This window comes from Methylobacterium sp. J-072, from assembly GCF_022829425.1.
Classification (GTDB): Bacteria; Pseudomonadota; Alphaproteobacteria; order Rhizobiales; family Beijerinckiaceae; genus Methylobacterium.
In genome coordinates, this window is sequence record NZ_JAKSYK010000231.1 from 169,541 (window position 1) to 225,537 (window position 55,997).

General features: G+C 69.9%; 54 protein-coding genes and 1 pseudogene (2 of these 55 running past the window's edge). 25 read left to right on the top strand and 30 right to left on the bottom strand.

The window, feature by feature from the left end; genetic code table 11:
• On the top strand, positions 1–236 hold the 3' end of the coding sequence (locus MKK67_RS31885; protein ID WP_243973138.1) for a right-handed parallel beta-helix repeat-containing protein. It extends 1,135 nt beyond the left edge of the window; the window shows 236 of its 1,371 coding nt (coding positions 1,136–1,371); its start codon lies off the left edge, out of view; it ends in the stop codon at positions 234–236.
• A gap of 2 nt (positions 237–238) precedes the next feature.
• A complete protein-coding gene (locus tag MKK67_RS31890) occupies positions 239–1,366 on the top strand; it encodes a glycosyltransferase family 4 protein (protein WP_243973139.1) in 1,128 nt (375 codons plus the stop codon).
• A 7-nt stretch (positions 1,367–1,373) separates the two neighbouring features.
• Here the strand turns inward: MKK67_RS31890 and MKK67_RS31895 are convergent, their stop codons facing one another.
• A complete protein-coding gene (locus MKK67_RS31895) occupies positions 1,374–2,687 on the bottom strand; it encodes an MFS transporter (RefSeq protein WP_243973140.1) in 1,314 nt (437 codons plus the stop codon).
• A 202-nt stretch (positions 2,688–2,889) separates the two neighbouring features.
• On the opposite strand from MKK67_RS31895, the gene MKK67_RS31900 reads away from it, so the two are divergent.
• The 3 genes from MKK67_RS31900 to MKK67_RS31910 all read left to right on the top strand — a co-directional run bounded on the left by MKK67_RS31900 (position 2,890) and on the right by MKK67_RS31910 (position 6,814).
• The gene (locus tag MKK67_RS31900; RefSeq protein ID WP_243973141.1) at positions 2,890–4,041 is read left to right on the top strand and encodes a dimethylmenaquinone methyltransferase; all 1,152 of its coding nucleotides are present in this window, start codon (positions 2,890–2,892) and stop codon (positions 4,039–4,041) included.
• Between the two features lie 19 nt (positions 4,042–4,060).
• On the top strand, positions 4,061–5,122 hold the full coding sequence (locus MKK67_RS31905; RefSeq protein ID WP_243973142.1) for a DUF2332 domain-containing protein: 1,062 nt from the start codon (positions 4,061–4,063) through the stop codon (positions 5,120–5,122).
• Positions 5,123–5,632: 510 nt separating this feature from the next.
• Entirely contained in the window at positions 5,633–6,814 is a 1,182-nt protein-coding gene (locus tag MKK67_RS31910) for an MFS transporter (RefSeq protein WP_243973143.1), read from the top strand.
• Here the strand turns inward: MKK67_RS31910 and lptB are convergent.
• The 9 genes from lptB to MKK67_RS31955 all read right to left on the bottom strand — a co-directional run bounded on the left by lptB (position 6,804) and on the right by MKK67_RS31955 (position 17,810).
• A complete protein-coding gene (gene lptB / locus MKK67_RS31915) occupies positions 6,804–7,652 on the bottom strand; it encodes an LPS export ABC transporter ATP-binding protein (protein ID WP_243973144.1) in 849 nt (282 codons plus the stop codon). The two genes, MKK67_RS31910 and lptB, sit on opposite strands and share 11 nt — an antisense overlap.
• Positions 7,653–7,660: 8 nt before the next feature.
• Positions 7,661–8,320: an LptA/OstA family protein gene (locus MKK67_RS31920; protein WP_243973146.1), complete on the bottom strand. Its 660-nt coding sequence runs from the start codon at positions 8,318–8,320 to the stop codon at positions 7,661–7,663.
• Positions 8,317–9,036, bottom strand: coding sequence for an LPS export ABC transporter periplasmic protein LptC (lptC, locus tag MKK67_RS31925; protein WP_243973148.1), 720 nt, complete (start codon positions 9,034–9,036; stop codon positions 8,317–8,319). Before lptC ends, MKK67_RS31920 begins: the two co-directional genes overlap by 4 nt.
• 306 nt (positions 9,037–9,342) lie before the next feature.
• On the bottom strand, positions 9,343–11,175 hold the full coding sequence (htpG, locus tag MKK67_RS31930) for a molecular chaperone HtpG (protein ID WP_243973150.1): 1,833 nt from the start codon (positions 11,173–11,175) through the stop codon (positions 9,343–9,345).
• Positions 11,176–11,275: 100 nt separating this feature from the next.
• Entirely contained in the window at positions 11,276–13,156 is a 1,881-nt protein-coding gene (locus MKK67_RS31935; protein WP_243973378.1) for a potassium transporter Kup, read from the bottom strand.
• A gap of 280 nt (positions 13,157–13,436) precedes the next feature.
• Entirely contained in the window at positions 13,437–14,309 is an 873-nt protein-coding gene (gene nadC, locus MKK67_RS31940; RefSeq protein WP_243973152.1) for a carboxylating nicotinate-nucleotide diphosphorylase, read from the bottom strand.
• Complete coding sequence (locus MKK67_RS31945; RefSeq protein ID WP_243973154.1) at positions 14,306–15,829, bottom strand: L-aspartate oxidase; 1,524 nt, start codon at positions 15,827–15,829, stop codon at positions 14,306–14,308. The genes nadC and MKK67_RS31945 overlap by 4 nt, the downstream gene beginning before the upstream one ends.
• Positions 15,830–15,831: 2 nt before the next feature.
• A complete protein-coding gene (nadA, locus tag MKK67_RS31950) occupies positions 15,832–16,842 on the bottom strand; it encodes a quinolinate synthase NadA (RefSeq protein WP_243973157.1) in 1,011 nt (336 codons plus the stop codon).
• 137 nt (positions 16,843–16,979) lie between these two features.
• A complete protein-coding gene (locus MKK67_RS31955) occupies positions 16,980–17,810 on the bottom strand; it encodes an aldo/keto reductase (protein ID WP_243973159.1) in 831 nt (276 codons plus the stop codon).
• A gap of 205 nt (positions 17,811–18,015) precedes the next feature.
• Between MKK67_RS31955 and paoA the strand changes: the two genes are divergently transcribed.
• The 4 genes from paoA to MKK67_RS31975 all read left to right on the top strand — a co-directional run bounded on the left by paoA (position 18,016) and on the right by MKK67_RS31975 (position 23,632).
• Positions 18,016–18,666 carry an aldehyde dehydrogenase iron-sulfur subunit PaoA gene (gene paoA, locus MKK67_RS31960; RefSeq protein WP_243973161.1) on the top strand — a complete coding sequence of 217 codons (651 nt, stop codon included), beginning with the start codon at positions 18,016–18,018 and terminating at the stop codon, positions 18,664–18,666.
• Between the two features lie 10 nt (positions 18,667–18,676).
• Positions 18,677–19,651 carry an FAD binding domain-containing protein gene (locus tag MKK67_RS31965; protein ID WP_243973163.1) on the top strand — a complete coding sequence of 325 codons (975 nt, stop codon included), beginning with the start codon at positions 18,677–18,679 and terminating at the stop codon, positions 19,649–19,651.
• A gap of 121 nt (positions 19,652–19,772) precedes the next feature.
• Positions 19,773–21,995, top strand: coding sequence for a xanthine dehydrogenase family protein molybdopterin-binding subunit (locus MKK67_RS31970; RefSeq protein WP_243973165.1), 2,223 nt, complete (start codon positions 19,773–19,775; stop codon positions 21,993–21,995).
• A 95-nt stretch (positions 21,996–22,090) separates the two neighbouring features.
• Positions 22,091–23,632 (top strand): acyl-CoA synthetase, encoded by a 1,542-nt coding sequence (locus MKK67_RS31975; protein ID WP_243973167.1) that lies wholly within the window; start codon positions 22,091–22,093, stop codon positions 23,630–23,632.
• Between the two features lie 166 nt (positions 23,633–23,798).
• Here MKK67_RS31975 and MKK67_RS31980 read toward each other — a convergent pair whose 3' ends face one another.
• The 4 genes from MKK67_RS31980 to MKK67_RS31995 all read right to left on the bottom strand — a co-directional run bounded on the left by MKK67_RS31980 (position 23,799) and on the right by MKK67_RS31995 (position 25,430).
• Complete coding sequence (locus MKK67_RS31980) at positions 23,799–23,939, bottom strand: hypothetical protein (protein WP_243973169.1); 141 nt, start codon at positions 23,937–23,939, stop codon at positions 23,799–23,801.
• An 88-nt stretch (positions 23,940–24,027) separates the two neighbouring features.
• A complete protein-coding gene (locus MKK67_RS31985; protein ID WP_409568092.1) occupies positions 24,028–24,369 on the bottom strand; it encodes a hypothetical protein in 342 nt (113 codons plus the stop codon).
• Positions 24,370–24,498: 129 nt separating this feature from the next.
• On the bottom strand, positions 24,499–25,008 hold the full coding sequence (locus MKK67_RS31990; RefSeq protein WP_243973171.1) for a metallophosphoesterase: 510 nt from the start codon (positions 25,006–25,008) through the stop codon (positions 24,499–24,501).
• A 68-nt stretch (positions 25,009–25,076) separates the two neighbouring features.
• Positions 25,077–25,430, bottom strand: coding sequence for an ArsR/SmtB family transcription factor (locus MKK67_RS31995; RefSeq protein WP_243973173.1), 354 nt, complete (start codon positions 25,428–25,430; stop codon positions 25,077–25,079).
• 107 nt (positions 25,431–25,537) lie between these two features.
• Here MKK67_RS31995 and MKK67_RS32000 point away from each other — a divergent pair, with 107 nt between their 5' ends.
• The 7 genes from MKK67_RS32000 to MKK67_RS32030 all read left to right on the top strand — a co-directional run bounded on the left by MKK67_RS32000 (position 25,538) and on the right by MKK67_RS32030 (position 34,013).
• Complete coding sequence (locus MKK67_RS32000) at positions 25,538–26,284, top strand: glucose 1-dehydrogenase (RefSeq protein WP_243973176.1); 747 nt, start codon at positions 25,538–25,540, stop codon at positions 26,282–26,284.
• Between the two features lie 162 nt (positions 26,285–26,446).
• Positions 26,447–27,166, top strand: a complete 720-nt coding sequence (locus tag MKK67_RS32005) for a cytochrome c biogenesis CcdA family protein (protein ID WP_243973178.1) — start codon at positions 26,447–26,449, stop codon at positions 27,164–27,166.
• A 44-nt stretch (positions 27,167–27,210) separates the two neighbouring features.
• Positions 27,211–28,257: a selenide, water dikinase SelD gene (gene selD, locus MKK67_RS32010; protein ID WP_243973180.1), complete on the top strand. Its 1,047-nt coding sequence runs from the start codon at positions 27,211–27,213 to the stop codon at positions 28,255–28,257.
• A gap of 79 nt (positions 28,258–28,336) precedes the next feature.
• Entirely contained in the window at positions 28,337–30,322 is a 1,986-nt protein-coding gene (locus tag MKK67_RS32015; protein WP_243973182.1) for a glycosyltransferase, read from the top strand.
• Positions 30,319–31,398, top strand: a complete 1,080-nt coding sequence (locus MKK67_RS32020; RefSeq protein WP_243973184.1) for a glycosyltransferase — start codon at positions 30,319–30,321, stop codon at positions 31,396–31,398. Before MKK67_RS32015 ends, MKK67_RS32020 begins: the two co-directional genes overlap by 4 nt.
• A 283-nt stretch (positions 31,399–31,681) precedes the next feature.
• Positions 31,682–33,169, top strand: coding sequence for a GumC family protein (locus MKK67_RS32025; RefSeq protein WP_243973186.1), 1,488 nt, complete (start codon positions 31,682–31,684; stop codon positions 33,167–33,169).
• Complete coding sequence (locus MKK67_RS32030; RefSeq protein WP_243973188.1) at positions 33,162–34,013, top strand: WecB/TagA/CpsF family glycosyltransferase; 852 nt, start codon at positions 33,162–33,164, stop codon at positions 34,011–34,013. The genes MKK67_RS32025 and MKK67_RS32030 overlap by 8 nt, the downstream gene beginning before the upstream one ends.
• A gap of 97 nt (positions 34,014–34,110) precedes the next feature.
• On the opposite strand, the gene MKK67_RS32035 is transcribed toward MKK67_RS32030, so the two are convergent.
• From MKK67_RS32035 to MKK67_RS32060, 6 genes are all read right to left on the bottom strand, one after another.
• A complete protein-coding gene (locus MKK67_RS32035) occupies positions 34,111–34,677 on the bottom strand; it encodes an NUDIX domain-containing protein (RefSeq protein ID WP_243973190.1) in 567 nt (188 codons plus the stop codon).
• A gap of 38 nt (positions 34,678–34,715) precedes the next feature.
• Positions 34,716–34,973, bottom strand: a complete 258-nt coding sequence (locus MKK67_RS32040; protein ID WP_243973191.1) for a sulfurtransferase TusA family protein — start codon at positions 34,971–34,973, stop codon at positions 34,716–34,718.
• A gap of 25 nt (positions 34,974–34,998) precedes the next feature.
• Entirely contained in the window at positions 34,999–35,334 is a 336-nt protein-coding gene (locus tag MKK67_RS32045; RefSeq protein ID WP_243973193.1) for a hypothetical protein, read from the bottom strand.
• A gap of 214 nt (positions 35,335–35,548) precedes the next feature.
• Entirely contained in the window at positions 35,549–35,947 is a 399-nt protein-coding gene (locus MKK67_RS32050) for a hypothetical protein (RefSeq protein ID WP_243973195.1), read from the bottom strand.
• Positions 35,948–36,050: 103 nt separating this feature from the next.
• A complete protein-coding gene (locus MKK67_RS32055; protein ID WP_243973196.1) occupies positions 36,051–37,418 on the bottom strand; it encodes a glutamate--cysteine ligase in 1,368 nt (455 codons plus the stop codon).
• Positions 37,419–37,709: 291 nt separating this feature from the next.
• Complete coding sequence (locus MKK67_RS32060; protein ID WP_243973197.1) at positions 37,710–38,462, bottom strand: 16S rRNA (uracil(1498)-N(3))-methyltransferase; 753 nt, start codon at positions 38,460–38,462, stop codon at positions 37,710–37,712.
• Between the two features lie 231 nt (positions 38,463–38,693).
• Between MKK67_RS32060 and MKK67_RS32065 the strand changes: the two genes are divergently transcribed.
• Together MKK67_RS32065 and ubiA are read left to right on the top strand one after the other, a co-directional pair.
• Complete coding sequence (locus MKK67_RS32065) at positions 38,694–39,164, top strand: hypothetical protein (protein WP_243973198.1); 471 nt, start codon at positions 38,694–38,696, stop codon at positions 39,162–39,164.
• Positions 39,165–39,253: 89 nt separating this feature from the next.
• Positions 39,254–40,201 (top strand): 4-hydroxybenzoate octaprenyltransferase, encoded by a 948-nt coding sequence (ubiA, locus tag MKK67_RS32070; protein WP_243973199.1) that lies wholly within the window; start codon positions 39,254–39,256, stop codon positions 40,199–40,201.
• A 15-nt stretch (positions 40,202–40,216) separates the two neighbouring features.
• On the opposite strand, the gene MKK67_RS32075 is transcribed toward ubiA, so the two are convergent.
• Complete coding sequence (locus tag MKK67_RS32075; protein WP_243973200.1) at positions 40,217–40,678, bottom strand: DUF6101 family protein; 462 nt, start codon at positions 40,676–40,678, stop codon at positions 40,217–40,219.
• Between the two features lie 434 nt (positions 40,679–41,112).
• Between MKK67_RS32075 and MKK67_RS32080 the strand changes: the two genes are divergently transcribed.
• Complete coding sequence (locus MKK67_RS32080) at positions 41,113–41,928, top strand: inositol monophosphatase family protein (protein WP_243973201.1); 816 nt, start codon at positions 41,113–41,115, stop codon at positions 41,926–41,928.
• A 316-nt stretch (positions 41,929–42,244) separates the two neighbouring features.
• On the opposite strand, the gene MKK67_RS32085 is transcribed toward MKK67_RS32080, so the two are convergent.
• Both MKK67_RS32085 and MKK67_RS32090 read right to left on the bottom strand, forming a co-directional pair.
• Positions 42,245–42,481 (bottom strand): AsnC family transcriptional regulator, encoded by a 237-nt coding sequence (locus tag MKK67_RS32085; RefSeq protein ID WP_092042045.1) that lies wholly within the window; start codon positions 42,479–42,481, stop codon positions 42,245–42,247.
• A 161-nt stretch (positions 42,482–42,642) separates the two neighbouring features.
• Positions 42,643–42,852 carry a cold-shock protein gene (locus tag MKK67_RS32090; RefSeq protein WP_058194768.1) on the bottom strand — a complete coding sequence of 70 codons (210 nt, stop codon included), beginning with the start codon at positions 42,850–42,852 and terminating at the stop codon, positions 42,643–42,645.
• 316 nt (positions 42,853–43,168) lie between these two features.
• Between MKK67_RS32090 and MKK67_RS32095 the strand changes: the two genes are divergently transcribed.
• Positions 43,169–43,558, top strand: a complete 390-nt coding sequence (locus MKK67_RS32095; RefSeq protein WP_058194769.1) for a hypothetical protein — start codon at positions 43,169–43,171, stop codon at positions 43,556–43,558.
• 3 nt (positions 43,559–43,561) lie between these two features.
• Here MKK67_RS32095 and MKK67_RS32100 read toward each other — a convergent pair whose 3' ends face one another.
• Positions 43,562–43,765 carry a hypothetical protein gene (locus MKK67_RS32100; protein ID WP_243973203.1) on the bottom strand — a complete coding sequence of 68 codons (204 nt, stop codon included), beginning with the start codon at positions 43,763–43,765 and terminating at the stop codon, positions 43,562–43,564.
• A gap of 145 nt (positions 43,766–43,910) precedes the next feature.
• Here MKK67_RS32100 and MKK67_RS32105 point away from each other — a divergent pair, with 145 nt between their 5' ends.
• Positions 43,911–44,489, top strand: coding sequence for a type 1 glutamine amidotransferase domain-containing protein (locus MKK67_RS32105; protein WP_243973205.1), 579 nt, complete (start codon positions 43,911–43,913; stop codon positions 44,487–44,489).
• Positions 44,490–44,517: 28 nt separating this feature from the next.
• Here MKK67_RS32105 and MKK67_RS32110 read toward each other — a convergent pair whose 3' ends face one another.
• On the bottom strand, positions 44,518–46,176 hold the full coding sequence (locus MKK67_RS32110) for a calcineurin-like phosphoesterase C-terminal domain-containing protein (protein WP_243973207.1): 1,659 nt from the start codon (positions 46,174–46,176) through the stop codon (positions 44,518–44,520).
• A 139-nt stretch (positions 46,177–46,315) separates the two neighbouring features.
• Positions 46,316–47,614 (bottom strand): murein L,D-transpeptidase, encoded by a 1,299-nt coding sequence (locus MKK67_RS32115; RefSeq protein WP_243973209.1) that lies wholly within the window; start codon positions 47,612–47,614, stop codon positions 46,316–46,318.
• Positions 47,615–47,935: 321 nt separating this feature from the next.
• Between MKK67_RS32115 and MKK67_RS32120 the strand changes: the two are divergent.
• Positions 47,936–48,367, top strand: a pseudogene (locus MKK67_RS32120) (copper chaperone PCu(A)C); the annotation flags it as partial.
• A 570-nt stretch (positions 48,368–48,937) separates the two neighbouring features.
• The gene (locus MKK67_RS32125; protein ID WP_243973211.1) at positions 48,938–49,468 is read left to right on the top strand and encodes a DUF1465 family protein; all 531 of its coding nucleotides are present in this window, start codon (positions 48,938–48,940) and stop codon (positions 49,466–49,468) included.
• A 48-nt stretch (positions 49,469–49,516) separates the two neighbouring features.
• Here MKK67_RS32125 and MKK67_RS32130 read toward each other — a convergent pair whose 3' ends face one another.
• Positions 49,517–50,296: a MetQ/NlpA family ABC transporter substrate-binding protein gene (locus MKK67_RS32130; RefSeq protein ID WP_243973213.1), complete on the bottom strand. Its 780-nt coding sequence runs from the start codon at positions 50,294–50,296 to the stop codon at positions 49,517–49,519.
• 450 nt (positions 50,297–50,746) lie between these two features.
• The gene (gene rpmE / locus MKK67_RS32135) at positions 50,747–50,995 is read right to left on the bottom strand and encodes a 50S ribosomal protein L31 (RefSeq protein WP_007565880.1); all 249 of its coding nucleotides are present in this window, start codon (positions 50,993–50,995) and stop codon (positions 50,747–50,749) included.
• 242 nt (positions 50,996–51,237) lie between these two features.
• Here rpmE and MKK67_RS32140 point away from each other — a divergent pair, with 242 nt between their 5' ends.
• Both MKK67_RS32140 and MKK67_RS32145 read left to right on the top strand, forming a co-directional pair.
• Positions 51,238–53,082 (top strand): ABC transporter transmembrane domain-containing protein, encoded by a 1,845-nt coding sequence (locus MKK67_RS32140; RefSeq protein WP_243973215.1) that lies wholly within the window; start codon positions 51,238–51,240, stop codon positions 53,080–53,082.
• A 95-nt stretch (positions 53,083–53,177) separates the two neighbouring features.
• Positions 53,178–54,209 (top strand): D-cysteine desulfhydrase family protein, encoded by a 1,032-nt coding sequence (locus MKK67_RS32145; protein ID WP_243973217.1) that lies wholly within the window; start codon positions 53,178–53,180, stop codon positions 54,207–54,209.
• A gap of 16 nt (positions 54,210–54,225) precedes the next feature.
• Here the strand turns inward: MKK67_RS32145 and MKK67_RS32150 are convergent, their stop codons facing one another.
• Positions 54,226–54,921, bottom strand: a complete 696-nt coding sequence (locus MKK67_RS32150) for a hypothetical protein (RefSeq protein WP_243973219.1) — start codon at positions 54,919–54,921, stop codon at positions 54,226–54,228.
• A 439-nt stretch (positions 54,922–55,360) separates the two neighbouring features.
• Positions 55,361–55,997 carry the 3' portion of a peptidoglycan -binding protein gene (locus MKK67_RS32155; RefSeq protein WP_243973221.1) on the bottom strand. 377 nt of this gene lie beyond the right edge of the window, so only the last 637 of its 1,014 coding nucleotides appear in the window; the start codon falls outside the window, past its right edge; it ends in the stop codon at positions 55,361–55,363.

Here is a 55,997-nt window from a genome sequence, read left to right on the forward strand (position 1 = left end):
ATCGCTGGGCCGCAACGGCCACCAGCGACGGGGCAAGCCTGCCGCTGAACGGCCAAGGCCCCGACCTCGCCGGCCCCCCCGCCTTCCGCGACCGCGCGGCTGCGTTCGCGGACGGCCTCGCGCTGACCAAGCCCCCCGCCCGCGCCGGCATCCCGCTCGGCGCGACCCGCGACCTCGCAGGCCGTGCCTACGCGCCCGGCGAGGTCCCGACCTTCGGCGCGTACAGGAGCCCGTAACCATGCTTCGCATCGGCATCGACGCGCACGTGCTCACCGGCAAGCCGCAGGGCAGCCGGACCTGGCTTGTGAACATCATCGGGCGCGCGGCCGCCCGCCATCCGGACGCGACCTACGTGGTCTATTCCGGCGACCCGGAAGCCTGCGCCCGGATCGTCTCGGGCGCCAATATCGAGCACCAGCGGCTGCCGCGGGTGCCGGCCACCGTTCGCCTGCTGGCGATCTGGCCGTGGCTGGTCTTCCGCGACCGGCTCGACACCCTGCTCACCACCTACATCGCCCCGCCGCTGGTGCCGGGCGACCGCCAGGTGGTGGTGGTTCACGACATCCTGTTCGAGACCCACCCGGAATTCTTCTCGTGGCGGATGCGCTGGCGGAACCGCCTGCTCACCCGGCTCTCGGCCCGGCGCGCCAAGCTGGTCTTGACCATCTCCGATTACAGCCGCGATTCCATCGCCAAGGTCTACGGCATCGAGCGCGAGCGGATCGCCGAGGTGCGCTGCGGCTCGACACCGCCCCGGACGTCGGCCGAGCGCAGCCCGCTGGCGGACGGGCGCCCGTACCTGCTGATGGTCGGCCGCCTGGAGCCGCGCAAGAATCTCGGCCTCGTGCTCGACGCCTTCACGCGTCTGCCCGCGGGCGCGGCCCGCCTGATCGTGGTCGGCAAGGGCGACGGCGAGCGGCCCGAGACCCTCGACCGCCTGACCCGGACCCCCGACGCGGTGCATATCGCCGGCATCGACGATAACGGCCTGTCTGACCTCTACGGACGGGCCGCCGCCCTGGTCTTCCCGAGCCGCGGCGAGGGCTGGGGCATCCCGGTACTCGATAGCCTGGCGCGCGGCACGCCGGTGATCGCCTCCAGCCTCACGGCAATTCCCGAGGCGGGGGGCAGTGCCGCGAGCTATTTCGACCCCGACGCCCCGGACCGGGTCGAGCGGCTGGCGGAGCTGATGCGCGCGGCGATCGACGGCCGCCTGCCCTTCGATGCGGGCGCGGCCCGGGCGCACGCCGCCCGCCACGACTGGGACGGCCCAGCCGCCACCTTCGTCGACCTGATGCGCCGGAATTTCCCGGCCCGGACTCCGGCGCGCGATCTTCACGCACCGGTGCCGCATCTGCGCGGCTGACCTCCGATCACTCGGCGGCGGTGAGGCCGGCAGCGAAGGGTTCGGCGGGCGCCTCCGCGGCGATCGGGTCCTGGATCAGCACCCAGTATCCGAGCGCCGCCACCACGGCGATCACCGCGCCCGTGATGAACGCCATGGAGAAATGGCCGGTCCCGCCGACGATGAAGCCGGTCACCGTCGGGGCCAGGGCGCCGCCGATATAGCCGCCGAAATTCTGCATGGCGCCGAGGGAGGCGGTGGCGTTGGCCGGCGCCGCCACGGAGGCCATCGCCCAGGCGGCCGACGAGCTGACATAGACCAGGAACAGCGACGCCGAGATGCACACCATGGCGAGCGTATCGCTCGACGTCAGCGCGGCCACCACCGTGCAGGCCGCAGTCGCCAGCAGGCCCAGCACCATCGGGATCTTGCGGCTCCGGATCGGATCGATCCCGCGTCGGACCAGAATGTCGACGATCCGGCCACCCAGCACGCCGCCCAGCACCCCGAACGCGAAGGGGATCGCCCCGATGATGCCGGTCTTCTGCAGGGTGAAGTGGCGCTCGATCTCGAGGTAGCTCGGCAGCCAGGCGGTGTAGAGCCAGGTCATGTAGATGCAGCCGAAATACCCCATGATCATGCCCCAGCTGGTCCGGTAGCGGAACAGCCGCTTCCACGAGCTCCAGGTGACGCGCCGGTCGGTATTGGGCGCATCGCCCTCCTCCAGGAAGGTGCGCTCGGCCGGGGTGAGGTCGATCTCGGGCGGGTTGCGGAACACCAGGTAGACGATCCCGGCGAGCACCAGCCCGGCCGCGCCCATGATGATGAACATCGCCCGCCAGCCGAAGCTCACCATCAGGAAGGTGAGCAGCGGCAGGGCCAGGAAGGTCCCCAGCGAGGACGCGCAGTTCCAGATCCCGGTGGCGGTCCCGCGCTCGCGGATGTTGAACCAGTCACGCGAGACCCGGGCGCAGGTCGGGAAATGCGGCGCCTCGCCGAGGCCGAGCACGATGCGCGCGCCGACGAACTGCCAGAACGAGGTCACGGCCCCGCCGAGCATCTGGCCGAGCGACCAGCAGCTTAAGCCGAGGGTCAGCGTGAGGCGCGGGCCCAGCCGGTCGGCGAGCGCCCCGGCCGGCAGCTGCGCGAAGGCGTAGGCCCACAGGAACGCCGAGAGCAGCAGGCCCATATCGGGGATCGACAGGCCGAGATCCTGCCGGATCAGCGGGTTGGCTACCGCCAGGGTGGCGCGGTCGACGTAATTCACCACCCCGGCCGTGACCAGCAGGACGAGCGAGATCGTCTGGATGCGCTTCACGCGCGGCGATGCGACCGGAGCCATGGCTTCCCCCCTTTTTTGGACTGACGCGCACTCTTCACGGTGCGTCCGGGTCCGACCGCTCGTCTGCGACTCACGGCATCCCGCCGGCATTCTGCACCGAATGCTCTCGAGGGGAAGCTGCCGGCTAACAGATCGCCCCCTCGCGTCGCGGGTCCGGGCGTCGTAGACCAGCCGGACCCGCCACCGACCGAGACTGCCCCGCGTGCGCCTGATCCAGATCACCCACCACGACCTCGACGGCTACGGCGCCGCCACGGTCGCCGCCGCCTGCGCGGCGGTCGAGCGCGTCGTCCACGTGCCGCGCTACAGCGATGTCGGTCCGGTTTTCGAGGACGAGACCAAGCGCTTGGCCCGGGCGGGCGAGAGCGAGATCCTGCTCATGACCGACCTCGGCCTGGAGGAGCAGACCATCGCGGGCCTGAAGAAGTTCGCGGCCATGAACCGCCGCCGCGAGGACGGCCGAAAGCACAGGCTCGTGGTCCTCGACCACCACGCCTCCTCGCTGGACCAGCTGCGCCGCCAGGGCCTGGAGCCCGTGGCCGATCCCGAGCGGCCCGGCCTGAGCCGGATCGACCTCGGCGATCCGGACTGCACCCTGCTGATCGACGAGAACGTCTGCGCCACCCGGATGACCTTCGATCACCGGGCCCTGTTCGCCACCCACGAGCCCGAGACCGACCTGACCGCCCTGTTGGCGGCGATCGATGCGGTGGACCTCTGGCGCAAGGACAGCCCGGCCTTCCCGGGGGGCATGGCGCTGGACGAGCTGTTCTGGGAGAGCGTGTCGAGCTTCGTGCCGGTCGGCCATCCCTGGCACGAGACCTTCATGGCCGGCCTGCTGCTGGCCGCCGCCGTCGCGCTGCGGGAGGGCGCGAGCCCGGCCGATCTGGAGCGGCGCGCCCTGTCGTTCCGCTCCGGCGTGACCGAGACCCTGTTGCGCGACGCGCCCGACGACGACCGGGCGCTCACCACGCGCATGCGCCTTGCCCGGGCGCTCGCCCGCTCGGACGCCCTGTTCCGGCCGCTCAAGGACGGCACGCTCCTCTCCTTCGCCCTCGATTCGGGCACGTTCCAGCGGGTCTCCGACCTGATCATGGATGCGGGCCGGGCCAAGCGCGTCGTCAACGTGCAGCGGATGGGCACGCTGTCGTTCCGCTCCAACGACGGCACGGCCCTCGACGGCGCCCGCCTGTTCCGCGGCGGCGGCCACCGCGACGCCGCCGGCGGCCGGCTCCAGAGCGGCTCGGCCTTCTCGATGACGGACGCGATCGCCCAAGTCGAGCCGGTGCTGAACCCGGACAAGCCCCCGGAGGCGGACAGCCCGTTCGCGGCGCTGAAGAACTGGAAGGCGTGAGGCGGAGGCGCTAAGGTCCGTGACCATCAGCCCAGTGGGACGCCTGAAAGAATTGGGCCTCCCTCAGGAGCGGGCCGTGTCGCATTGCAGTTCGAGTCGGCAGGCTCTGTCCAAGCGCTACACCCGATTTGCGGATAACGAGGCGCACGGACGCTCTCCGCTCTACGAAGCCTTTGCTCGAAACATTGCGACCGACCCTGAGATTTTAGATTTTCTGCTGACACTGCCGCCGACTAAACAACAACCTAATCTGTTGTTTGCCGCAGTTCGATTTGTGAATGGCACATCCGAGGGTTTCGGAGACTTCAAGGGAGGTCTTTTTTCAAAAATAGACGCGATCCGCTCGGTGATGCTGGAGCGGTCAACGCAGACCAACGAGCCCGCACGCTGTGCAACGCTGTTGCCGATCCTCGCTCAGTTGCCGCAGCCTCTGGCCCTGATCGAGGTCGGCGCATCCGCGGGCCTGTGCCTGTTGCCCGATTTCTACGGCTACGATTACGGGTCTCATGAGCTTCATCCCGAGATCGAAGACGGGCACCACCCGGTGTTTTCCTGCAGGGCGAGCGCCGGGACTCCTTTACCGACGAGGATGCCGGAGGTCGTCTGGCGCGCCGGCCTGGACTTGAATCCCCTCGATGCAGCGAATCCCGACCGATCTTCCTGGCTAGAAACGCTGGTTTGGCCGGAACAGAAAGAGCGCCTCGCTAACTTGCGCCGTGCCCTTCGCGTCGCCGTTGCGCAAAAGCCGCGCATCGTCAGAGGCAGCCTGACCGACCATTCGCTTGCACTGCTCTGCCGGGAGGCTCCATCCGACGTGACGCTGGTGGTGTTTCACACGGCGGTGCTGGCCTATGTCTCGGATCAGGAGGACCGACGAGCCTTCTCCGACAAGATCGGACCTCTGTGTCACGCCTGGATCTGCAACGAATCGCCCCGCGTGATGCCGGATTTATCGAAGGGCGCTGGTGAGCCGAGCCAGGCTGGCCGTTTCCTTCTCTCGCTCAACAGGGAACCGGTCGCCTGGACCGATCCGCACGGTGCCGCCATCGAGTGGATCAGGAAGACAGAAACGGATCAGTAGATGTCCTTGGCTTTGAGCGGTGGCCTGCCGCTCTCCGCCTGAGATGGTGCCGGATCACGCCACCCCCGGGCGATCCAACTCGGTAGCCGGCGCCCAAAATCTCGATTCCGACGATCCGACCCTCAACGTCCAGAGATATGATCCGCCCCGTCATCCCGGGGCGCCGCAGGCGAGCCCGGGATCCAGAGCCACCGAGGGTGCAAGATCTTGATCCGTCGGCGTTTCTGGGTCCCGGGCTCCGCTGCGCGGCCCCGGGATGACACGGAGGATGATTAGGCGCCACGCAAACGCGCAGGCAGCTGAAGAGAATAACATTTTCCAAAGCGATGGCTTTAAATGACAAAGCGGTTCGTATTGCTGCCCTGCATGAGGAAACGGCAAGTAAAGCTTGTGCATCGCAGGACTGGCTGAAAGACATCTCTTCGAAGAGACGGCGCCGAATCGTGACGATCACGATCTCGGCCGCACACCGTTGCGGGAGACAATCCGTCACCCATGCGCCCGGATCGCATGCCCATCCGCGTCCTGATCGTTGTCGCCATAGCCCAGATCGTCGGCTGGGGCAGCGTCAGCCTGACGTCCATCGTCGGCACGCGGATCGCGGCCGACCTCGGGGTGGACATCGCCGCGGTGTTTGCCGGCAATTCGGTGCATTACGGCGTGATGGGCCTGTGCGCCCCGTTCCTGGCCCGGGCGTTCGAGCGGTACGGCGCCCGGCGGGTGATGATCGCCGGGAGCCTCGTGGCGTGTCCGGGCTTCGCCCTCCTGGCGGTCGCGCAGGGCTACGGCGCCTATCTCGTCGGCTGGGTGATCCTGGGCGCAGCCGGGAGCGCCACGCTGACGACGGCACCGTACATCCTGCTGACCGAGATCGTTGGCCGGTCCGCCGGCCGGGCGATCGGGGCGATGATGCTCATGACCGGCCTGTCGAGCAGCGTGTTCTGGCCGACGACGGCGTTCCTGAGCGACTTTTTCGGATGGCGGGGCACATGCGGCGTCTATGCCGTTGCGATGTGGCTCGTCTGCGTGCCGCTGTATCTTTACGGCGTTCCGCGCCGGGCGACGGCGCCCCCGGCTCGGCCCTCGCAGGACGCCATTCCGGCCGAGCCGCCCCCACGCACCGGCCCGCTCGCCCTGATCGCCGCCGGCACCGCACTCATCGCTTTCGTCGGCTTCGGTCTCAGCGCCGTCCTGGTCGAATTGCTGATCGTCGAAGGCTTGAGCCGGTCGGAGGCGATCGGCTACGGATCCGCCCTCGGCGTGATCCAGATCGGCGCCCGGGCGATGGATTTCCTCGGCGGCGGCCGCTGGGACGGGCTGACGACCGGCTTGTTCGCGGCCCTCGCCGTCCTGGCGGCGCTGCTGCTGCTCGCCGTGGGCGACGGCGGCCCCGTCGCGGCGGGGGCGTTCATCCTGCTCTACGGCCTCGGCAGCGGCGCCATGGCGGTGGCGCGGGCGACGATCCCGCTCGTCTTCTTCGACCGCGCGACCTATGCCCGGGCGGCATCCCGCATCGCGCTGCCGCTCAACCTGGCCTCGGCCCTGTCGCCGCCCGCCCTCGCGGCCGTGCTGACCCGGTTCGGCGGCGATGCGGTGCTCGTGCTCGCGGCCGGATTCATGGTGGCGGCCACGGTCGCGCTTCTGGTGCTGGCGCGCCGCCGTCCGCGCGCCCAGTTGACTGTCAGAGCCTGAAATCCTCGCCCAGATACAGCCGCCGGGCATCCGGGTTGGCCACGATCTCCTCCGGGGTGCCCTCGGTGAGGATGCGGCCGGAATGGGCGATGTAGGCGCGGTCGATCAGGCCCAGGGTCTCGCGCACGTTGTGGTCGGTGATCAGCACGCCGATGCCGCGCTGCTTGAGGTGCTTCACCAGATCCTGGATGTCGCCCACCGCGATCGGGTCGATACCGGCGAAGGGCTCGTCGAGCAGCATGAAGGTCGGCGAGGAGGCGAGCGCCCGGGCGATCTCGCAGCGCCGCCGCTCGCCGCCGGACAGGGCGATCGAGGGCGCCTTGCGCAGGCGCGCGATGTCGAACTCTTCGAGCAGCGCATCCAGCTTGCGCGCCCGCTCCTTGCGGTCGGGCTCGGCCACTTCGAGCACCGCGCGGATATTGTCTTCAACGGTGAGCCCACGGAAGATCGAGGCTTCCTGCGGCAGGTAGCCGATGCCGAGCCGCGCCCGCTGGTACATGGGCAGGTGCGTGATCGGCAGGCCGTCCAGGGTGATGTGGCCGCGATCGGCCACCACCAGCCCGGTGATCATGTAGAAGATCGTGGTCTTGCCGGCGCCGTTGGGCCCGAGCAGCCCCACCGCCTCGCCGGTGCGGACGGTCAGCCCCGCCTCGTGCACGACCGTGCGGGCGCCGTAGCTCTTGCGCAGGCCGCGCACGCTGAGGATGCCGGGACCGCCGTCTTCTGCCGCGGCGATCTCATCCGCATCGGCGACGGGCGGGCTCGCGCGCCGGCCGAACAGGCGGCCGAGGAGCGTCGGGCGGCGCGCCGCATCCTGCGGCTCCGCCCGGAACGCCACCGCGCCGCTCAATTGACCTGGGCCCGCGGCTTGACCGGCGGCTGCGTGCAGCCCTTCGGCTTGCCATCCTTGGCATCGCCCTTGTCGCCGGGCACGAACAGGGCCGAGACGCGCCCGCCCGCCACCGGGTCCATGTTCGCCCGGCCGGTGCCCATGTCGTAGACCAGCCGCTGGCCGCGGGTGACGTTCTGGCACTGGCTGAGCACGACGTTGCCGGTGAGCACGATGCGCTTGGCATCCTGGTCGAATACCGCGTGGTCGCCGGTGGCGACCTGATCCTTCTGGACCACCGTGACCGGGCCGGCGCAATCGACCTTCTGGATACCGTTCTCGGCCGGGTTTTTCGGAGCCGGGGCCTCGGCGGCGGCATCCGCAGCTTTCGCTTCGGCCTTCTCGGAAGAGTCTTTGCCGCGCTTGTAATAGACGGTCATGGTCGAGCAGCGGATCGTGCTCTCACCCTGCACGGCCACGACGTTGCCGACGAACACCGCCCGGTTCTCGCGGTCGAACACGTCGAGCCGGTCGGCGTCGATCTTGATCGGCTCCTTGCCGCCGCCACCGATATTGCCGAAGGGCGAATCCTTCTTGGCCGGCTTCTCGGCCAGAGCCGGGCCGGCCAGCGCGAGGCACGCCACGACAGCGGCGCAGACCATTCTGACGGCGCTCATCGGCTGCCTTCCGCAGGCTCGGCGTTCGAGGTCAGGATGCGCGGGGGTGCCTTGTCGGCTTGGTCGTCGTTCACGATCACCACGTGGACGTTGCCGACGAACGAGATCCGCTTTCCGTTCTCGACCACGTCGAGGGCGTTGGCGTTCACCGTGGCCCGCGGTGTCGAGACGGTGACTGGCTCCTGAGAGCTTACGGAGCCGGTCTTGAATCCCACGGCGGCCGAGCGCAGGCGGGCCTCCTCGCCCTTGTCGGTCCAGATCCGGATGTCGTCCTTCAAGTCGAGCGCCTCGCGGGCGGTGTCGAACAGGCCGGACGCGGCCGAGAGCCGGGCCATGCCGCCCTGGTCGTCGGTGGCGAGGTGGCCGCGCATCCGCTCCAGCTCGATCAGGCTCGGCTTGCGCACGTCCTGAAGGGCGGCGTCGGCCGTCACCTCGTAGCCGCGGTTGCCCTGGCGGAAGCCCGCGAGCCGGGGGCTCTCCATGCGGACCTTCGAGCCGGCCACCGTCACCGGGCCGACCGAGACGCCGGGTAGGCTCGCGGCGAAGGGATTGAACAGATAGGCGAGCAGCAGCGCCACCGCGCCCCCGGCCGCCACCGGGATGAGACGGCGCATGGTGCGCACGCGGCCGCTGTGGCGGTACGCCCGGGCGTGTGCCCGCGTGCGCGCCGCCGCGACTGCCTGTCCGTTGCCGGCTGAAGCCTCGACCGGGTTCATGCAGCGTCCGTGAGGCGCGCAGGCCGCGCGCACGAGAGGGATCGGCTTAGACGCCTGCGGCCCCCACCGCGCCCGCGCCTCCGACCGGGGGATGGCCCCGACCAGTGGCGAAGTTATGGCTCGCCCGTTTCCGAATTATCAACCGAACTGGGAAACTTTCGACGCGCATGTGCGTGAACACACATCCGCCTGTTGCAGCAACGTGCCCGCGAAGAGCCGGGCTGACCAAAGCGCAACCACTTTTCCGGTCGAAGCCGGGCGCGCGTGTCGGGCCCGGCTTCGATCCTTGAGAGCGATTCGCTCGCGTCAAGCGCCCCGGGCCGCAGCCAGGGCCGCCGCGATCGTGCGGGCGAAGCCGGCCGGGTCGCGCGGGCTGTCGCCGTCCTGGATGCGGGCGAGGTCGAGCAGCGTGCCGGCCTCCTTCGAGATCTCCGATTCGGGCGCGGCGGCGAGCGCCCGGATCAGCGGGTGGCGCGGGTTGATCTCCAGCACCGGCTGGGCGGCACCGGCGCGACCGGCGCGGCGCATCAGGCGCTGCATCTGCAAGTCGGGCCCGGCCGTACCAGCGGAGAGCACCACGGCCGAATCGACCAGCCGATCGGTGGTGCGCACGTCGGAGACTTCGGCACCGAGGGCCGTCTTCACGGCGGCCACGAAGGCGTCGATGCCCTCCGGCGCCTCCGGCTGCTCACCCGCGGGGGCGAATTTCGACAGGTCGAGGCCGCCCTTGGTGATCGACTTGAGCGGCTTCTCCTCGAAGCTGCCGAGCTGGTCGGGCCAGAACGCATCGACGTGGTCGGAGAGCAGCAGCACCTCCAGGCCCCTGGCCTTGAAGCCTTCGAGCTGCGGCGAGGATTTCAACGCCTCGGCGTCGTCGGCGACGAGGTAGTAGATCGCGTCCTGACCGTCCTTCATGCGCGACACGTAGTCGGGCAGCGAGGTCCAGCCCTCCACCGCCGAGGAGCGGAAGCGCAGTAGGGGCGCGATCTCGCCGCGGCGCTCGAAATCCTCGTAAATGCCCTCCTTGAGCACCGCGCCGAAGTTTTCCCAGAAGGTCTGGTAGCTCTCGGCATCCTTGGCCCGGGTGGTCAGCTCGGAGACGACGCGGCCGGTCACCGCGCGGCGGATCCGGGCCAGCGCCGGCGTCGATTGCAGCATCTCGCGGGAGACGTTGAGGGGCAGGTCTTCGGTATCGACCACGCCCTGAACGAAGCGCAGCCACGGCGGCAGCAGCTCGGCCTCGTCGGTGATGAACATCCGCCGGACATGCAGGCGGACCTTGCTCTGCCGGTCATTCTCGAGCGCCTGGAACGGCTTCGCGCCGGGCACGAACAGCAACGCGGAGAATTCGAGCTGGCCTTCGGCCCGCCAGTGCAGCGTCGCCCAGGGCTTGTCGAAGTTCATGCCGATGGCGTGGTAGAACGCCTCGTACTGCTCCTCCGTCACCTCGGATTTCGGCTTGCGCCACAGCGCGGTGCCCTGGTTGGCCGATTCGTCCTTGCCATCGCGGGCGATGGCGATCGGCACGGTGATGAAGTCGGCCCATTTCCGCACGAGGTGATCGAGGCGGTAGGGCTCCAGATACTCGTCGGCATCCGCCTTGAGGTGCAACACGATGTCGGTGCCGGGCTCAGCGCGGGTCGCGGGCTCCAGCGTATAGCTGCCCTGGCCTTCGGAGGCCCAGGTCCAGGCCTCGTCGCTGCCGGCGCGGCGCGATGTGACCGTGACCCGGTCGGCGACCATGAAGGCCGAGTAGAAGCCGACGCCGAACTGGCCGATCAGGCTTGGGCGGTCCTCGGCCTTGGCCGAATCCAGCGTCTGCGAGAAGGCCCGCGTGCCGGACCGGGCGATGGTGCCGAGGTTGGACGCCAGATCCTCCTTGGTCATGCCGATACCGGCATCCGAGATGGTCAGGGTGCGTGCCTCCTTATCGGGCACGATCCGGACCTTGGCGTCCGGCGGCAGGGCGCTCGCCGCCGAGGTCAGGGCCTCGAACCGGCGCCGGTCCATGGCGTCGGCGGCGTTGGCGACGAGTTCGCGCAGGAAGATCTCGCGGTCGGAATAGAGCGCGTGCACGACGAGATCGAGGAGCCGACCCACCTCCGCCCCGAACTCGTGCCGCTCAATCGTCTCGCTCACAGGGAATGCCTCCGCGTAGGGGAAAATGCGGGGCCGATATGTCGGCTTGGCCGGCGATTTTCAATGCGGCTGCAGCGGGATCGGGTGGGGCGTATCGGAATCAGATCTCGATCTCGGTCCCGACCTCGACGATCTGCCGGGTCGGCAGGCAGAAATGGGCGCCGGTGCGCTCGGCGTTGCGCTTCATGAACGCGAACAGGCCCTGGCGCCACAGGGCCATGCCGGGCTTCTTCGACGGGATGACCACCTCGTGGCCGACGAAGAAGGTCAGGTCCTCCAGGTATTCCGGGGGCAGCAGGCCGCTCTTGACCGCGCAGTGCAGCCCCTCGGGGATCGAGGCGGTCTGCATGAAGCCGTAGCGCAGGACGACGCGCTCCATGCCGGGGGTGTATTTCGAGATCGCCTTACGGATGCCCTGGGCGACCAGGGTGACCTGCGCCCGCTCCTCGGCGGGGATCACCGGCGCCTCCTCGTAGATCACGGTGATCAGCAGGATGCGCTCGTGCAGGCACCGGCTGCGCTCGACCAGCCGACCCAAGGCCATCGGGATGCCCTCGGTGGCGGCGGTGAGGAAGGCCGCGGTGCCGGGCAGCGTCACCGGCGGATGCGAGGCGAGGCGGGCCAGAAAAGTCGCCTCGGGCTGGCGCATGGTCTCGCGCACCGCCTCGAGGACGTGGTTGCCCTTCATCCAGGTCAGCATCAGGAAGGCGACCGCCGCGGCCAGCACCAGGGGAAACCAGCCGCCCTCGAACAGCTTCACGCTGTTGGCCGCGAAGAACACGCTGTCGATGGCGAGGAAGAAGCCGTTGACCGCGAAGACCAGGATCGGGTTGTAGCCCCACCGCAGCGCGATCAGGGCGGCGAGCAGCGTGGTGATGCCCATCAGCGCCGAGACCGCGATCCCGTAGGCCCCGGCCAGCGCGTCGGAGGAGCCGAACACCACCACGGCAGTGAGGGTCCCCGCGGCGAGCAGCCAGTTCACCGCCGGCACGTAGATCTGGCCGCGCTCGTCCTGATCGGTGTGGACCACCCGCATCATCGGCATGAAGCCGAGCTGGATCGATTGCTGCGTCAGCGAATACACGCCCGAGATCACCGCCTGCGAGGCGATGACGGTGGCCATGGTCGCGAGCGCCACCAGCGGGTAATGCGCCCATTCCGGGGCCAGCAGGTAGAACGGGTTCTCGATCGCGCTCGGGTCGGCGATCAGCAGAGCGCCCTGACCGCAATAATGGATCAGCAGCGCCGGCAGCACGAGGCTGAACCAGGCGAAGCGGATCGCCGGGGCGCCGAAATGGCCGAGATCGGCGTACATCGCCTCGCCGCCGGTCACCGCCAGAAAGGCCGCGCCCAGCATCATGAAGCTCACATGCCAACCGGCATGGGCCAGAAACTCCACCGCCCGCCACGGATTGGCCGCCCCCAGGATTTCCGGGGCGCGCAGGATGCTCGGGATCGCCAGCAGGACGAGCACGACGAACCAGACCAGCATCACCGGGCCGAACACTCGGCCGATCACCGCCACGCCCTTGTGCTGGATGGCAAACAGCGCGACCAGGATCGCCAGGGTGAGCGGCACCACGAACGGCGTCAGCACCGGCGCGTCGACCTTCAGGCCCTCGATGGCCGAGAGCACCGAGATGGCCGGGGTGATCGCGCCGTCGCCGTAAAGCAACGCCGCGCCGACCAGGCCGACCACCAGCAGCACGGCCTTCCAGGTCCCCGGCTGCGCCTGGCGGGCGCCGAGCAGCGCCAGCATCGCGACGATGCCGCCCTCTCCCCGGTTGTCGGCCCGCAGGATCAGCACGGCGTATTTCAGCGACACGATCAGGATCAGCGACCACAGGATCAGCGAGACCGCCCCGAGCGCCGCCGCCGGGACCGCCGCGCCCCCGGAGGCGGCCGCCTTCACGGCCTCCTTGAAGGCGTAGAGCGGGCTGGTGCCGATATCGCCATAGACGACGCCGAGCGCCCCCAGCATCAGCGCCGGGCCGGGCCCGTGCCGGACGGCGCCGGGCTTTCGCGCCACCGGCGCGGCAGGCAAGGCAACCGGCGGGGCAGCCGCGGGACTGAAGGCTTGGCGCACGGGCATGTCCGGTCGATGGCGTCGCTGTCGTGCACGACCTTAGCAAGCCGGATGCGGGGCGGAAGACTTAAACCATCTTCGCCGCGAACCCGGCGAAGACTTGTCACCCGAACGTGATGACAGTGGAATGAAGATCGATGCTCCCGCGCCGCGCACGGCGCGGGAGCATCGTCGGTCAGGCGGCGTCCAGCCCCAGGTCGATGATCGCGGCCGAGTGAGTGATCCAGCCACAGGAGATCAGGTCCACGCCCGAGGCTGCAACCGGGCCCACGGTCTCGCGGGTGATCCGACCGGAGGCTTCCGAGAGGGCGCGGCCGTCGATCATCGCCACGGCGCGGGTCAGCAGATCGGGACCCATATTGTCGAGGAGGACGGCGTCGACCCCGATCGAGAGGGCTTCCTCCAGCTGCTCCAGGCTGTCGACCTCGCACTCGATCTTCACGAGGTGGCCGGCCCGCGCCCGGGCGCGCTCGATCGCCGGCACGATGCCGCCGGCGACCGCGACGTGGTTGTCCTTGATCAGCACCGCGTCATCGAGGCCGAAGCGGTGGTTCGAGCCGCCACCGGCCCGCACCGCGTGTTTCTCCAGGGCGCGCAGGCCCGGGGTGGTCTTGCGGGTGCAGACGATCGAAGCCTTGCCGTGCGGGCGCGCCGCCTCGACGAGGCCGTTCGTCGCCGTGGCGACGCCGGACATCCGGCACAGCAGGTTCAGGGCGACGCGCTCGGCGGTGAGGATCGCCCGGGCCGGTCCTTCGAGGCGCAGGACCACGTCGCCGGGCACGACGCGGGCGCCGTCACCGCGCTCGACCGTCACGGTCACGGCCGGATCGATCAGCGCGAAGGCGATGGCCGCAGCGTCGGTGCCGGAGATGACGCCGGCCTGGCGGGAGGCGATCACGCCGCGCATCCGCTCGCCCGGAGGCACGATGGCGTCGGTGGTGATGTCGCCGGCCCGGCCGAGATCCTCGACCAGGGCGGCGCGCACGATCGGCTCCACCAGGAGCCGCGGCAGGGGCAGGATCTCTTCCGTCAGGATCGATTGCGTCATGGCGTGAGTTCCGTCCCTGCGGTGATGGTCTCGCCGCGTTCGGCCTTCAGCGCGGCGAGCGTCGTCTCGGTATGCGCCGCGGGGGCGGTGTGAGGAAAATCGCTGCGCCAATGGGCGCCGCGGCTCTCCTCACGGGACAGCGCTCCCCGGGCGATCATCAGCGCCACCAGAGCGGCGTCGCAGTGTTCCGCACGGGGTTCGAGGACCGAAACCGCCTCGGCGAGGCCGGCGGCGTCACGCACGACACCGACCCGGGCTTCCATCAGCCTGCGGATCGACGGGAGGTCCGTGACCGACCGGGGCGTCCCCGTCTCGGGCACGATCGCACCCGGGAGCGGCGCGTCGAGGGCGTCGGCGATGAAGCCGGCATAGGCCAGCCCCTCCAGCAGGGAATTGCTGGCGAGCCGGTTGGCGCCGTGCAGGCCCGTGGAGGAGACCTCGCCGCAGGCATAGAGGCCCGGCACCGAGGTGGTGCCGTGCGCGTCAACCTTCACGCCGCCCATGTGGTAGTGGGCCGCCGGGCGGACCGGGATCGGCTGCACCGCCGGATCGATGCCGGCGGCGGCGCACAGGCCCGCCACCGTCGGGAAGCGCCTCGGCATCGAAGCCCCGAGGGCGCCGCGGGCGTCGAGATAGACGATGCGGCCCCGCTGCAGCGCCTGGAAGATGCCCCGGGCGACCACGTCCCGGGGCGCGAGGTCGCCGCCGGTGATCCCGGCCATGACGGCCGCGCCGGTCTCGTCGATCAGCCGGGCGCCCTCCCCGCGGAGCGCCTCGGTGGCGAGCGGCATCGGGTCGGCGCCGGCCGCGATGGCGGTCGGGTGGAACTGCACGAACTCCATGTCGCGCATCACCGCCCCGGCCCGGGCAGCCAGCGCCAGTCCGCCGCCGACGGCGCCGGGCGGATTGGTGGTCGCCGCGTAGAGGGCGCCGACGCCGCCGGTGGCCAACACCACGGCCCGGGCCGGGATGCGGAACCGGGCGCCGTCGCGCTCGGCGACGATGCCGGCCACCGCGCCGTTTGTGTCGCGCAGCAGGTCGCAGGCGCGGGCCTCGACCACTTCGATGGAGGGCGCGGACAGGACCGCCCGCACCAGCCCTTCGAGGACCCGGGCGCCGGTGGCGTCGCCGCCGGAACGCACGATGCGGCGGCGACCGTGGGCCGCCTCAAGGCCGAGGGCGAGGGCTCCGTCCTCGGTCCGGTCGAACGGGACGCCGATCCGCACCAGCCAGTCGATCAGCCCCGGGCCCGCCTGGGCGACCCGGAGGGCCACATCGGGCTCGGTCAGCCCGGCGCCGGCGGCCTCGGTGTCGGCGGCGTGCAGCGCTGCGGCATCGTCGGCCCCGACCGAGGCAGCGATGCCGCCCTGCGCCCAGCCGGTGGCGGTGCCGAGCCCAAGGGCCGAGGCGGTGATCAGCGTCACGGGACGCGGGGCGAGCCGCAGCGCGACGCTGAGGCCGGCGACGCCGCCGCCGACCACGACGACGCGGTCGGCCATGTTGGGAGAGATGGCGTTCATCGTCAGCGCACCAGCAGCATGCGCTCGACCGCCGCCCGGGCGCGGTCGGCCAGAGCGGGATCGACCGTGACCTCATGGGTCAACGTCTCCAGGGCCCGGCGGATGTTCTTCAGGCTCATGCGCTTCATGTGCGGGCACATGTTGCAGGGCTTGATGAACTCGATATCCGGGTTCGCCGCCGCGATGTTGTCGGCCATGGAGCACTCGGTCACCAGAACGACCTGGCTCGGGCGCTTCTGAAGCACGAAGTCCATCATCATCGCGGTCGAGCCGGAGAAGTCCGATTCGGCGACGACGTCCGGCGGGCATTCCGGATGCGCGATCACCGTGACGCCGGGGTAGCTGTCGCGCACGTCGCGGATGTCGGCTGGCGTGAAGCGCTCGTGCACCTCGCAATGGCCCGCCCAGGTCAGGATCTCGACTTCGGGGATCTCGGCCTGGACATTCTGGGCCAGAAACTCGTCCGGGATCATCAGGACCCGGGGGGCGTTCAGCGACTTCACCACCGCGACGGCATTGCCGCTGGTGCAGCACAGGTCCGACTCGGCCTTCACGGCGGCCGAAGTGTTGACGTAGGTCACGATCGGCACGCCCGGGTACTTGGCGCGCAGGCCGCGCACGTCGGCGGCGGTGATCGAATCGGCCAGCGAGCAGCCCGCGGCCATATCGGGGATCAGGACGGTCTTGCTCGGGTTCAGCAGCTTGGCGGTTTCGGCCATGAAGTGGACGCCGGCCAGGACGATGACGTCGGCATCGACGTTCACCGCCTCGCGGGCCAGCGCCAAGCTATCGCCGACGATGTCCGCCACCGTGTGGAAGATCTCCGGCGCCTGGTAATTGTGCGCCAGGATCACGGCATTGCGCTCGCGCTTCAGCCGCAGGATCGCCTCGATATCGGGGGCGAGCGCCGGCCACTCGATCGCGGGGATGTGGCGGCTGACACGGGCGTAGAGATCCGGCAGCGGAAGGCCCGGAACCGACATACGAGAGACGGGTGACACGGTCGCCGTCATGGCGTCCTCCCTTATGCTCAGTTTGAGCATTGTGCCGTCTAACTTATGGGCGCCGGACCCGTCTGTCTAGATATGCTAGCCTTGAGCATAAATCTTTTGCGACGCGGTGTTATGCTGCGCCGCCGAAGGCCGCTCGCTCAGCAGAAGGTCGCCGGGTCCGGCCCGATTCGCCCGTCCGGCCGGTCGAGGGCGGCGATCTGCGCCATCTCGGCGTCGCTGAGGGTGAAGTCGAACACCGAGACGTTCTCGACGATGCGCTCGGGTCGCGCGGTCTTCGGGATCGCCACGCAGCCGATCTGCACCTGCCAGCGCAGCACCACCTGGGCCGGACTCTTGCCGTGGGACTTGGCGATGGCGACGATCACCGGGTCGTTCAGCTCCTTGCCCTGGCCCAGCGGGCTCCAGGATTCGGTCACGATCCCGTGACGGGCATCGTCGGCCCGCGGCTCCGCACGCTGGAAATGCGGGTGCAGCTCGATCTGGTTCACGGCGGGGGTCACGCCGGTCTCAGCCACCAGCGTAGCGATGTGCTCCGGCGTGAAATTCGAGACGCCGATCGACTTCGCGCGGCCCTCGTCGCGGAGCTGGATCATCGTGCGCCAGCTCTCCGCGAACAGGCGCCGCTGCGGGCACGGCCAGTGGATCAGGTAGAGGTCGACATAATCCTGCCCGAGGCGCTTCAGGCTCTCGTCGAAGGCCTGACGGGTGGCGTCGCGGCCCTGGCGGTCGTTCCAGAGCTTGGTGGTGAGGAACACCTCCTCGCGCGGCACTCCCGCCTCGCGGATGCCGCGGCCGACGCCCTCCTCGTTGCCGTAGGCGGCGGCGGTGTCGATCAGGCGGTAGCCGGCCTTGAGCGCGTGGCCGACGAGGTCGGGCGCCTGCGCATCCGAGAGCTGCCAGCAGCCGAAACCGATCTGCGGGATGCGGCGCCCGTCGTTGAGGGGCAGGGTCGGGACGGTGACGGCCATTCTGAAGACTCCGGTGAATCTATTCCCACAGGCTCATGGGGTTCGGATGCACCGTCAACCCAGGCCGGAACGACGCGGATCAGCTGTGAACCCGCGGTGAAGAGGCGCAGTCTGGACCGGATCTAATCCGCGAATGCTGGAGTTGGGACATTGAATTCCAGGCTGCGCCACGCCGTCGAGCGTCGCGCATGGGCGGGATAGCAGTATGACAGACGAGACTTCGACCAAGCCCTTCGCCCTGACGCGCCGCGCCGTCGTGGAAGGCTGCACGGTGGCGGGCGCGCTGGGCGCCCTCGGCCTCCGGCCGGCCCCCGCAGCCGCAGCGCCCGGCGATCCCGCTCCGCAGACCATGCCGGTGCGGCTCACGATCAACGGCCAGCCGCGTGACTTGGTTCTCGACACGCGCACGACTTTGCTGGACGCCCTGCGCGAGAACCTCGCGCTCACCGGCACCAAGAAGGGCTGCGACCACGGCCAGTGCGGCGCCTGCACGGTCCTGGTGGACGGCCGGCGGATCAATGCCTGCCTGACGCTCGCCGCCATGCACGAGGGCGACGCCATCACCACGATCGAGGGCCTGGCCTTTGGCGACAACCTCCACCCGATGCAGGCGGCCTTCCTGGAGCATGACGGCTTCCAGTGCGGCTACTGCACCCCCGGCCAGATCTGCTCGTCGGTGGGCATGCTGAGCGAGGCCAAGGCCGGATGGCCGAGCGCCGTGACCGAGGACATCGCCGCGACCCCGAGCCTTAGCGATGCCGAGATCCGCGAGCGGATGAGCGGCAACATCTGCCGCTGCAGCGCCTATCCGAACATCGTCGCGGCGATCCGCGATACCGCCGCCAGCAACCTCTGAGGGGGCGGACATGAAGGCTTTTACCTACGAGCGTCCCGCCACCGTGCAGGATGCGGCCAAGCTCGCGGCCGAGCGGCCGAACGCCAAGTTCATCGCCGGCGGCACCAACCTGCTCGACCTGATGAAGCTCCAGATCGAGACCCCAGCGACGCTGATCGACGTCAACCGCCTGCCCCTCGACAAGCTCGAGGCGACGCCGGAGGGCGGCCTGCGGATCGGCGCCCTGGTGCGCAATTCCGATCTCGCCGCCGACCCGCGGGTGCGCAAGGATTACGCGGTTCTGGCGAAGGCGCTGCTCGCCGGCGCCTCGGGCCAGTTGCGCAACAAGGCGACCACCGCCGGCAACCTGCTTCAGCGGACGCGCTGCTACTATTTTTACGACACCGCGATGCCCTGCAACAAGCGCGAGCCCGGCTCGGGCTGCGCGGCGATCGGTGGGTTCAACCGGATCATGGCAGTGCTCGGCACGAGTGACGCCTGCATCGCCACCAACCCGTCCGACATGAACGTCGCGATGCGGGTGCTCGACGCCACCGTCGAGACCATCGATCCGGCCGGCCAGGCGCGCAGCATCCCGATCGCCGACTTCCACCGGCTGCCGGGCGACACGCCGCAGATCGAGACAGACCTGCGCAAGGGCGAGATCATTACCGCGGTAACGCTGCCCAAGCCGGTGGCCGGCCAGCACATCTACCGCAAGGTCCGTGACCGGGCCTCCTACGCCTTCGCCACCGTGTCGGTGGCCGCAGTGATCGCGGGCGCCGAGGGCGGCAAGCCGACCACGGCGCGGCTCGCCTTCGGCGGCCTGGCGCACAAGCCCTGGCGTGTGGCCGAGGCCGAGGAGGCGCTGATGCGGACCGGCTCCGCCGATGCCGCCGCCGATGCCGCCCTGAAGGGCGCCCGCGGCTACGGCGCCAACGACTTCAAGATCCCGCTGACGCGGCGGACCCTGCGCGCCGTCATGGCGCAGGCGACCCGTGCCTAAGCAGGTTTAGGAAAAGTGGTATCCGGTTTTCCGTCAAAAACCTGCGAGCAATCAAAAGCTTAGGCAAGCGTGCAGCGGTAGGCCGCTGCACGCTTGCCGAAATCCAGCAAGGACCAATCCCATGGAGATGAACCAGCCGATCGGCCGGACACCCCTCGACGACCGGCCCGACGGGCTCGTCGGCAAGCCGCTGGACCGCGTCGAAGGCCCGTTGAAGGTCACCGGGCACGCGCCCTACGCCTACGAGACCAAGGCGCTGAAGAACCCGGCCTACGGGTTCATCGTGTCGGCTTCCATCGCGGCCGGGACGATCCAGGCGATCGACGCCGAGGCCGCCCGCCGGGCCCCGGGGACGATCCTGGTCCTGACCCACGAGAACGTACCCGAGCAGGGCGAGAAGAAGGAGCAGGTCTGGCCGCAGCTCCAGGGCAAGGAGATCAAGTTCTACGGGCAGCCCGTGGCCTTCGTGGTGGCCGAGACCTTCGAGCAGGCCCGGGCCGCCGCGATGCTGGTGAAGGTCCGCTACGACGCGGCCAAGCCCAAGGCCCTGCTCAAGGACAACATGGCGGCGGCCTATGAGCCGAAGCCGATCAACTCGCCGCCGGATTCCAAGCTCGGCGACTTCGACGCGGCCTTTTCCGCAGCGCCCGTGAAGCTCGATGTCGAGTACACGACGCCGCCGCAGATCCACGCCCAGATGGAGCCGCACGCCACCATCGCCTCCTGGGAGGGCGACGGCGTGGTCCTGTACTCCGCCAACCAGATGCCGAACCGCGGCCAGAAGGCCCTGGGCTCCGTGCTCAAGCTGGCCCCCGAGAAGGTGCGGATCGTCAGCCCCTATATCGGCGGCGGCTTCGGGGCGAAGCTGCAGGTCCAGCCCGAAGCGACCCTGGCGATCCTGGCCTCCAAGGTGATTCAGCGGCCCGTGAAGGTCGCGATGACCCGGCAGCAGGAATTCCACGTCGCGACCCACCGCACCGACACGGTCCAGCGGATCCGGCTCGGGGCGGACAAGGACGGAAAGCTCTCGGCGATCAGCCATGAATCCTGGTCCGACACCGCCGAGGGCGACGGCTTCTTCGAGACCTCGGCCAACGTCACCCGCTCGCTCTACGCGGCGCAGAACCGGGTGACGCGCCACCGGCTTGTCAACCTGAACATGCCGATCGCGTCATCGATGCGCGCGCCGGGCGAGGCCGTGGGTCAGCTCGCTTTCGAATGCGCCATGGACGAGCTGGCCGAGCACTTGAAGATCGATCCGATCGAGCTGCGGGTGCGCAACGAGCCCGCCGAGGATCCCGAGAAGAAGGTGCCGTTCTCCACGCGCCAGCTCGTACCCTGCATGCGCGAGGGCGCCCGCCTGTTCGGCTGGGACAAGCGCCAGGCGGCAGGCAGCCGCCGCGAGGGCAACTGGCTCGTCGGCATGGGCATGTCGGCGGCCGCCCGGCTCAACCCGCTGATGCCGTCCTCCGCCAAGGTGCGGCTTGGCCCGGACGGGGTGCTGGTGGTCCGCATGGCGATGACCGATCCCGGCACCGGCACCTACACGATCCTCACCCAGATCGCTGGCGAGATGCTGGGGCTTCCGATGGAGCGGGTGCGCGTCGAGATGGGCGACACCGACTTCCCGTTCGCAGCGGGATCCGGCGGCTCATTCGGCGCCGGCTCGGCGGGCTCTGCCCTCTACGTCGCCTGCGACAACCTCCGGCAGGTGCTGCTGAAGGCCGGCGACCTCAACCCGGAGGGCGCGACCTTCCGGGACGGGGCGGTGACGTCGGGGAACCGCACCGAGTCGCTCAAGGATTTGGCCGGAACCGGGCTGGAGGCGTCCGGCGAGATCAAGCCGGGGGAGATGAAGGAAAAATTCTCGCAGTATTCCTACGGTGCCCACTTCGCGGAGGTCGGCGTCGACGCCGACACCGGCGAGATCAGGCTTCGGAGAATGCTGGGCGTCTTCACCGGCGGCCGGATCCTCAATGCGAAGACCGCGCGGAGCCAGGCGATCGGCGGCATGACCTTCGGCGTCGGGGCGGCGCTGATGGAGGATGCGGTGATCGATCCGCGCTACAGCTTCTTCGTCAACCACGACATGGCCGAGTACCATGTGCCGGTCCATGCCGACATTCCGGTGATGGACGCCGTGTTCCTGCCGGAGCTCGACGACAAGTCGAATCCGTTGAAGAGCAAGGGGCTGGGCGAGCTCGGCATCTGCGGCGCCGGGGCGTCTCTCGCCAACGCTATCCACAACGCCACCGGCATCCGGATCCGCGAATACCCGATGACCCTCGACAAGGTGCTCAAGGGTTTCGAGGAGCAGGAGGGCCAGGCCCAGCGCCGGACCTGACGCGCATCGCATCGGCGCCCGCCTTACCCACGGTTGACGGGCACGGCGCCGATGCGGGACACCCGGGCAAAACCCTAAACCACGGGGAACGCCCTTTGTCCGACGCCCTCCGGCTCCACGATCGCCAACCGCCGGCCCGCTTCAACGCGGCTCGGTACTGCCTGGCCGAGAACGCGCGGCTGCGCCCCGACAAGACCGCCCTGGTCCTGGTCGGCGACGGCACCGCGAGCCGGCTCAGCTTCGCCTCGGTCGACCGGGCGGTGCGGAGCATCGCGGCGGGCCTGCTCGGGCTCGGGCTGAAGCCCGGCGACCGGGTGATGATCCGGATGGGCAACGAGGCCGATTACGTCCTGGTCTATTTCGGCGCCCTGGCGGCGGGCTTGGTGGCATTGCCGTCCTCGCCGCAGCTGACCGAGGGCGAGGCCGCGTTCCTGATGGAGAATTCCGGTGCGGCGGCCATCGTAGTCGGCGACGGCTGCACGGTCCCGCCCGAGGGCCTGGGCACCCGCCTCCTGCTCGACGCCGCCGCCATCGCCGCCCTGAAGGCCGGCCCGCCGCTGCCCGACTATGCCGACACCGCCGCCGACGACCCGGCGATGCTGATCTACACCTCCGGCACCACCAGCCGCCCCAAGGGCGTGCTGCACGCCCACCGGGCCGCCTTCGGCCGCTGGCCGATGGTCGCGCACTGGATCGGGCTCACCGAATCCGACGTGATTCTCCATGCCGGAACCATGAACTGGACCTATACGCTGGGCGTCGGCCTGAGCGACCCGTGGTCGGTGGGCGCCACAGCGGTGCTCTACAACGGCCCCCGCGACCCGACGGTCTGGCCGCGCCTGATCGCGGAATACGGCGCCACCCTGTTCGCCGCGGTCCCGACCCTCTACCGCCAGATCCTCAAATACGGCGCCCTCGAACGCCACGACCTGTCGAGCCTGCGCCACGGCTGCACCGCGGGCGAGCCCTTGTCGGTGGAGCTGCTGGAAGCCTGGACTCGGGCCACGGGCAAGCCGCTCTACGAGGCGCTCGGGATGAGCGAGATCTCAACCTACATCTCCAGCGGCCCGACCATCCCGGTCCGCCCGGGCTCCCCGGGCCGGCCGCAGCCTGGGCGGCGCGTGGCGATCCTGCCGGTGGAGGGTCCGCCCCAGCCACTCCCGGCCGGAGAGACCGGACTTCTGGCCGTCCACCGCTCGGAGCCGGCGCTGATGCTCGGCTACTGGAACCGGCCCGACGAGGAGGCCGAGGTGATGCGCGGCGACTGGTTCGTCGGCGGCGACCTCGCCCGGCTCGATGCCGAGGGCTACGTCTGGTTCGAGGGCCGCAACAACGACCTAATGAAGGCCATGGGCTACCGGGTCTCGCCAAACGAGGTCGAGGTCGTGCTCTCCGCCCACCCCTCCGTGGCGGAGGTCGGGGTGGCCGAGCTACCGGTGCGCGCCGACGTCTCGGTCATCTGCGGCTTCGTCGTGCTCCAACCCGGCGCCGATCCCGACGCGGCCGACCTGCTCACTTGGTGCGAGAGTCGGCTCGCCGCCTATAAGCGCCCGCGGGAGATCCGCTTTCTCGACGCCCTACCCCGAACCGCCAACGGCAAGGTGCAGCGCAAGCGGCTGGTCGAGGCGGTGGGGTAAATGACGATCGTCGCCTCGGCGGGCTGAGCGGTTTCAAGTTGGCTCGGAAGAGGCGAGGTGCCCTCTCCCTCTACGGGTTATGGAACTTCACACGCCCCGATGCGGATCATCCGCGGTTCGACAGGGCATGCGTCAAGAGATGAGACGCGCCATATCGCAGCCCCGATCAGAGCGTCCCGATCAGCACGAGCAGCATCGTCGTGGCGACGGTGGTGCTGATGAACCCGCACAGGGCAGCCGCGAAGGACGGGCCGGTGCGGTTGGCGGCGGGCGCTTCGATGTCGGACGACAGCAGGGCGGTGGTCATCGGCGCATAACCTTGTCGGCGACGTACGTCGCTTGTGTGGGGATGATGATGCGGGGCGTGAACGGCCGAGGTGCGCGGGCGCACCCGGTCAGTCGCAGCGGTTGATTTTCTTGGCGATGCGGAGGCCGCGCAGCTCGCTGCGCAGGTCGATGGCCACCACGCCCTCGCCGCAGCGCTCGAAGGCGTCGCGGGCGTCGTCGTAGCGGTCACCGACCTCGTCCAGCGTGTCGCAGACGCGGTCGTGATTGCCCAAACGCGCCTCCTGGCGCGCCTGGAAGCGCAGGGCATTGGCCTCGTCGACCTTGCGCTGGGCCTCCAGGCACGCCGGCAGGGCCAGCGCCGAGGAGGTCAGAGCGAGGATCGCGAAGGCTCCGGCCAGGGCCGTTTTGGCGAGGCCAGAAGGGAGCAGAGAGGCCGAACGGGCACTCACGGGCTGACTCGCGGATCGGTTTCTGGTGCAGCCCCGCGGACGGGGGTGGCGGGTGTCTCGGGGGTGGAGCGCATCCATCCCCTCTCTGTCCGCTGAAACGGTGAAGCTGCTGTGAAGGTTCCGGCCCGACTACGCCTTCCGGCGGAGGCGCGAGGTGAGGATTGCTGAGAGGCCGACCGGGGCCGGCCCCATCGGATCGACGCCGACATCGTACTGCTTCGGCATCGGCTTGAGCTTGCCGTGGCTATGCCCGTGCAGGTTGAGGGCGCCCTTGCCCATCCCGTTCCAGGTGCGGAACGCGTAGTGGCAGAGCACCACCATCCGATCCTCGACCAGCAGTTCGGCGTAGTGGCGCACCGAGGCCCAGCCGGGGGCCTGGAGCGTGTCGGGCCCATCGTTGTTGCCGACGATCAGGTGCTTCTCGCCGTTGAGCCCGTCGAGGATCTCGCGGATCCGCGCCCCGCTCGGGCCGAGGGCGAAATCGCCCAGGTGCCAGACCGTGTCGCCCGGGGCCACCGCGCCGTTCCAGGCGGCGATCAGGCCGGCATCGTGGGCGTCGAGATCCGGATAGGGGCGATGGTCGAAGCGCAGGGCGCGCGGGTCGCCGAAATGGGTGTCGCCCGTGAAGAAGATGGCCACGCGTTCGCTCCGTGCGGTGTTCGACCCGCCCCTGTGGTCGCCGGATGCCTGGATCGCCGGTCCGGCAATCACGCACCGAACCGGCAGAGACCGGCGCCGGCTTCCGCCGCGTAGGCGTTGATGATCGCGGCCAGCAGGCCGGGGAAGCGGGCCTCCACCTCGTCCCACCGCGAATGGTTCCGCATCTCGACGCCGTGGCGCTCGCTCCGGATCAACCCGGCCTCGCGGAGCACCTTGAAGTGCGTGGACAGCGACGATTTCGGGATGACCCGGTCCCCCAAGGCGGAGACGGCCGAGCAGGCCTCGACGCAGCCGGCCGTCATGATCTTGGCGAAGATCGCCGCACGGTTCGGGTCGGACAGGGCGTGCAGGATCGCCTCGGGTTGGATGTCCTCGATGGCGGGGTGAACGAACGGCCTCATGATTTCCGTATCTAGGGGCTTGAACCGCGCTTCGTTAGTTCCGAATTTCCGAACTATGGGAGCAAGGCTGTCATCCTGGAGCCGATCCCAGCCAGAGGTTAGCACACATGTCGAAGCTCGCAGGAAAGGTCGCCGTGGTGACCGGTGCGTCGAAGGGGATCGGAGCCGCCATCGCCAAGGGATTGGCGAAAGAGGGCGCGGCGGTCGTGGTCAATTATGCGTCGAGCAAGTCCGGGGCAGATGCCGTCGTCGAAGCCATCACCGCTGCCGGCGGCCGGGCCGTCGCGGTCCAGGGGGACGTGTCCAAGGCCTCACAGGCACAAGGGTTGATCGACGCGGCGGTCAAGCAGTTCGGCCGGCTCGACGTGCTGGTCAACAATTCCGGCGTCTACGAATTCGCGGCGCTCGAAGAGATCACCGAGGCGCATTATCGCCGACTCTTCGACGTCAACGTGCTCGGCGTCCTGCTGGCGAGCCAGGCGGCCGCAAAACATCTCGGCGAGGGCGGCACCATCATCAACATCTCCTCGGCCATCACCCACGTGCATACGCCGAACGCGGCGGTCTATGCCGGGACCAAGGGGGCCCTGAACGCGGTCTCGGGCGTCCTCGCCAACGAGCTGGCGCCCCGGAAGATTCGCGTCAACACCGTCAGCCCGGGCTTCGTGGTGACCGAGGGGACGCATACGGCCGGCGTCGTCGGCTCCGACATGGAGACCAGCTTCGTCGCGCAGACGCCGCTTGGCCGCGCCGGCCAGCCGGACGATATCGCCGGGGTCGTCGCCTTCCTCGCCTCCGATGAGGCCCGCTGGCTGACCGGCGAGGTGATCACCGCCAGCGGCGGCATCCGCTGACGCCGTGAGGCGCGCCCCCGCGGGCTGCCATCGAGGCGTCCGCGTGGGTCTGGCGACGCGGAGGGGCGCGGGCTGGCCGGACGATGCGCCCGGTTGACGCCCGCGCCCGCCGGCGCGAAGCCTGCCGACCTACAAAAATGAACCGGCGGGGAGAGCGCAGCGATGCTGGGAACGATCGGGTTCGCGTTTCTGGCGGGGCTCCTGTCGGTGCTCTCGCCTTGCGTGCTGCCGCTGGTGCCGATCGTGCTCGGGACCGCGGCCTCCGAGCATCGCCTCGGGCCGGTGGCGCTGGCGCTGGGCCTGGCCGTGTCCTTCACCGCCATCGGGCTGTTCGTGGCGACGATCGGCTTCTCTATCGGGCTCGACGGCGACGTGTTTCGCAGCGCCGGGGCAGTGCTGCTGATGATCCTTGGTCTGGTGCTGATGCTGCCGCGGCTCCAGGCGCAGGTCGCCACCGCCGCCGGGCCGGTGGGGGCCTGGGCGGAAGACCGGTTCGGCGGCTTTCGGTCCGGGGGCCTGTCCGGCCAGTTCGGCGTCGGCCTGCTGCTCGGCGCGGCCTGGAGTCCCTGCGTCGGGCCGACCCTGGGGGCTGCCTCGCTGCTGGCGGCACGGGGGGAGCATCTCGGGAGCGTCGCCCTGACGATGCTGGCCTTCGGGATCGGCGCCGCCGCGCCGCTGATGCTGCTCGGCTTCGTCTCCCGGGAGGCGCTGATGCGCTGGCGGGGCGGGCTCGCGACGGCCGGCAAGGGCGTCAAGGCCGCCCTGGGGGCCGTCATGGTGGTGCTCGGCCTCTTGATCCTCACCGGCACCGACAAGCGCGTCGAGGCTGCCGCGGTCGCCGCCTCGCCGGACTGGCTCAATGCGGTGACCACGCGGTACTGATTTGGGAGCCGCTTCGGCGGCTTTGGCCGGAACGGAGCCCAACGATGACCGACGCCCCCCGTCTGACCAGTCTCGCCCATGGCGGCGGCTGCGGCTGCAAGCTCGACCCGGCGATTTTGCGCCGTCTGCTCGCCGAGCAGCCGGCTGCCGGCCCGTTCGAGCGGTTGCTCGTCGGCAACGAGACCTCCGACGACGCGGCGGTCTGGGAACTCGACGACGGCACCTGCGTGATCGCCACCACCGACTTCTTCACCCCGATGGTGGACGATCCCGTCGATTTCGGCCGGATCGCCGCGACCAACGCGATCTCGGACGTCTACGCCATGGGCGGAAAGCCGATCTTCGCCCTGGCGATCCTCGGCATGCCGGTGGGCAAGATCGAACCCGACGTAGTCGCCCGGATCCTGCGCGGCGGCGCGGAAAAATGCGCCGAGGCCGGGATCCCGGTGGCGGGCGGCCATTCCATCGACACGCCGGAGCCGATCTATGGCCTGGCGGTGATCGGCACCTGCCGCCGGGAGGCCGTACGGCGCAACGCCGACGCGCTGGCCGGGGATGCGGTGATCCTCACGAAGCCGCTGGGCGTCGGGGTCTATTCCGCGGCGATCAAGCGGGGAGCGCTGGACGAGGCCGGCTACCGCGACTTCGTTGCCACCACAACCCGGCTCAACACGATCGGCATCGCCCTGGCCGCCGAGCCGGCGGTCCATGCGCTCACAGACGTGACCGGCTTCGGCATCCTGGGCCACGGTCTCGAGATCGCCCGCGGCGCCGGGCTGACCTTCGCGCTCGAGGCCGGCGCGCTGCCGTTCCTGCCCCGCGCCGGGGCGCTGGTTCAGGAGGGCTTCGTCACCGGCGCCTCGCACCGCAACTGGAACGCCTTCGGGGCCGAGGTCGATCTGCCGGCGGGTTTTCCCGATTGGCGCCGCCACCTGCTCACCGACCCGCAGACCTCCGGCGGCCTGCTGGTGACCTGCGCGGCGGCCCAGGCGGATGCGGTGCTCGCGCGCATCCGGGAGGCCGGCTACGCGGCGGCGACCCGGATCGGCCGGATGGCGGCCGGCCCGGCCCGCATCCGCGTCGACGGCTGATGACGCGCGGGCCCCGCGCGGCAATCTTTTTCATCCTTCGCGCGCAGAGTGCCGGTCCCGCCCGACCCGCGAACCGACTTTGACCACCGCCGCACCCTCACCACCCGCCCACGGCGTCGCCGGCTGGCCGTTCGGACCCGCCGCCCCAGGAGCGGCCCGGCCGGCCGCGCTGCCGGATGGACGCCCGTGGCCGCGAATCCGCATCGTCACCGTGATGACGCCCGGCGCGGATGCGGGCGGCACCACCGCCTCGGTCCTGCGCCAGGATTACCCGGAGCTCCGGCACGACCTCGTACCGCCAGAACTCGCGCGCGCGCATATCCAAAAAGTTCTGGGCAAGCCCGGTTGCGACGCCCTGCTGTGGCTGCGCCCGGGCGATCTCCTGGCCCCCGGTGCCCTCACCGCCCTGGCCCTGGAGGCCGCCCTGATCGGCGCGGCGGCGGTCGCCGGTCTCCGGGTTCTGTTCGCCGACACGGTTTTGGGATTGGACATCCCGGGGCTCACGGCTTCCGACGCGTCGGGCGGCGTGCCGTTCACCGGCGGCGAGGTGCTTTGGATGCGTGACGCCCTTCGGGCCCATGCAATCCTCGATGCCGAGGGACGCCTGGACGCGTCCGCCACTTGGTCGGCGCTGCCGGTTTCCGACCGCGGACGCATCGGCCGCCCGGTCCTGCTTCAGCGCGTGAACGAGGCGCCGGCGGCGGCGCCGGAGAGCCTGTCGATCGTCTCCCTCACCGGCACCGGCACCCAGGGCGGCGCCGGTGTCGCGCAAAGGCGGCTCGCCGAGGCGCTGGCGCTGGCCGGCCATCGCGTGACGGGCGTGGCGCTGAGCGACAGGCCGGAAGCCGCCGAATGGACCGACGTGTTTCCGCAGGCCGAGGCGGAGATCGAAGCTGCTTCGCCGGACCTCGTGCTGGCCGGCAACCTGCACGGCGCCACCCGCAGCCTCGACGTGGTCGGGCGGCTCGCCCGACGCGGCCCGGTGGCGCTCGTGCTGCACGACCTGTTCCCGCTCACCGGCCGCTGCTGCCACCCGCGCGACTGCACCCGGGCTGCCACCGGCTGCGATGCCGCCTGCCCGGGGCCGGACGAGTATCCGCAACTCGCCCCCGGGCGGATCGCCGGGATGCATGCCCGCAAGCGCGCCGTGCTGGCCGGTCCCGCCGGACCGTGGCTGCTGGCGAATTCCGACTGGACGCTGGCCCGCGCGCAGGAGCTGGCCCCGTCCGACACCCCGGCGAGACAAATCCGGCTGGCCTTCCCGACGGCGACCTTTCGGCCGGGCGACCGCGCCGAACTGCGTCGCCGCCTCGGCCTGCCGGAAGGCGACGTGCTGATCCTCATCTCGGCGGTGATCGTCGACGGACCCGACAAGGGGTTTGCGGATCTGCGCGCCGCGCTCCGAGCTGTGGCGCAGCCGGGGGTCGGCGTCGTGGCGATCGGCCGGCTCGACGATCCGGCACGGCTCGGCGTGCCGAACCTGTTCGCCCCGGGGCTGATCGCCGACGAGGCGACCCTGGCAGCCTGGTACGGTGCCTGCGACCTCCACGTCACCGCGAGCCGCCACGAGACCCTCGGCCAGACCCCGATCGAGGCCGGCCTGTGCGGCGTGCCGACGCTCGCCTACCGCACCTCCGGCCTGACCTCCGCGGTGATCGACGGCGTATCCGGCCGCCTCGTGCCGGTGAAGCCCGGCGCCCTGGCGCGGGCGCTCACCGAGCTGGTGGAGGATGCGGACGCCCGGGCACGGCTCGGCGCCTTCGCACGGATCGCCCTGGAGAGCCGCCACAGCCCGGCCGCCGCCGCCCTATCGCTCGATGGTCTGTTTCGGGATCGCGGGCTCCTCTCAGACACCGCGCGCCCGAGCTTCGCCCCCGCCATGCTCGGCCATTTCCCCTTCGCGGCCCGGCTTCAGCCCGGCGCCAGCGGCACGGTGCCGGCGGCGTCGCGGCCGCTGGTGCGGCGGCTGCGGCGGGCGAAACAATTGGTGCTCGGCCGGCGCATGCCGCTGTTCGTGCGCCGCTGCCTGTACCTCGCCGGCACCCTGCGGCGGAGCGTGCCGTGAAGCCCGGCACCAAGCGGATCTATCTCGACCAGACCCACCTGCGCGCCCACGTCACCGGAATCGAGCGGATCACCCTCGACCTGTTCGCCCCCGACCGGCTGGCGCCGCACGAGATCCGCCCGGTCACCAGCGGCTCGCTGCCCGGGATGATCGGCGAGCAACAACTCGGCCTTCCGCTGCGGGCGCTGCGGGACCGGGACGCGCTGTTCCTGTTCCCGGGCTTCCCGCCGGGGCCGCTCTGCGCGATCGCGGCCGAGCGCTGCCTGTTCTACGTCCACGACACCTTCCTGCTCGACCGGCCGGAGGATCTGAGCCTGAAGAGCCGGCTCTACATGAGCCCGAGCTTTGCCCGGGCGCTGCGCTGGTGCCCGAACCTGTTCGTCAACAGCCGCACCACCGGCGCGGCCGTGCGGGCCGTCTGCGCGCCCAGGGCCCGGGTCGCCCTGCTGCGCCCGTCCGTGCGCGACGCCTTCGGTCTCGGCGGCCTACCGGGACCGGCTCCCTACGACCCGGGTGCGCCGTTGCGGATGCTGGCGATCGGCACGATCGAGCCGCGCAAGGATTACCCGGCCGCCCTCGCGCTGACGGCCGCGCTCAACCGCGCCGGTATGCCGGCAGAGCTGCATCTGGTCGGCCGGGTCGGCTGGGGCCGCCACGCCTTCCTGGACGCCCCGCCGCCGTTCCTGCACCGCTACGGCTATCTGTCCGACGCGGAGCTGCGGGATCTCGCCGGCTCCTGCCACCTGTTGCTCTCGACCTCGAAGGCCGAGGGGCTCGGCCTGCCGCTGCTGGAGGTCCAGCATGGCGGCCTGCCGGTGGTGGCCCCGGATGCGCCGGTCTTCCGTGAGGTGCTGGGCACGTCCGGCCTGCTGATCCGCCCCGAGGCGCTCGAGGCCGCCGCCGCCGCGCTCACGGCCTGGATCGGCGGAAACGGCCTGGCCCGGGCCGCCGCGGCCAGTCGCGACAACGTCGGGCGCTGGAACGATGCGGCGGCCGAGGACCGGGCGCGCTTCCAACACTTTCTCGCGGGCGAGTCCGCGGCCTACGCGGCGCCGGGTGCGACGATTCTCGCGTGAATCCGTTTACGTAGTCCCCAACAATTCCAGGCCTGTTGGTGCCACAAAATCGTGACAGAGCGCCCTAGTTCTGTAAGCAAGATCTACAGGAATCCATCTGTAGGGTCTGGTTCAAGGCGAGAGTACTGGTTCGGTATGCCGATTGCTGCCGTGTCGGAGACAACACCGCCTCGGTCGAGGCCCTGTCCCGGATCGGCACGGAGGTGACCGGAACGGGGACGGGCGCAGGAGTGCGGTGGAGGGCGGCACCGGCCGCACTCCGACAGGTCAGGGAGCGTGGCGCATGTTCGACTTCTCGACGCGCATGAGTGGTGAGCAGCCGATCCGCATGGTGCTGCCGCAGGTCGAGCCCCGTCAGGAGAGCCGGCCGGAGGCGCGCGTGATCCTGCGCCGCCTGTGGCGGGGCAGCGGGTTCATCGTGCTGGGCGCCCTGTTCATGGTGGCGGTCGCGGTGGCGCTGCTCGGCCTGATCCCGCCGCGCTACACCTCGGCGATCCAGGTGCTGGTCGATCCGAGCGACCTGCGGGTGGTCGAGAACGACGTCAACGCCCGCCAGCCCCAGGCCGATAGCGGCGTCTCCATCGCGGAGAGCCAGGTGCGGGTGATCCAGTCGGACAACGTCCTGCGCCGGGTGATCGCCACCCTGCATCTCGACCAGGACGACGAGTTCGTGCTGCCGGACGGCAACAACCCGACGCTGGCCTGGATCAAGGGGGCGCTCGGCATGCTGCCCCCGGCCGCGAGCCGCGACCCGGTCAACATCGCCCTCGACACGCTCCAGACCAAGCTCAGCGTCCGCCGGGCCGAGCGGACCTTCGTGATCGACGTATCCGTCCAGTCGCGCGATCCCGAGAAGGCCGCCAGGATCGCCAACGCCATCGGCGACGCCTACTTCGCCGAGGAGAGCGCCGCCCGCACCGACACCGCCCGGCGCGCCTTCGACGCGCTGACCGGACGGCTCGGCAACCTGAAGCGCGATGTCGAGCAGGCCGAGGGCGAGGTGGTCCGCTACCGCGAGGCCCACAAGCTCGTGGCCTCGAGCGGCCGCCTGCTCACCGATCAGCAGCTCGGCGACCTGAACCAGCAGCTCGTCACCGCCTCGATCAAGACCGCGGAGGCGAAGTCGCGCCTAGACCAGGCCCGTAAGATGCGCACCTCGGACCCGAGCACGGCCCTGCCGGAGATGCTGCAATCCCTGGAGATGCAGGCGCTGCGGCAGCAATACGCCACGCTCTCGCGCAACACCGCCGAGCTCGCCACCCGGCTCGGCGAGCGCCACCCGGCCATGGCCGAGCAATACGCCCAGCAGCGCGACCTTCAGCGCCTGATCCAGCGCGAGAAGGAGCGGATCATCGACACGACCCAGAAGGATTACGACCGGGCCGCGGCCAGCGAGACGGCGATCCGGACCAATCTCGACCGGGTGAAGACCGAGACCGTGAGCAGCGACCGCGCCTATGTCGGCCTGCGCGAGCTGGAGCGCACCCTCGAGGCCCGCCGGGGCGTCTACGAGGCCTATTTGAAGCGCGCCCGCGAGGCGAGCGAGCAGGAGCGGCTTAACACGACCAACGTTCGGATCATCTCGGTGGCGACCCCCGCCCGCCAGCGGACCTTCCCGCCCTCGCCGAAGATCGTGCTGCCGGTGGCCCTGGTGCTCGGCCTGCTGCTCGGCGGCGCCATCGCGCTGGCGCTCGGCGCCGACAGCGACCGCCGGCGGGTCCGCCGCGCCGCCATCCGTCCCGGGACCAGCTTCCGGGCCGCCGATGCGTGAGGTCGAGGCCCCGGTCCCGGTCGATCCCGCGGCGGCCTGGCTCGACCAGGCTGCCCCGGAGCCGTCCACCGCGGGCGCGGTGTCGGTGCCGTCCACGACCGTCCGGCTGTTCGGCTACAGCTTCCACACCGGCACAGCGGCGGCGATCGTGGACTCCGTGGCGGCGCGGTACGCGGACGGGCCGCGGACGATCGTCACCGCCAATGTCGACCACGTCGTCCAGCTCGCCGAGGATGCGGATTTCCGGGGCGCCTACACGCGCGCCGCAGCCCGGACCCTCGACGGGATGCCACTGGTCTGGCTCGCCCGGGCGGCCAGCGGCCGGCCGGCCGTGCGGATCACCGGCCACGACCTCCTGGCCTGCATCCTGGCCGACCCGCCGCCCTTCGCCCGCCGGGTGTTCTTCGTCGCCGCCCGCCAGGACGCCGCCGACACGCTGACCACCCGCCTCCAGGCTGCCGGGCTCCCGGACGGCGCGGTGGCGAGCGCAGTGCCGCCCTTCGGCTTCGAGGACGACGAATCCTACGGCCGCGCCCTGGCCGAGCGGATCCGCGCCCACGGCACCACCCTGCTGGTGATGGGCGTCGGCGCCCCGAAATCGGAGATCTGGGTCGACCGCCGGGGCCGGGCGCTCGGCAACCCGGTGGTGTTCTGCGTCGGCGACGCGCTCTCAGTGGCGGCGGGCTGCCTGCCCCGCGCCCCCTGGCTGATGCAGCGACTGGGCCTCGAATGGGTCTTCCGCTTCCTCTGCGCCCCGCGGCGGCTGTTTCGCCGCTACTTCATCGAATCCTGGCGCTTCATCGGCATCGCCGTGCGGGACCGGGCTTCGGGACGGCGGGATTGAGGGGGCGGGCCGGCGCCCGGTGCACCCGTTTCATCCCGTCCACGCTCGCAATGACGGCGAGAGGCGTATTCCGTCATTCCAAGGCGTCGCCGGCGAGCTACGCAAACAGTTCCGGCCGCCGCAATTGCAGTGCGAATAGCAGCAGCAGCGACTTCATGTCGGTGAGTGCCCCGCGGCGGGTCATCGCCACCAACTCCGCGAGCGGGATCTCGTGGACCGCCACCGCCTCGCCCTCGGCGGCGAGGCCTCCGCCGGCGCCCGTGCGGTCCGACTCCGCGTAGGCCGCCAGGAACAGGTCCATCCGCTCGGTGGAGATGCCTGGCATGGTCCAGGCGCTGGCCACGAGATCGAGCGCGCCGAGGCGCAGCCCCGTCTCCTCGATGGCCTCGCGCCGCACCTCGTCCTCGGGGGCGCCGTCGTCGAGCAGGCCCGCCGGCACCTCGACATGGCTCGGCGGCCCGCCGGAATACAGCACCGGCGCCCGGAACTGCGAGACCAGCGTCGCGACCCGCCGCACCGGATCGTAGGGCAGGACCGCGACGGCCCGGCCATGATCTTCCATCTCGCGGGTGATGCGCGTGCCGTCGTCCTGCATCACCTCGGCCACGAGGTACCGGGCCCACCCCTCGTGCACGAGGCGCACGCCCCCGATCCGCGGTGCCATGCCGTCTCCGCCTCATCTCTGGGAACGGGACCGATCGCTCAGGAATGCGGCGGCTTCACGGAGGCTCTCATGCGGAAGCACAGGCGATCGCCGCTCCGCTCAGCCGAATCGAGCTGGGCGCCCTCCTCTCGGACGAGGTTGGGGATGTCGATCATCGCCATCGGATCGGTGCAGATGACCACAAGCACCCGCCCGGCGGCGAGCACCCGCAGGGCCTTGCGGGTGCGCAGGACCGGGAGCGGGCATTTCAGCCCCGTGAGGTCGAGTTCGACGCAGTCCGCCTCATCATCCAGCAAACGAAGGGCTCCCGAGCCGGCCTCTCTACCACTCGTGATAGCCGAACAGCGGGCCGTGATAGCTATCCGGCGCGAACACATAATAGGTTGGGCCGTAATAGCCGTATTCCATGTTGCGGCCCGGGGTCGGCGCGTAGGCGTAGCCGTAGCCGAACGGCACCGGATAGCCGTACTCGCCGTAATAGCTGTATTCCGGCCGGACCACCCGCGCCTCGGCGGCGATCCCAGCCCCCACGGCCGGGCGTCCGACCGGTGCGGCGCGTGGGGCGCGATACGGGCCGAGATCCGCCGCGGAGCAGACGCTGCCGGCGGTCACGAAGGCTGCGATGCCGGCCACGAGAGCGGCGGTGAAGCGGGTCATGGCGGCGGTCTCCTCGACAAGGCGATTCGGCCTCGGAGGGATCCGATAGCGTGGCCGGCGGCAGGATAGCCCTGCCGGCCTTGTACGAAGCTTGCGGCGCACGTCTAAGATGCGGCGGATCGCTGGCCCTACCCGCGGCAGCCCCCGAAAGTCCGCAACCAAAAACTCCCGGCCTCATGGAGGCCGGGAGTTTTTATGCAGTCCGGATCAAGGCTTACCAGCCGTAATCGTAATAGCCGTAGGCGGGAGCGGGGGCATAGCCGTAGGCCGGATAGGCGTAGCCGCCGACCGGGGCGTAGCCATAGGCCGGGTAGCCGTAGCCGCCGTAATAGCCGTAGCGGGGGGCGGCGCTGGCCGCGAGCGCACCGCCGATGATGCCGAGGGCGGCACCGGCCGCGACGGCGCCAGCGACCCGGCCGCCATAGCCGCGGCGGTAGCCGTAGCCGCCATAATAGCCGCGGCGCCAACCGACAGTGTCCACCGTGGCGTTCTGGCCGCCGACCTGCACAGCGCTCTGCGCCGGCAGCGGGGCCGCCTCGGCAGCGGTGAACGAACCGGCGATCATGGCCAGGGCCGAGGCGCCGGCGACGACGGATGTGGTGATGCGAGACATGGACACCTCCTCCACGCGCTGAACGATCGGCGTGTGAACTGTCAGGTATCGCACTTCGTTCCAGGCCACGGTGCGCGGCCGCACGGCGCCCCGGATCGACGCGTCAGAACACGCATTCCGTGAAGGCCGGGCGCACGCAGGCGCCCCAGCGGCCCTCGTAATCCGCGAGCAGATCGTCGGCCCGGGTGCGCCCGGCCGTGACGATCGCCTCGAGGGGCTGGAGGTAAATGGTCTCGTCGCGGCCCTCGGCGTCGCGGCGGGCCCGGGCGCGCAGGCCCGAGCGGGCGATGGCGAGGGCTTCGGCGGCCACCGCCCCCAGGGTGGTGTTGGCGACCGGGGTGGCGAGCCCGAGGCGCGGCGCGGTCGCCCGGGCGGCCTCCCGGTTGGCTTGATTCCAGCCCTTCACCAGGTCGAGGGCGGCGTCCAGCGCTGCCTCGTCGTAGAGCAGCCCGGCCCAGAACGCGGCCTGGGCCGCGATCATGCCGGGATCGCCGACATCGGCGCCGCGCATCTCCAGGAACCGCTTGAGCCGCACCTCCGGGAAGGCCGTGGAGGCGTGGTTGGCCCAGTCGGCGACCGTGGCGTACTCGCCCGGGAGTTGCGCCAGCTTACCGGCCATCAGGTCGCGGAACGAGGCGCCCGACACGTCGTGGTAGATGTCGCCGCGCTTGACGAAATACATCGGCATGTCGAGCAGCCAGTCGACATAGGCCTCGTAGCCGAAGCCGGATTCGAACGCGAAGGGCAGCATGCCGGTGCGGTGGGGATCGGTGTCGCGCCAGATCTCGGAGCGGCGGGACAGGAAGCCGTTGGGCCGCCCATCGGTGAAGGGTGAATTGGCGAACAGGGCCGTCGCCACCGGCTGGAGCGCCAGGGAGGCGCGCATCTTGCGCACCATGTCGGCCTCGGAGGCGAAGTCGAGATTCACCTGCACGGTCGCGGTGCGCAGCATCATGTCGAGGCCGAGCGAGCCGACCTTCGGCATGTAGCCGGCCATGATCTTGTAGCGGCTCTTGGGCATGACCGGGGTCTCGTCCCGCCGCCAGCGCGGGCTCATGCCGAGCGTCAGGAAGCCGATATCGAGGGACTCGGCCGCCCGCTTCGTCGCCGCGAGATGGGCCGCGAGTTCGGCCGCGGTGCCGTGCACGTCCGGCAGCGCCGCCCCGGACAACTCGAACTGGCCGCCCGGCTCGATCGAGATCGCCCCGCCTTCCTCGGCCGACAGGCCGATGATGTTGCCCAGATCGAGGATCGGCTCCCAGCCGGTCTCGCGGGCCAGCCCCTCCAGCAGGGCGCGGATGCCGCGCTCGCCGTCATAGGGCACCGGCTCGCGGCTCTCCCGATAGAACGGGATCTTCTCGTGCTCCGTGCCGATGGCGAATTGCGCGCGCGGCTTCTCGCCGGCGGCGAACCATTCGATCAGCTCGGCGCGCGTGGTGAGCGGCGTGGTGTCGTTGCTATCGCGCGCCATGCGCTGCCTGCCCGTGCCTGTGAAATCGTCGCTTGGGATAGGAGCACACCGGAAACCTCCGGCGCGTCCGTCCTGCTCAACCCCGCCCGCGAGCGAAGTCCGGACGGACACCCGCGTCGGCTCCAAGAGCGCGGCGCGGGCGACATCCATCCTGGGACATAATCGAGGCGCCGGGAACCGACAACGCGGCGCCATGGACCGCGGGGGCCGTTCGCCCCGGTTCGGCGGCACAATCCCCGGGCCCGCCGCTCTCATGTGCGCCGGCACACATGGTTCCGGCGGGCCCTGCCCTCAGCGCGCGTCGCCCAGCACCGCCTGGACCAGGGTCAGCACCGCCACCGCGGCGGTGTCGGCCCGCAGGATGCGCGGCCCGAGGGACAGGGCGACGGTGTTGGGCCGCGCCCGGATCGCCGCCCGCTCCTCCTCGGAAAATCCGCCCTCCGGCCCGACCAGGACGGCGAGCGGCGGCGGTGCTGCGGGATCGGCGGCCTCGCGGAGCGCCCGGACCGGGTCACTCACCGGGGCGTCCTCGTCACAGAACACCAGCACCCGCTCGGGCGCGAGACCCGCGAGCGCCGGCCCGAGTTTTTCCGGCTCGGGGCAATCCGGGATCGCCAGGATGCCGCATTGCTCGGCGGCCTCGACGGCGTTGGCGCGCAGGCGATCCAAGTTGATCCGCTCGCCCTGCGTGTACCGGGTGATCACCGGGCGGATCGTCCCGGCGCCCATCTCCACCGCCTTCTGGGCCAGGTAATCCAGGCGCGCGCTTTTCAGGGGCGCGAACAGGTAGTGCAGGTCGGCGCGCGGCGTCTGCGCGCGGGTGCGTTCGGCGACGTGGAGGTCTGCGCCCTTCCGGCCGGTCTGCACGAGGTGCGCGCGCCACTCGCCATCCCGGCCGTTGAACACCAGAACGGGATCGTCCGGGCCGCGGCGCAGGACGTTGAGGAGGTAATTGGCCTGCGCCCGGTCGAGGGGCAGGACCACACCGGCGTCGAGATCCGATTCGACGTAGAGGCGTGGGGCGGTGAAGTCGTAGGCCGGCATGGCCGGGTGGTCGCGCGGTCGGATGGCGCTGTCAACGCGGACCGCGGGCTCGCACAGCCCGCAAACCTGTTGCGAAAAGGTTACGAAGCTCGGTTTTTGGCGGTTCCCCCACACCAGCATGGCCTCGCCGGTTTGCCGCTCGATTGACGCCACATTCCTATGGCGAACCCAGGGGAACGAAGGGGAGCCGGCGGTGCGCGGGCTCCGGCACGGCGTCGAGGGAGTCGCAGGATGGCACACGGGAGCTTGAGTTTGGGGGCGGCGGCGCTCGTCGGCGGCCTGCTGTTCGGAACGGCGGCCTTCGCGCAGGGCGCGGCGCCGGAATGCGGGACGATCCAGAAGACCCTTGCCGAGCGCAAGGCGCTGGTCTCCCGGGCCAACGCGGCGTCGAACAGCAAGAAGAAGATGACCCCGCAGGAAGCCTGCGCGCTGTTCGGCAAGCTCCAGTCCAACGGCGCCGAGGGCCTGAAGTGGATCACCGCCAACAAGGAATGGTGCTCGATCCCGGATTCCTTCGCCGAGGGCTTCAAGGCCGACCACCTCAAGGTCAGCGGCATCCGCACCAAGATCTGCAGCGTCGCGGCTCAGGCGACCAAGATGGAGGCGCAGGCCCGTGTCCAGGCGCAGAACAACGCCAGCAGCGGCCTGCTCGGCGGTCCGGGCTTGACCGGCAGCTTCAAGCTGCCGCAGGGCGCATTGTAAGATCGTCTGAGAGGATCACGGGTCCGCGCGGATCCCTCTCTGCGATGGCGTAGAGCGAGCGTGCGCGTGGGCGATCGGAGATCCGACCGATGAGCGGGACGGCGGCAGAGGACGGGCGTCCGGCCGATGCAGTGACCGGACACTGGGTCGAGCGCGCGGCGCCGCGGCCCTGGCGGCCCTATCTGCGCCTGGCGCGCATCGACCGGCCGATCGGCTGGTGGCTGCTGCTTCTGCCGTGCTGGTGGTCCTCCGCCCTGGCGGCGATCCGGGCGGATCTTTCCTTTCCCGATCCCTGGCACTGCCTGCTGTTCCTGATCGGGGCGGTGGCGATGCGCGGTGCGGGCTCGACCTACAACGACATCGCCGACCGGGATCTCGACGCCCAGGTCGAGCGCACCCGCCAGCGCCCCCTCCCCTCCGGGCAGGTCCGGCCGCGCCACGCGGCCTTGTTCCTTCTGGCCCAGCTGCTCGTCGGCCTCGCGGTGCTGCTGCAGTTCAACGAGCAGGCGGTGATCGTCGGGCTGTGCTCCCTGCTGCCGGTGGCGATCTATCCGTTCATGAAGCGGGTGATGCCGATACCGCAGGCGGTGCTCGGGCTGGCCTTCGCCTGGGGTGCGCTGATGGGCTGGGCGGCTCTGTTCGCCCGCCTCGATGCCCCGGCGCTGCTGCTCTACGCGGGCACGATCTGCTGGGTCGTGGGCTACGACACGATCTACGCGGTCCAGGACATCGAGGACGACGAGATCGCCGGGATTCATTCCTCGGCCCGCCTGTTCGGCCGGCATGTGCGGAGCGGAGTCGGCCTGTGCTACGCGCTCGCCGCGCTGTTCATCGCGCTGGCGGCCAGGGGCGCGGGCGCGGGACTGATCGGGGCGCTCGGGGTCGCGGCCTTCGCCGCGCATCTCGGCTGGCAGGTCCTGTCGCTGCGGGAGCGCGACGGGCGGGGAGCGCTGAGCCTGTTCCGCTCGAACCGGGATGCCGGCCTGATCCTGTTCGTGGGTCTCTCGGCGGACGCGCTGCTGCGCAGCCTGTCTTGAGCTTCGGCAGTCCGATCAGGTGCGGGCGATGATCTCGTTCTCGCCGCGGTAGATTTGCGGCCGCGCCGGCAGACGGCCGGTCTTGCGGCGGGCCAGGAAGCGCGGGCGGCGGGCGCCGAGCCCGGCATGCCGGCGGCGGATGCGGATGCGACCGAGGATCAGCCGGCCGATCTGCTCGGAGACCGGCACCAGCACGCCGTCCTCCCGGACGATCATCCGCACCAGCCCGGCCCGGGCGGCGATGTCGCGCCAGATGGCGACCACGTCGTCCTCGTCGAAGCAGCCGAAGCGGTTCAGCTCCTCGCCCTCGGCATCGACCAGGATCAGGCTGAACCGGTCGGCGCCGCAGATCTCGGCATCCTCGGTGGCGTAGGCCAGGGCGATGCCCGCGGCCTTGCGGGCGCCGGACATCCGGCCGATCACCGGCAGCGGCGACGGGGTGAAGGCGGACACAGCTGCGACCCCTTGGGTATCCATGGCAGGTCCTTCGGCAGGTCCTTCGCGGCGTTCGTCGGTGAACGAGGACGTGTTCATCTGTCCGGATCCCTGGAGCAAGTGGCGACCCGTGTCGGGCCGTCCGTTATGCCAAGCAAAATCGCACCCGAACTCCTCCGCACAGCTTAATCACCGTCGTTAAGCGATTCTGGACGGGGATGTCATTTGAGGAATGCTCAATGCTTCCTTGAATGCTCAACACTTCCTTGCGAAGATCGATCAGTCTCGATCGATCCCGGTGGCAGAGTGCGGATCCTTGTGGCCGTGCCGGCGGCGCCCTACAACGGGAGCGACCGGGCGGCACGGCCCTCCGGTGTTCTCAGATCTCCTTCCGAGCCGGCTCAGCACGTCCGACCAGCCGGGCGGAGGCCCCAACGTGGCCCGATCCGGGCCTGACGCATGCCCCGCGGAGCGCGATGCCCGAGCCCATCACCGACGCGGCCGTCTCCGCCCTGATGCCGGACCTGCGCGCGGTCATGCGCGAGGCCGCCGAGATCGCCCGGCCGTATTTCAAGCTCGGCGGCCAGACTTCCGCGCGGATCTGGTCGAAGGCCGGCGGCTCTCCGGTGACGGAGGCCGACGTCGCGGTCGACACCTTCCTGAAGATCCGCCTGAGCGCGCTGGTGCCGGCGGCCGCGTGGCTATCCGAGGAGACCGCGGACGATCCGGCGCGCATCGGCCACGACCTCGTCTGGATCGTCGATCCGATCGACGGCACCCGGGCGTTCCTGTCGGGCCATCCCGACTGGTCGATCGCGGTCGCCCTCTTGGCCGGCGGCCAGCCGCGGATCGGGTTCGTCCACGCCCCCGTCGGCAACGCCGATTACGAAGCGGTGCTTGGATGCGGCGCCACCCGGAACGGCGAGCCGATTCGGGTGGATGCCAAGGAGACTCTGCCGGGCGCGCGCATCACCGGGCCGAAGCCGATGCTCGACCGCCTGGCGCGCGGCGCGGGCGCCGACGTGGATTTCGAGCGGATCGACCGCATCCCGTCGCTGGCCCTGCGGCTCGCCCGAGTGGCGGAGGGCTCGGTCGATGTCGGCCTGATCTCGGGCAATGCCCGCGATTGGGACATCGCGGCGGCCGACCTGATCCTGCGCGAGGCGGGCGGCGTGGTCTGCGACCTCAAGGGTCAGGCGACCACCTACAACCGGCCCGATCCGGTCCACGGTGAATTGCTGGCGACACCAGTGGCCCTGCGGGATCCGGTCCTGGCGGCCTGGGATCGGTAGGGCACGCCCCGTTCGGTTTACGCGCGCCGCCCCTTTCCCGGACACCTGGAACGCCAGTGGAAGGTGATCCGGGACCCAGCAGGCAAAGCGCCGCGCAGCGGCACGATATGAGAGCCGACGATGCCGCTGCGCGGTGTTAATGTGCTGGGTCCCGGGTCGCATTCCGCTGGCGCTGCATACGCCCGGGAAAGGGGCGGCGCGAAAGAAGCACCGCTGCTGCGCGACCCATCGCGTGCAAGAGCCGCGCTCGATCTGAGATCGAACGCGGCTCCATACGTCATGAGCGTCTGGAAAATTCCAAACGGAACGTCGGCCCTCAGGCCGCCGCCGCCTCGCGGATCACCACCGCGTTGGGCGCGAGCCCGAGACGCTCGGCGAGGTGCCAGTGCAGTTCCCGCGGGGAATGGTAATTGTAGGACCGGTCGATCAGGTTGCTGAGATCGGCCCCGGTCTCGGTCGCGGACTTAGCCCGCGCCAGCCGCCCAACCCGGAAGGTCGGCGCATCGGTGACGGGGGAGCGGACGCCGCGGCGCCGCGTATATTCGAACATCATTATAAAGCGTGTCTTTTCTTTTCTGGACCGGACGTCTGTGCGCGCCCGGCGTCGTTTCTGCTGGTTGCCTCCGACGCCCCCGTCGCCCGGACGATCTCGCCCGGGTGGAAGCGTCGGAAAGGGGAGCCGCATTATGCGGCCGGTTCAATCCCGTTCGCGGATCAGGCCGCCTGAAGGTTGCCGGCGGCGTCCTTGCCGCTGCGCTTGTCCGTCAGGACCTCGTACGAGAGCCGCTGGCCCTCGACCAAGTTACGCATCCCGGCCCGTTCTACGGCGGAGATGTGAACGAACACGTCCTTGCCGCCGTCGTCGGGCTGAATGAAGCCGTAGCCCTTGGTCTCGTTATACCATTTCACAGTGCCGGTATTCACGTAGGGTACCTCGTTCGTCCATAGGTCATGCACACGGCGAGAATGCCGCGCGATGCACCACGGTCTTGCTGGGTTGGCCAGTGTGGCAGGGCGCGAGACGCTGGTCGCTTGAACGCGCCGGTCTCGGTGGGAAAGCCCCCCAAGGCTCTATTTAGGCGCTGCCTGCGGCGGCAACAAGGCATTTTGCACGCGGCGTCTCGGTCGCAGGTCGAACGGGGCCGGCGGGGCGGCGCGGCGCCCCCTGTGATTTCCGGCACTTCCGATGCATATACGGAACGCGGACAGACAGTTAAGGCGCGTGGCTCCCGGGCGATACATGGCAGGCATTTCGGTCTCGCTGGATGGCGCGAACATCCAGCTTTCCTTCCAGAAGGACGATCAGGCGACGGCGGTGGTGATGGATGCCCGCGCGGCCCGCGCCCTGGTGCGCGCCGTCGGGCAGCTCCTCACCGCGATCGACGACAGCGACGAGCCGGATCTCGGCGAGGGCCTGGGCGACGAGGAAGTCGCGATGCTCGACGTCACCTCCTCGGCGATCGAGGTCGGCACCGACGAGGAAGGCCAGGCCGTGGTCGCTCTGCAGGCCGGCGCGCTGCCGCCGTTCCAGCTGCGCCTGACGGACGAAGAGGCCCGCCACGTGGTGACGAGCCTCTCCGAAATCCTCAGCGCGCCGCGCGACGTGCGCACCTCGCACGGCGGCCACTGATCATCACATCCGGGTCCCCGGATCGGTCGGCGTGCCCGGAAAGACGTCGGGCTCGGAGCCCGGTCCGCCCGGCTCGCCGATCCCGGGATCGTTCACCGGATAGGGCGTACGCGGCCCGGTCGGCCCGATATCGGGCTCTTCCTCGGGCGGAAGCGGCAGAGGCGGCAGATCGCCGGGCGTAGGCTCGGGTAGGCCGGGATTGGCCATGGCGGTCTCCTGATGGTTTTCGGGATGCCGGATCAACGGGCCGCCCCTGCATGGGTTCCGCGCGCCGGCCTGCCATGTCGCGCCCCTCGGAACAGCGCGAACCGGCCTCCGTTGACCGGGCAGACCCCCAACAAGGAGGCTCGCCATGCCCGATATCCGCCAAGCCAAGATCCTGATCCTCGCCACCGACGGCTTCGAGGAAAGCGAACTGACCGTGCCGCAGGCCAAGCTGGCCGAGGCCGGCGCCACCGTCTCGGTGGCCGCGCCGCAATCGCGCGCGAGCAAGGGCACGATCCGCGGCTGGGACAAGACCGACTGGGGCAAGGAGGTCGCGGTCGACCTCGATCTCGACCGGGTCGACCCTGCCGCCTACGACGCCCTGGTCCTGCCGGGCGGCCAGATCAACCCGGACAAGCTCCGGCTGGAGCCGAAGGCGCTGGCGGTGATCAAGAGCTTCCTCACCTCCGGCAAGGTCGTGGCCGCGATCTGCCACGCGCCGTGGCTGCTGATCGAGGCCGGCGCGGCCAAGGGCCGCGACCTGACCTCGTTCGCCTCGATCCGCACCGACGTGATCAATGCCGGCGGCCGCTGGCACGACAAGGCGGTGGTGACCGATCAGGGCATCGTCACCAGCCGCAGCCCCGAGGACCTGGACGCCTTCTGCGCCAAGATCGTCGAGGAGATTCAGGAAGGCAGCCACGGCAGCCGCCAGCTCGCGGCCTGAGGATCCGCGCGGCTGACGGCGTCGATCGTCAGCCGCGCGCGCCGTCGCCGGTGACTTCGAGCACGGCACAGGACCGGATCGGCCGTCCGTACTCGTCCGTCCCGTCCACCGTCACCCGGTGGGCGCCCGGCGCGAGGTCGTCGGGCAGGCGCGCGGTCCAGATATGGGTCGAGGGCGTCGCCTGGACCCAGCTCTTCTTGGTCTCGGGATAGCGCGCGTAGAGCTCGGTCACGAACGGGTCGAGCCGCCGGGTGCGCGCCATTGGCTCCGGCGCCCGGTCGCCGATGCGGAAGGTCAGGCTCGTGCGCGGGCCACCGTCGAAGACGTTGACCACGAGGTTGGTCGAGGCCAGCGCCTCCTGCGGAACTGGCGGCCGCAGCGCCTGCATCGGATGGCTCGCCCGAACGATCTCCGGGGCGGCGGGGCGCAGTTCGCTCTCGAAGGCGATCCGCATCGTCGCGTCCGGCTCGCCCTGCGCCGGGACGTAGCGGGTCGTGTAATCGGTGCCGCGGATCGACAGCACGTGGAAACCGTTCGGGGTGCCGTCGCGGCTGTCGGCCGAGGGGATGCCGGTGCGGGTATCCGGCCCGCTCCACCAAGAGCCGGACACGGCGGTCATCACGTGGTGGTGGTGCCCCTCCGCGGGGTAGTGATGCTCGGTGGTATGGGTGTGGCCGGCCAGGCTCAGCACCTTGCGCCCCACCAGCACGTCGAGCAGCGCGGCCCGGTCGATGGTCGCGCTGCGCGGATCGTCACCCGTATCCGTGACCAGGGGAATGTGGGTCGCCAGGACGATCAGGTCGTCGGGCGGGATCTCGGCCAGGAGATTCTTCAGGAAGGCCAGCGTCCGTTCGCCGATATGGCCCCGGTAGGTGTTCGCCCCCACGGGGACCGGCGGCCCCATCCACTCGACGTTGTCGAGCATCACGAACAGCACGCGCCCGTGCCGGAACGCGTAGGTCGGCGACCCGAACACCCGCTTCCAGGTCTCGCGGCTGTAGCGGGCATCCGGCGCCTGCATGTTGAGGTCGTGGTTGCCCGGCAGGCTGTACCAAGGCAGGCCGATCCGCCCGACGATGCGGTTCGAGCGGCCGTAGAGCGAGAGGTCGTCGAACAGCACGTCGCCGGTGGTCAGGCCGAAGGCCGCCGGGATCGCCAGGGCCCGGGCGACCGCGGTGTCGCGCACGTGGTCGAGCTCGAACCGGCTCTCGGGCTGCGGATCCGTGAACAGAATCACGTCGAAATCCGCGGGCTCGTCGGCCTTCGTCAGGGTGAAGTCGATCGAGGCCGGCAGCGGGCCGGTGGGCGCGAGGCCCTTGTAGCGCAGCCCAAGATCGGCAGGCGTGCCGCCGGGCTGATGGATGTAGGAGTGCCGAGGCACGTTGTCGGCGTCCCGCGGCAGGGCGTAACCCGGCGGCTTGATCACGAAGACCGCGCCATCCCCGGCCAGCGGCAGCCGGTAGCGCCCCTGCCCGTCCGTGCGCGCGACCTCGCGGCCGTTGGAGACCAGCACGCCGGGCAGCGGCGCGCGCTCGGCGCCGGCCGTCTGGACGGCGTAGACGATCCCCGTGGCCTCCGCGGATTCCTGCGCCCCGGCGCGGCCGGCCACGAGCGAGAGGGCGGCGGCACCAGCCACGGTCTCCCGGCGGGTGAGGCCTCCGGATGCTGGAAACGAATCGCGCGTCATCGGGGGCTCCTGCTCGGCGGCAAAGGCCAAGCAGAGGCGTTTGACCGCCCGATGACAGACGGCCCCCGAACGCGCGAGGCCCGCACCCTGGGTAGGGTGCGGGCCTAGGAGGAAACCGCAGGCGTGAAGCGCGGTGCGCTTACTCTTCGTCGCCCGGCTCGAAGGTCTGGGGCAGCGGCTCGGCGCTGGCGACCGGGGTCGGCGCCCCGATGGTCGAGGGCACGTTCACGCCGTCGCGCTTGTAGATGTCGTCGCGGAACTGCACGAGGCCGTCCGGGGTCGCCCAGGCGGTGATGTAGGTCCAGTAGACCGGCACGGGCTGGGCGATGTTGGCGTCGACGCGCTTGCCGCTCTCGATGGCCTGCTCGACCTGCTCGCGGCCCCAGCCGGGCGTGTCCTTCAGCAGCCAGGTGATGTACTCGCGCACGTTCTGCACGCGCACGCAGCCCGAGGAGATGAAGCGGAAATCGTCGCCGAACACGCCCTTGGTGTTCGTGTCGTGCATGAACACGCCGTAGGGATTCGGGATGTTGATGCGGACGATGCCCATCGAGTTGAAGTCGGCGCCCGATTCCTGCCGGTAGGTGAAGCGCGTGCCCTCATCCGAGTTCCAGTTAATCGAGCGCGGCGAGACTTCGCCGTTGCCCGACAGGATGTGGATCTTGTTGTCGGTGAGGTAGTTCGGATCCTTCTGCATCTTCGGGATCAGGTCCTTCTTCACGATGGAAGCCGGGACCGTCCAGGTCGGATTGAAATTGATCTGCGTCGCCTTGGTGTTCATGATCGGCGACTGGCGGTCGATCTTGCCGACGCCGGCGGCGTGGAGCGTGACGACCTGGCCGTTCTCCACGGTCTCCACCAGGGCGGCCGGGATGTTCATGATCACGAAGCGCCGGCCGAGATCGCCCGAATAGGAGCGCAGGCGGACGACGTTGATCTCGAGCTGGTGCAGCCGCACGTCGGCGGGCACGTTCATCGCCTGCTGGGTGGCGAGGCTCATCGCGCCGGTCTGGCTGAGGCCGTGGCGGGCCTGGAACCGCTTCACGCCGGCCGCGACGTAGGAATCGTACACGCCCGAGCCGCCGGCGGCGGGGTCGAGATCGCCGGTGACGATCAGGCGCTGGCGCACCGTGGCCACCGCCGGGCCCTTCGCGCCGACGCGCAGGCGCTCGGCGCCGGAGACCGGCCGCCAGCCGCCGCGGGCGACGATGTCCTTGTAGCGCTCGAGCATCTGCTCGGTGGCCGACACCGTCTGGGGCGACAGGATCGGCACGGTCTCGCGCTGCACCTGCATGCCGGCGGGCGAGGCGTAATCCTGCGCCCATTCGGCCTGGGCGTAGTTGCCCTGCTCCCGGGCCTCGGCGGCGCCGATGGCGAGGGTGCCGAGCGCGGCGACGCCCAGCATGGCGGTGAACCGGTTTGTTGCCTTGATGCGCATCAGTCGCTGGCTCGTGTCCGGAGTTCGTCAGATCATGGCGAGAGCGGGGGTACTCGGTCGCCACGGTGTCGGGATGGGCTTAAGACTCCCTATCGAAGGGGCCGGATTGTGGCATTGGCGTGCGGCAACGCACGTCGCGTTCGCTTGCGGCGCGGTGACAACAGTCACCGGCGGCCCAGTGTGGCAGAGATGCCACCGCCGGGGCGATCCGTGCCTCGCGCCGCCGAAGGTGCCGGTCGCCAATTTCCAAAAAACCAGGATGGAAGCAGGCCCATGAAGATGTTGTGCACGGCCCTCCTCGGCCTCGGCCTGTTCGCGGGCGCCGCCCAGGCGGATCCGATCAAGGCCGGCGACCTCACGATCGAGACGCCGTGGCTGCGGGCGACGCCGAACGGCGCCAAGGTCGCGGGCGGCTACGTGCGGATCGTCAACACCGGCACCGCCCCGGACACGCTGACGGGCGCCGCGGTGCCATTCGCCACGTCGGGCGAGATCCACTCCATGTCGATGGAGGGCGGCGTGATGAAGATGGCCCCGGTCCCCGGCGGCCTGACGGTCAAGCCCGGCGAGACCGTGGAGTTGAAGCCCGGCGGCTATCACCTGATGTTCGAGGGGCTGTCCGGCGCCCCAAAGGCCGGCGACACCGTCTCCGGGACGCTGACCTTCCAGCGCGCCGGCGCCGTGCCGGTCACGTTCTCGGTAGCGCCGGTCGGCGCGAGCGCGCCCGGCGGCGGCCACCAGCATCAGCATTAAGAGCCTGTTCGACTGCACGATCGCAGTCGAATGATGGTTCTGCCGATGGGGATCCCAATCTCTCCCCTCATCCTGAGGTGCTGCGCAGCAGCCTCGAAGGAGCCCTCCAGGGATCGTGCGGCTGGCTGGAGGACTCCTTCGAGGCCTCCGCTTCGCTCCGTCGCCTCAGGATGAGGGTGAGGGTGGGAAAGACCGGTCAAACAGGCTCTCAGAGCCGGCCGGGGCCATAGATCCGTCGGATCCACACGTTGCGCGTGTCCTGAAAGGGGCAACGCAACTGGATGCGTCACGGTCGAACGTCCTGTTCAGGGCGCGATCGACTTGCACCGGGGCGATTCCGACACCGGCCGCTGGCCACGCGTATTCGCCGGTGTCCAGTTCTCCTTTCGAATGCTTGCACACGAGGGCGCGCGCCATATCTTAACCATCGGCCGGCTCATTAAGGTTAAGAAAGATCTAACCCTGATGCTGCCGCGGTTCGGCGCTAGGATTGCTGCGTCGTCCGAGAGCCATGGCCGGAATGTCCCGGTCCGGTACGGCTAGGCCCGTCGGCGGCACAGGAGAGGCAGCATGAACGGCTTCGATGTCACGTTCCGGGACGATCGGGACTGGGTCGATTTCGGCAAGACCTACGTCAATTCCGTGGCGTTCAAGACGCTGTTTCGCGACGGCATGCTGCTCGTCGAGGAGACAGCGGCTTATCTCGATGGCGAGGGCCGGGACGAGTCGCGCCTCGTGTCGCGCGACGCCACGCTGAGCTACGCCGCCGAGAGCATGCGCCTCACGACGCTGCTGATGCAGATCGCGTCCTGGTTGCTGGTGCAGCGCGCGGTCGCGGAGGGCGAGATGACCCCCGCGGAGGCCCTGCAGGAGAAGCACCGGGTCAAGCTCGGCAGCACCGAGCCGCCGAAGCAGGCGGATTTCTCGCTCTTGCCGATGCGGCTCCAGCAGCTGATCCTGCGGGCGCGTCGCCTGCACACCCGCATCCTGCATCTGGATTCCCTGATCACCGACGACAGGCCGACGCCGATGCCGGTGGAGAGCCCGGTGGCAGCCCAGCACGGGCTGCTGCGCATGGCGTTCCGGTTCCGTGAGGGGTGAGGACGGCCGCGCGGTTGAGACGACAGCGCCAACCGCGCGGGATACCCGTCAGAAGGCCGGCAATTCCCCCGGCCGGTTCTCCGTGATGTATTTTCGGATCGTGTCGTTCTGGTAGGCGCGGACGAGCTTGGTCACCCAGGGGGCGTTCTTGTCCTTCTCCCGCACTGCGATGAAGTTGTTGTACGGGTTGTTGACCGACGACTCGATCGCGATGGAATCCTTGCCCGGCTTCAGGCCGGCTTCGACGGCGTAATTCGTGTTGATCACCGCGGCGTCGACATCGTCGAGGCTGCGCGGCAGCTGGGCCGCGTCGATCTCGCGGAACTGAAACGTTTTCGGATTGTCGATCACGTCGAGCACGGTGGGCAGGATGCCGACGCCGTCCTTCAGCTTGATCTGCTTCTGCGCCTGCAGCAGCAGCAGGGCGCGGCCGCCGTTGGACGGATCGTTCGGGATGCCGATCGACGCGCCGGTCTTCAGCTCGCCAAGGCTTTTCACCTTTTTGGAATAGAGGCCGATCGGCGAGACGATCGTGTCGCCGACCGGCACGATCTTGTAGCCCTTGGACTTGTTCTGGTTCTCCAGGAAGGGCTTGTGCTGGAAGGCGTTGGCCTGAAGGTCGCCGGCATCCAGGGCGGCGTTCGGCAGAAGGTAGTCGGAGAACACGACCAGATCGAGGTCGAGCCCGTCCTTGGCAGCGATGTCCTTCACCTTCGCCCAGACATCCTCGGAATCGCTGAAGATGCCGACCTTGATTTTCTCGCCGGCGAAGGCCGGTGCGGCGAGGGTCAACAGGATGGCGAGGACGGAAAACAGCCAGCGTTTCATGGATGACGACCCCGAAAACGTCGCTCGCAGCTTTCGAGCGCGTGAAATGATGTGTTGGTTTTTCTCAATGGCCTGAGAACGTGCCGAACGATGATCCCGCCGGAAACAACAGCAGCCTGCAGATCTCTCCGAGATCGCGATCGCCGAAGGTCGTTTGCCGGCGAGATCATCGACAGCATCGGACATTACGACGGCTTGGCTTGGCCGGAAAAGAGGCCTCGGAGATCATGACTACCGGCCGAAGCGGTCGGCAGCCGCCCTCATGGAAGAAAATTTTCCCCCTCTGAGGCAGGTGAAGATCAAACTCACGAGCCGCTCAGAAAAATCGCGACAGAATTCCGCTGAAAAATCCGCATCGCGCCCTGCGGAGACACGGTGCGCGCCAAAAGAAACGGGCGGCCCCGCGAGGGACCGCCCGTTCTGATTCGGGTCGGCGCGATCCGCGATGGATCAGCGCTTGCCGAGGTTGCCGAACCGCGAGTTGAAGCGCGAGACGCGGCCGGCGCGATCGAGCATCTTCTGCTCGCCACCGGTCCAGGCCGGATGGGTGAGCGGATCGATGTCGAGGTTGAGGGTGTCGCCCTCCTTGCCGTAGGTCGAACGGGTCCGGTACTCGGTGCCGTCCGTCATCACGACCTTGATGAAGTGGTAGTCGGGGTGCTCGGTCCCCTTGGCCTTTGCGGCCGCGTCCTTCGCCATGACCTGTCGTTCCTGTTCTGGCACGCCGGCGGGGAGCGCAGGAGGCGCCGCCCGGCCCGGAATGCGGAAGGTGTCACCGGTTGCACCGAACAGTGAGTTCGTGGCAACGGCACGTCCAAGCCGACCGTGGTGGCGGCCCGCGGCCATTGAACACGCGCAATCGGATGAGGGGCGGCGTATATCGCAGCCTCTCGCCGGGAACAAGCGCCATGGACCGGGTGGGAAGAGACGCGTGAGGCGTGATGGCCCGTAAGACGAAAGCGGCCGCGGCCGGCCGGCCCAAGGCGCCCCTGAGCGCGCTCCGGCCCCTGCTGCCCTTCGCCCTGCGCTACCGCGGGCGGATCGCCGCCGGTATCCTCGCCCTGATCTGCGCCTCGGCTTCGACCCTGGTGGTGCCGATCGCCATGCGGCGGGTGATCGACCACGGCTTCACGGCCGACGGCGCCAACGTCATCGACGCCTACTTTTTGGCCCTGCTCGGCGTGGTGGCGGCCTTCGCGCTGTCGAGCGCGGCCCGGGTCTATACGGTGGTCACCCTCGGCGAGCGGGTGGTGGCGGATCTGCGCAGCGCCGTCTTCGCCCGGCTGACGATCCTCGATCCGGCCTTCTTCGATCGTTCGCAATCCGGCGAGATCGTCTCCCGGCTCACCGCCGACGCGACGCAGATCAAGGCGGCCTTCGGCGTCTCGATCTCGATCCTGCTGCGCAACCTGTTCTTGTTCGTGGGCGCGACCGCCATGATGGTGATCACCAGCCCGCGCCTCTCCGTGATGGTGCTGGCCGCCATCCCGGTGATCGTCTTCCCGCTGATCCTCTCCGGCCGCGGCGTGCGGCGGCGGTCGCGAGCCGCCCAGGACCGGCTGGCGGACGCCTCGGCCTACGCCGCCGAGGCGGTCGGGGCCGTGCGGACCATGCAGGCCTTCGGACGCTCGGGGACCACGGCCGCGAAATTCGCCGCCGCGTCCGAGGAAGCCTATGGCGCCGCCCGGGATTCGATCCGGGCCCGCGCGCTGCTCACCGGCGTCGCGATCTTTCTGATCTCCGCCTCCGTGGTCGGGGTGATGTGGTACGGCGCCCAGGGCGTGCTCAACCACACCATGACCGGCGGCGAGCTCTCGCAATTCGTGCTCTACGCGGTGTTCGGCGCCGGCGCGCTCGGCCAGCTCTCCGAGGTCTATGGCGACCTCGCCATGTCGGCCGGTGCGGCCGAGCGGCTCACCGAGATCCTGGCGTCCGAGCCGGCGATCCGCGCGCCCTCCCCCACCCTGCCGCTGCCCGAGCCGGCGCGCGGCGCCGTCAACTTCGAGGCGGTGCGCTTCGCCTACCCGACCCGACCCGGCCACGCCGCCCTCGACGGGCTGACCTTCGCGGCGGCTCCCGGCGAGCGCATCGCCATCGTGGGGCCGTCCGGGGCCGGCAAGTCGACCGTGCTGCAGCTGCTCCTGCGCTTCTACGATCCGCAGGGCGGCCGCGTGCTGGTCGACGGCACCGACATCGCGCAGGTCGATCCGGAGGCCCTGCGCGCCCGCATCGCCCTGGTCCCGCAGGACCCGGTGGTGTTCTCCGGGACCGTCTCCGAGAACATCCGCTACGGGCGCCCCGAGGCCGGCGAGGCCGACGTGCAGCGCGCGGCCGAACTCGCCAACGCGCACGGCTTCGTCACGGCCCTGCCGCAGGGCTACGACACCCAGGTCGGCGAGCGCGGCGTGACCCTCTCCGGCGGCCAGCGCCAGCGCATCGCCATCGCCCGGGCGATCCTCAAGGATTCGCCGATCCTGCTCCTCGACGAGGCGACCTCGGCCCTCGACGCGGAATCCGAGCGCGCCGTCCAGGCGGCCCTCGACACGCTGATGCGCGGGCGCACCACCCTGGTCATCGCCCACCGGCTCGCCACGATCCGCGCCGCCGACCGCATCCTGGTCCTCGACGACGGCCTCATCGTCGAGACCGGCACCCACGAGAGCCTGCTCGCGCAGGGCGCGCTCTACGCCCAGCTCGCCAGCCTGCAATTCACCGACGCCCTGGACGAGACCGCCCGCGGCAAGGGCCTTCGGACCCGCGGCGAACGCATCCCCGCCGCCGAATAATTTGGGGACTTGGCTGCGTCGGGTTCGGGGACGGACAGCGTCTATCCGTCTGCCGGAGTCGGGACAGGAGCGATGGCGCGGTGTAAAAACCCGCGATGACCCGTCTCGACCTCGCCCGCTTCCCGCGCCTGCCGTTCCTCGCGCAGCCGACCCCGATCGAGCCACTGGACGGGCTGACGCGCCATCTCGGCGCGGCCCTGAACGGGGTGCGGATCTTCGTGAAGCGCGACGACGTGGCCGGGATCGGGCTCGGCGGCAACAAGCTGCGCAAGCTCGAATACCTGCTCGGCGCGGCCAAGGCCGAGGGCGCCGATACCGCGATCACCGTGGGCGCCATCCAATCGAACCACGCGAGGCTCACCGCGGCGGCCTCGGCGCAGGCGGGGCTCGCCTGCGAGCTGTTCCTCACCCGCAGCGTGCCCCGGCAGGACCCGGACTACACGGGGAACGGCAACCGCCTGCTCGACGACGTGTTCGGCGCCACCGTCCATGAGTTGCCGGGCGAGGCCGACTCGCTCGCGGCCGCGGAGGCCCGGGCGGCCGAACTGAAGGCGGCGGGCCGCCACGCCTACGTCTTCCCCTCCGGCGGATCGAGCCCGACCGGCTGCCTCGGCTACGCCAACGCCGCCGCCGAGATCCTCGCGCAGGCGGAGGCCATGGGCCTCACCTTCGCGCAGATCATCACCGCCAACGGCAGTGCCGGCACCCATGCGGGCCTCGTCGCCGGCCTCGCCGCGATGGGCCTCGATCCGGTCCTGGCGAAATCCTTCGCGGTGCTCGCCGAAGACAGCCGCGCCCGGGCCGAGGTGCTGGAGAAGGCCAACGCCACCCTGGCCCTGATCGGCGCCGAGCGGCGGGTCTCGCCCGAGGACATCAACCTCGACGGGCGCCACCGCGGCCCCGGCTACGGCATCCCCACGGAGGGCATGCTGGAGGCGGTCCGGCTCGTGGCGCGGACCGAAGGCAAGCTGCTCGACCCGGTCTACAGCGGCAAGGCCTTCGCGGGCCTGCTGCACGACGTGCGCGCCAGGCTCTACCCGGCGGGCTCCTCGGTGCTGTTCCTGATGACCGGCGGCACGCCGGGGGTGTTTGCCTACAAGGAGACGCTGGCTGGCCGGGGGGCCTGAACCGGCTCCCACCGCCTCAGGCGGCGCGGACGGTGCGGCTCAGCCGGCGCCCCGTCTCTCGCCGATCCGACACGGCCGCGATCGCGGCCGACGCCGCGCGGACGTCGTGGGTCGGTTCCGCAACGCTGGCGCTGGCAGCCAGATCCTGATCGGGCGCCGCCGCGATCCGGCATGCCTGGGAGGCGATCGCCGCCTGTTCGGCCAGGGCCTTCACCCGGGCAGCGACGCCCCGGAACCCATCGCCGGCCACAGCGCCTTGAGCCGCAGCAAGGGTGGCTCTCAGCGCCATCACGCTCGTCTGCGCGGCCATGGCCGCGATCGAGCCGGGCGAGTCCGTCGCGGGCGCCGGGACTTCACCCACGCCCATGCGGCTCAACCCATCCTGGAAGACCTGCACCGCCGCCGCGATCGCGTCGGCATCCGCGCGCTGCTCGATGAGGATCACCGCAGCCTTGGGATCATCCAGGCTGTGGCCGCCCGCGGCAGCGATCAGGACGCCCTGGCGCGCGGTGAACCGGGACCGCGCGAGAACCCATCCGCCGCCGCTCACCGCGACGACCAGAGCGACGAGTCCGCCGAGGACAAACGGCTCGAGCATCGCTGGTGCCGCCGTTGACGGAACGCCCCAGCTCGGACCCGCAGCCAGCAGCCCGCCGAGCACCGCGAAGACGGCGACGAGACCCGCGCACCTGGAAAGGGCAAGCTTGGACATCCGTGACCCCATCCCCATCTGGAAGGCACGATGGGTCGAAATGGCTAATTCCAAGTTAAACAGGGCCGAGCTGAATCAAATGTGATCGACTTTTGTTTTCGTCTCGAAATCACATCAATGAATTTTCTTAGAGCTTGTTTGACTGGTCTTTCCCATCCTCACCCTCATCCTGAGGTGCCGAAGCGCAGCGGAGGCCTCGAAGGAGCCCTCCAGCCAGCCGCGCGATCCTTGGAGGGCCCCTTCGAGGCTGCTCCGCAGCACCTCAGGATGAGGGGAGAGATTGGGATCGCCCTCGGCAGAACCATCATTCGACTGAGAGCGTGCGATCAAACAGGCTCTTACAGGCGCGGATTAAATATCCGCTTGATGACGGCGCATTAAGATCCAGACCCAAAAACGTCACCGGCGCTTCAACACCCGGGACGCAGCACTTGGCCCCCTACCGCTCCGTGAGCTTCATCTCGATCCGGCGGTTCTTGGCGTAGGTCTCCTCGGTCGTACCGGCGTCGAGGGGTTGGAACTCGCCGAAGGCGCCGGCCAGGAGGTGCTGGGGCGCGATGCCCTTGCCGGCGAGGTACTGCACCACCGCGATGGCTCGGGCGGCCGAGAGGGCCCAGTTCGAGGGGAATTGCGCGGTGTTGATCGGCCGCGCGTCGGTGTGGCCGTCGACCCGCAGGACCCAGGGCAGGTCCGCCGGGATCTGCTTGGCGAGGTCAGCGATGGCCCCCGCGATCCGGTCGAGTTCCGGGCCGGCCTCGGGCTTCAGGGTCGCCGAGCCGCCGGGAAACAGCACCTCGGATTGCAGCACGAAGCGGTCGCCGACCACGCGGATGTCCGGGCGGTTGCCGAGGATCTGGCGCAGGCGCCCGAAGAAGTCCGAGCGGTAGCGGGCCAGCTCCTGGACTTTCTGGGCCAGGGCGACGTTCAGCCGGCTGCCGAGCTCGGCGATGCGCACCTGCGATTCGCGGTCGCGGCTCTCCGAGGCGGCCAGCGCATCCTCCAGGGCCGCGAGCTGGCGGCGCATGGCGCTAATCTGCTCGTTCAGCAGGTCGACCTGGGACAACGCGCGCTTGGTC

Excerpts from the sequence above, each read along its gene's own strand:
- MKK67_RS32130 (WP_243973213.1), bottom strand. The coding sequence starts at position 50,296 with ATGAAACGCTGGCTGTTTTCCGTCCTCGCCATCCTGTTGACCCTCGCC.
- MKK67_RS31970 (WP_243973165.1), top strand. The coding sequence starts at position 19,773 with ATGGAGATGAACCAGCCGATCGGCCGGACACCCCTCGACGACCGGCCC.
- MKK67_RS32065 (WP_243973198.1), top strand. The coding sequence starts at position 38,694 with ATGGCACACGGGAGCTTGAGTTTGGGGGCGGCGGCGCTCGTCGGCGGC.
- MKK67_RS31935 (WP_243973378.1), bottom strand. The coding sequence starts at position 13,156 with ATGCTGGGGGCGCTCGGCGTCGTCTATGGCGATATCGGCACCAGCCCG.
- MKK67_RS32055 (WP_243973196.1), bottom strand. The coding sequence starts at position 37,418 with ATGGCGCGCGATAGCAACGACACCACGCCGCTCACCACGCGCGCCGAG.
- MKK67_RS31895 (WP_243973140.1), bottom strand. The coding sequence starts at position 2,687 with ATGGCTCCGGTCGCATCGCCGCGCGTGAAGCGCATCCAGACGATCTCG.
- MKK67_RS32080 (WP_243973201.1), top strand. The coding sequence starts at position 41,113 with ATGCCCGAGCCCATCACCGACGCGGCCGTCTCCGCCCTGATGCCGGAC.
- MKK67_RS31920 (WP_243973146.1), bottom strand. The coding sequence starts at position 8,320 with ATGAGCGCCGTCAGAATGGTCTGCGCCGCTGTCGTGGCGTGCCTCGCG.
- MKK67_RS32150 (WP_243973219.1), bottom strand. The coding sequence starts at position 54,921 with ATGTCCAAGCTTGCCCTTTCCAGGTGCGCGGGTCTCGTCGCCGTCTTC.
- MKK67_RS32125 (WP_243973211.1), top strand. The coding sequence starts at position 48,938 with ATGAACGGCTTCGATGTCACGTTCCGGGACGATCGGGACTGGGTCGAT.
- ubiA (WP_243973199.1), top strand. The coding sequence starts at position 39,254 with ATGAGCGGGACGGCGGCAGAGGACGGGCGTCCGGCCGATGCAGTGACC.
- MKK67_RS32000 (WP_243973176.1), top strand. The coding sequence starts at position 25,538 with ATGTCGAAGCTCGCAGGAAAGGTCGCCGTGGTGACCGGTGCGTCGAAG.
- MKK67_RS31965 (WP_243973163.1), top strand. The coding sequence starts at position 18,677 with ATGAAGGCTTTTACCTACGAGCGTCCCGCCACCGTGCAGGATGCGGCC.
- MKK67_RS31945 (WP_243973154.1), bottom strand. The coding sequence starts at position 15,829 with ATGAACGCCATCTCTCCCAACATGGCCGACCGCGTCGTCGTGGTCGGC.
- MKK67_RS31955 (WP_243973159.1), bottom strand. The coding sequence starts at position 17,810 with ATGGCCGTCACCGTCCCGACCCTGCCCCTCAACGACGGGCGCCGCATC.
- MKK67_RS32060 (WP_243973197.1), bottom strand. The coding sequence starts at position 38,462 with ATGCCGGCCTACGACTTCACCGCCCCACGCCTCTACGTCGAATCGGAT.
- nadA (WP_243973157.1), bottom strand. The coding sequence starts at position 16,842 with ATGACGGCGACCGTGTCACCCGTCTCTCGTATGTCGGTTCCGGGCCTT.
- MKK67_RS32075 (WP_243973200.1), bottom strand. The coding sequence starts at position 40,678 with ATGGATACCCAAGGGGTCGCAGCTGTGTCCGCCTTCACCCCGTCGCCG.
- MKK67_RS32030 (WP_243973188.1), top strand. The coding sequence starts at position 33,162 with ATGCGTGAGGTCGAGGCCCCGGTCCCGGTCGATCCCGCGGCGGCCTGG.
- MKK67_RS32100 (WP_243973203.1), bottom strand. The coding sequence starts at position 43,765 with ATGGCCAATCCCGGCCTACCCGAGCCTACGCCCGGCGATCTGCCGCCT.
- MKK67_RS31980 (WP_243973169.1), bottom strand. The coding sequence starts at position 23,939 with ATGACCACCGCCCTGCTGTCGTCCGACATCGAAGCGCCCGCCGCCAAC.
- MKK67_RS32115 (WP_243973209.1), bottom strand. The coding sequence starts at position 47,614 with ATGCGCATCAAGGCAACAAACCGGTTCACCGCCATGCTGGGCGTCGCC.
- MKK67_RS32140 (WP_243973215.1), top strand. The coding sequence starts at position 51,238 with ATGGCCCGTAAGACGAAAGCGGCCGCGGCCGGCCGGCCCAAGGCGCCC.
- MKK67_RS32145 (WP_243973217.1), top strand. The coding sequence starts at position 53,178 with ATGACCCGTCTCGACCTCGCCCGCTTCCCGCGCCTGCCGTTCCTCGCG.
- nadC (WP_243973152.1), bottom strand. The coding sequence starts at position 14,309 with ATGACGCAATCGATCCTGACGGAAGAGATCCTGCCCCTGCCGCGGCTC.
- MKK67_RS31910 (WP_243973143.1), top strand. The coding sequence starts at position 5,633 with ATGCCCATCCGCGTCCTGATCGTTGTCGCCATAGCCCAGATCGTCGGC.
- paoA (WP_243973161.1), top strand. The coding sequence starts at position 18,016 with ATGACAGACGAGACTTCGACCAAGCCCTTCGCCCTGACGCGCCGCGCC.
- MKK67_RS32005 (WP_243973178.1), top strand. The coding sequence starts at position 26,447 with ATGCTGGGAACGATCGGGTTCGCGTTTCTGGCGGGGCTCCTGTCGGTG.
- rpmE (WP_007565880.1), bottom strand. The coding sequence starts at position 50,995 with ATGGCGAAGGACGCGGCCGCAAAGGCCAAGGGGACCGAGCACCCCGAC.
- MKK67_RS32095 (WP_058194769.1), top strand. The coding sequence starts at position 43,169 with ATGGCAGGCATTTCGGTCTCGCTGGATGGCGCGAACATCCAGCTTTCC.
- MKK67_RS32035 (WP_243973190.1), bottom strand. The coding sequence starts at position 34,677 with ATGGCACCGCGGATCGGGGGCGTGCGCCTCGTGCACGAGGGGTGGGCC.
- selD (WP_243973180.1), top strand. The coding sequence starts at position 27,211 with ATGACCGACGCCCCCCGTCTGACCAGTCTCGCCCATGGCGGCGGCTGC.
- MKK67_RS32110 (WP_243973207.1), bottom strand. The coding sequence starts at position 46,176 with ATGACGCGCGATTCGTTTCCAGCATCCGGAGGCCTCACCCGCCGGGAG.
- MKK67_RS31890 (WP_243973139.1), top strand. The coding sequence starts at position 239 with ATGCTTCGCATCGGCATCGACGCGCACGTGCTCACCGGCAAGCCGCAG.
- lptC (WP_243973148.1), bottom strand. The coding sequence starts at position 9,036 with ATGAACCCGGTCGAGGCTTCAGCCGGCAACGGACAGGCAGTCGCGGCG.
- MKK67_RS32105 (WP_243973205.1), top strand. The coding sequence starts at position 43,911 with ATGCCCGATATCCGCCAAGCCAAGATCCTGATCCTCGCCACCGACGGC.
- MKK67_RS32050 (WP_243973195.1), bottom strand. The coding sequence starts at position 35,947 with ATGTCTCGCATCACCACATCCGTCGTCGCCGGCGCCTCGGCCCTGGCC.
- MKK67_RS31995 (WP_243973173.1), bottom strand. The coding sequence starts at position 25,430 with ATGAGGCCGTTCGTTCACCCCGCCATCGAGGACATCCAACCCGAGGCG.
- MKK67_RS32045 (WP_243973193.1), bottom strand. The coding sequence starts at position 35,334 with ATGACCCGCTTCACCGCCGCTCTCGTGGCCGGCATCGCAGCCTTCGTG.
- MKK67_RS32085 (WP_092042045.1), bottom strand. The coding sequence starts at position 42,481 with ATGATGTTCGAATATACGCGGCGCCGCGGCGTCCGCTCCCCCGTCACC.
- MKK67_RS32025 (WP_243973186.1), top strand. The coding sequence starts at position 31,682 with ATGTTCGACTTCTCGACGCGCATGAGTGGTGAGCAGCCGATCCGCATG.